The following is a 42399-nucleotide window of genomic DNA, read 5'->3' as shown; positions in this document are numbered from 1 at the left end:
CCGTCGTCGTCCTGCGCCTTGCCCTTGCCGTTGCCGTCGTCGTCCTGCGCCTTGCCCTTGCCGTTGCCGTCGTCGTCCTGCGCCTTGCCCTTGCCGTTGCCGTCGTCGTCCTGCGCCTTGCCCTTGCCGTCCCCGTCCCCATTGCCCCCCTCCTCCTGCGGCTCTGTCATTCGCATCGCCTGCAGACGGGGCTCGGGCGGCTCCACATGTCCCGGTGCTGGCACCGCGGGCGTCACCACCTCCACCTTCACCACGTGGGGGGTGCCCGGCAGGACGGCCGCGTCCGGGCCGGGCTTGGACTGGCCTGGCACGTTGAGATGGTCGAGGACATCGTGGAGAACGTCCTCGACGATGTCCTCTACGAGATCACCAATCCGGTCGACGGCGTCGAAGACCGGCAGTCCGTCCAGCGGCGAGGCGAAGTTGTCGCCTCCCGCCACCGGGGACGCCCCGTCAAACTCGGGCACCGGAGAATCCCCGGCGGCGTTGGGCTCCATCTTTCACTCCTCCTGGTACGGCTTCGAATTCACCGGAATCCGCAGGTGGCGGACTCCGTCACGCGTTGTGCATGATCTTTGCGGAGAACTTCTCGGTGTCCACGTAGTTCGTACAGATGAGATACAGCGTCTGCCGGGACTCCTCGACGTACGCGTGCATCGCGGCGCACTTGCTGTCCCAGAGGCGCTGCTTCTCCTCGTAGACGTTCTGCGCCTCGTCGTCCCAATGGGACTTGTCCATCACGGTGCTGGCCATCCGCGTCTTGATGCGGTCGAGCAGAGCGTCGAGATCGCTGGCAGACTTGTGCATCTCCCGGCAGATGTAGTCGACTTCTTCTGTCTCGATGGTGTAGTTGGTCATGTGCTCTCCCTTCGTGCTGGCTCGGCTTACTTGTTACCGGCCAGAGTGTTGGTGATGTGACCGCCGCTCCCGGAGGAGCCCGATCCGAACTCGCCGCCGCCGACGCTGTTGCCGAGGTTGGTCACGAGTCCCTGGTTGGCTGCGCTGCCCTCGTCGTACTGGTGCGCGCCCTTGACCATCGCCGCTCGAAGCGTTTCGAGGTCGTTGATAAGAACCTGTTGCCGGTTCCCGAGCCCGTCCATGACGCTCCGGAACGTGTTTGCCGTCTGCCCGGTCCAGGCCCTACTCAGGTCGTTCGCCGCGCTCATGATGTGTGTCTTGATGCCCTGGGCATCCACCACACCATTTCCGAACTCGGTGGCCGCCGCGTTCATCGCCTGGGTATTGACAGTCTTCTTGGCCATGCGCAATCACCTTTCGAGGTTTGGCGGGATTCCGCTGTCTTCGATACGTCGGTATCTACAGAGGAGTTCACTGCGCCGGCTTCCACCGGCGTGCCCGGCCCCGTACCGAGACCCCGTAGGCAACGGCCCCCAGGGCGGCGACGACCACCGCGGCAGAGGCCACGATCGTTCCGGTACGCATCGGGGCCGTGTCCGGGGGTGGGGGCACCACGTCCCCGACCGGCTTGGGACTGGGCTTCATCACACCCGGTTCGAGGACGGCGGCCACCGCCGCATACGGACTGACCGTGCCCCACCCGTGCAGACCGCCGCGCTGTCCTGACTCAGGTACGTCGGCGGTGGCGAGGAGACGCGCTCGTACGCCCGCCGCGTCGAGCTCGGGGTAGTACGCCCGTACGAGCGCGGCGGCTCCGGCGACGAAGGCCGCTGCTGGGGCGTCTCCACCGCCCTGCACCTGTCCCGGCCCATCGGTGCCCACGCCGATCACTTCCTCGCCGGGTGCGACGAGGTCCACCCGCCGCGCGATTCCGTTCTCGTTCGACCGCTGCCCCGTTCTGGTCACCCCGCCGACGGACAGCACCGTCGGATAGGCCGCGGGGTAGCGGAGCTCCTTCAGCGACTCATCGACGAAACCGGAGCGCCCAGTGCCGCCAGCGACCGCGACCACCACCACTCCGGCCATCTCCGCGGCTGCGACAGCCTGTTGAAGAGCGGCGCTCGGAAGGACCGGGTCGGCGGTCACGGCGATGATCTGCGCCCCACCGTCGACAGCGGCGACGATGGCCGCTGCCATCACCGCGGGGCTGCCGTCCTCCTCGTTGGTCGTCTCCCTGACGGGGAGGATGCGAACGCCGGGCGCGACACCGACGAGCCCCACTCCCTTGGCCGGCTGGGCTGCGATGATACCGGCAACGTACGTTCCGCGGCCGAAGCAGTCGGTGTTGGCGGCCGCGCCCTTGGTCCGTACGTCCTTGCCCGGCAGTACGTGCCCGTTGAGCTGGGGCACCGATGCGTCCACTCCGGTGTCCACCACGGCGACGGTGATGCCCTCGCCGCGCGACAGCCCCCACACGAGGTGGGCGCCTTGCGCCAGCTGCGCCCAGCCGGGCTGGGCGACAACCGTCGTGGCGGGGGTGGCGCACTTCTGGGCGATCGGTACGTAGCGTGAGCCCTCGCCCGGGTTCACCGCATGTCTCGGGACGAAGGCCACGAGTGCGAGGACGACAAGCACCAGAATGCGAACGCCCACCCCCCACATCGTGCGCGTCTGCCGGATACGCATCCCCGTACCCTCTTCCTTTCTGACGAATGCCTGGCGACCCGGAACTCTCGGCCCCGCGTCAGTTGGTGGTGGAGGATCCGGGTCGCGCCGACTCCCACGGCGGGACTGCCAGGCCCCCTGACGTGGTGGGTACGTCATCAGCGGCAGTGGCGGCAGACGTATGGGCAGCCACGAGGGGGGCGGTCGGCGGCGCCGCAGCAGTCACGGTCAGCTGATCGGTGCTCCCGTGGACATCGGACGCACCGGGTGCGCCGGCGATCTTCTGCCGTCGGCCTGCCGCGTACCGCACGCCCAGGAGAAGGAGCAGGAGGCTCCCGGCCGTGATGCCGGTGGCCCTCAGGCCCTCGCCCGCGGCCGCCGTCTCGGACGCGCTGGTGGACAAGACCACCTGCTGATCCGCAGGTGCGGTCCAAGCAGGTGCCGGCTGCTTCGCCGGCTGGTGGTTTCGGTTCTCGCCCTGTCCGGCATCCCGCCCCTGGCCCTCACCCGCATCCTGACCCTGGTTCGACTGGGACGGCAGCTGCGAGTCCTGTATCAGCGGAGCCTCCAGTAGGTACTGGTGCTGCTGATCGGTCTGCTGAGGCTGAAGTGTCTGCTGCAGCGGCCCGGTCGCCCCGCCCGGCACCACGGGCGTCAGCCCGGTGTCGGGGGCCTGCTGCAGCGGCACCGGGCCGGCGGGCGTGCCCGGGGTCGAGAGCAGAGGGGAGAGTTGCGTCGACTGCTGAGACTGGTTCGACTGCGGTGCCACTTCCAGCTTCGGCGTCAGCTTCCCCTGCGGGTTGGCCTCCGTAGATGCACCGCTGCCGGAGCCCTCAGAGGAATGCCCCCTGTCCTCGGAGGCGGACGAACCACCCTCCGAGGGAGTCACCGACTTCTTCGCCGTCGACGGTTCCGCCTGTGATGTCTCGGACTGAGGGGCGGCCTTCGGTTCGGACCGAGTCGTGGACTTCGGTTCGGACTGGGGCGCTGGTTCCGCCGCCGCCTTCGTCGCAGGCTTCGGTTCAGACTGCATCACGGGCTTGGGAGCGGCCTTCGTCGCCGGTTCCGCCGCCGCCTTCGGCTCGGCGTCCGCCGCTGCGTTCTCCGCCGGCGCCGTCGCCCTCGCTGTGGACGTCGTCGCGGACTTCGTCGAGGAATCGGACAGCGCGGCGGCCGTGGCGCCACCGGACGACTTCTTGCCGCCCGAGCAGGACTTCACAGAGTCCGCGGGTACGGCCGAAGTCGGCGGATCCCAGCGAAGCTCCACGTCCTGGTCCTTGTCCCAGTGATAGTTCTTCGCATCACAGGGGAGAATGATGTGCCAGCCGATCTCCAGATGTGTCTCGTTCTGGAGGCTGCCGCCATTGGCTTGCTGACGCCCCTTGTTGAGGGCGACGATCTCGGGATATCGGTTGCCGTCCTTGAGGAACCATTCTGCGAGATTCCAGACGTAGTCGTCCTTGGTCTTCACCACGATGTAGGGGACGTGTGCCTTGCCGGCAGTCGATTCGCCGGCCGCCGCGGCTTCGTCCGTGAGTTGCGGCAGGGCTGCCGGCGCGGCCAGTCCGGCGGCTGCGAGAAGTATCGGAATGAGCCGCCGAGAACGGCCTGTACGGCCGACCTCGGCAGCCTGGTTATCCGGCGTTTGGGGGACCACTGCGGAATTTCCTTCCACCAGTTATGACACGTGCGTACTTCGGATACGCCCGCGCATACCGGTGAGTTCACTCCTGGTGGGTGAACATCTTGAAGAGCGGAACCTCCCTGGGCGACCCCGAGCCGTGGACCTGGAGTGTTCCGTCGACGGCGATGAACGAGGGGACGGTCGATGCCCAGAATTTCAGAACGGGGTCCTTGAACTGGGAGACGAGGTACTGAGCACCCGAGGTGCCTCCCGTCCCGCTCGCCGCGTCCTTGGACACCAGCACCACGTGGAGTGACCTGCCGCCCTTGAGGGCATCGGAGTACATCCTCCCGAACTGCCGGTGCCGGCTCAGGATGCGCGACACCACTGGCCATTCAGGCAGATGACCCAGGGCGATGTCGACATAGAGGACCGCGGGCTTCGGTCCGGGCAGCAGAGCGGTATCGCCTGGCAGTTGAGAGCCCGGGAGCGGAGTGGTGCCGATGACCCATGGCCCGCTCACCCCCGTGCCCGTGGGGTTCTCCGCGTGAATGACCGTCTTGTACGTCGGGTCCGACTGGGCACGAGCGCCGTGTTGTGCCCAACTGGCGAGTCGTTTGGGGTCCATGGTCTGCGGTCCGAGGACGATGGCATGGGAGCCGCCGGTCAGGGGGACGTCGTACGCCTTGACCTCCGACTGCGGCTGTCCTGGTGAGCTCTCACCGCCGGCCTGGGGATCCGGGTCTGCGACCGGTGACGCGGGCCTCGGGACGGGCGGCTGGTCACCGAGAATCTTGTTGATCTCGGCGGGTGACGAGACCGTGCGGTTGGGGCCCAGCAGGGTCGTGCCCTCGGGCCCGAGCACCGCCCAGGTCAGATCAGGGGCGGGCTCTCCTCCAGGCACCTTGACCTTCAGCTCCACGGGGTGCTTCCAGGCCGTGTCACCTGCGAGGGGGGCCCTCTGATGCGCCTGGGTGAGACCTGTGGTCTGGTGCGGCATACCTCGTGGTGCGATGACCTGATGGCCACCGGACTTCAAGGTCTTGGAGAGCCCCTCAGCCGCTGAAGGCTTGCGCTGACCGTTCGCCCCCCATGCGGGGAGACCGGCTCCGTCCATCAGAAGGAGGACAGGCTGTCCGGGCTCCAGACGCTTGGGCTTGCGCAGCTCCCTCGCGACACCACCGAGGTCGGCGACGAGATCCGGCAGGTACACCCAGGTGCCGTCGTCCTCGTCGTAGGTGAAGATCTGGGCTCCGCCGTCACGGACCACATCGATCACGAAGGCGTCCCGTCGCCCCTGCTTCGAGAGGAAGGCGTCGACCTCCGGCGGCAGCGAGATCGGGTGCCGGTAGGGACGGTGCCTGCTGCTACGCAGCGACAAGCCCTCCTTGAGTGGTTCCTTGTAGGTCAGCTCGGCACGCCCCAAGGGGGCCGGCTCGAATGTCCGCACCCCACCCGTCCGCGTCCGCCAGTCCGGCACAAGGACAGCCAGCTCTCCGTCCTCCGGCGTGATCGTCTCCCAGGGGCTGGCGTGCACCTTGAGCGGCGGCAACCCGAGTTCGTCCGTGAGCGCTGCGAACGCGTCGGCCACCGACTGTGCGAACTGGATCTCCTGGGCGTTCTCACGGCCCACCATGCAGCCCATCAGGAAGACGTGCCCCCATTCGAGCTCCTTGTCCGGCACGTCGTCGCCCTGGAGCTTTCCTTGCCAGCGCGCGCCGAGCTGTTTCAAGAACTTCCTGCCGAACTGACGCTTGTGAAAAGCGATCACGTCCTGGCCCAGGGCCTCGACGAGGTGATCGCCACCGAGGTTGACGTACTCAGAGAAGTCCGCGCGAAGATCGTTGACCGTGGCGGGTTCGTCGGCGGACGCACGGGGGACATCCAGTGTTTCCGGGAAGCCGTGGGATTGTATGTACGCGGTCGGCTTGCCGCCGTTGGGCAGCACCTCCCGCAAGAACCCAGCCTTGTCATCCTTCCTCACGGCTTCATCAGTCATGTACTTGAACGTCGAATCAGTCTTGTTGACATGCCTTGCCCAGTGCCCGGTCAGGTACATCCGCCGAGGCGACTCGAGCAGCCACACCTGAGACCGGTCGCCCTTCGAACCAGCGGGCATGGTGAGCCAGTTGAAGTCGTCCAGCGGCGCAGATCCGATGCGCTCGTACTGGAGGTCCTCGGCGGCCAGCTCGGTCTCCTTACGACTGTTCCCATGCTCGGCGTACTCGGCCGCGAGCGCCAGGACCACGTCCACTTTGTGCTGGTCGGTGGAGAGTTCGTGCCACTTCGGGTACGCCTCGTCGATGGCTTCCAGGGCCTGGTCGACGGCGTCGCGCAGGTCGCCCTCATCGCTGCCGTAGGTCATGTTCAGCGTGTCGTGCGTGATGATCTTCTTGGCCAGGGCGGTAGCCGCCTCGCCCCCTTGTTCGTAGCCGGCCGCGAGGACCCGCCAGCCCCTGGCCCGCCGCTCGCGAAGGGTCAGGTCGTTCCAGAACGGGTGCTGCTTCTCCCCCAGCGCCATCACCTTGTCAAGAGCTGCGTGCGCCTCGATCCGCGTGACTCCCTTGGCCAGGATGAAGGCCGATACGCGCCGTTGCGCCTCCACTCCGAGCGCCTCGCCCTGAGTCGCCTCGTCCCGTACGGACTCCAACACCTGGTCCGCCAGATCCGCATCGGAGCCATTGATCAGCTGACCTCCGGTGCCCCGCAGGGAGGTGCTCCCGGTGTTGTGGCTCTCGAGCGATTGAAGCTCAGGCTTGGCGTTTCGCGGCCGACCCCATCCCCCTAGGGTGAACGCTTCGAACACCGGCGCCGTTTCCGTGCCCGGCCGCTCCGACGACATGAGCTGCAGGTCGCCTCGGTGTGAGATCGCCGAGGGCACGGTCGAGCCCCAGACAACCAGGTTGGGCGAGTTCACGTAAGTGGCAAGGGTCTGCGCGGGAGCATCACTGTCTGAGCCGTGCGGGTTCGCCGCATCCGTCGAGACGAAGACCAGATGGAGATACTTGCCGCTCTGCTCCGCGTACGAGAGTGCGTCAAGGAAGCTCTGCCTGGTCGTCACCACCAAGCTGACGGCAGTCCAGTCCAGCTGCGCCTTGTGGAGGCCAGGGGCAGGCTTTGCGCCCGGCAGTCCCGCGACATCCACGTAGTAGACCGGGTTCGGGTCGGCCGGATCACCCTGCCACGGGGGATCAGGCACCACCCCGGCGATGGTGAACGCGGGCTGCCCCGTCAACCCGTTCCGTGTGAGGGTGACCGTGTTGACCACGCTCCCGCCGCGCTCCAGCAGCAGATCCCAAGCCGTGGCCCGCGCCATACTGGGCATCGCTACGGCGAGGAGGAGAGAGGTGATTCCCCTGCCGGCCGTTCTCTCCACGGCTTGGACCGTGGCCTCCTGGCCCAGCTCCAGCAGCGACGTCATCGGGGCCACATCCACGACGGGCGCAGCTGTGGGTGGCGCAGGTGTCAGACCACGGGTGATCTCCATCAGGTCTGTCTCGTTCGTCACCGTCTTGCCCGGGCCGACCAGAGCGAGGAGCTTGCCGTCGGCCCCGTACGCGGCCCAGTGCAGGTCCGGCCTGGGTTCTCCGGCACGTGTCAGGACACTGAGCCGGACCGAGCCGTAGGCGGTCTGCGAGCCGTGGTCGCCGTACTGCAGCTCGTCCAGGCCCGTGCTCTGATGGGCCTGGCCACGCGGCGCGAGGACGGTGTTCTCGTTCTGGGTCAGCAGGGAGCTGAGTTCGGAGGCAGGCGGGGGCAGACGCCGACCATCGTCCCCCCACCGGGGCAGTCCGGCGTCGTCCGTGAGCATGAGCACGGCCCATCCCCGCGGGATGTCCCTGGCCTTCAGCTCCTGCGCCAGCCGCGACATGTCAGCGGTCTCGGCTTCGTATGCCCACTTCCCCGACGGCGCCTTCGAGAAGACCTTGACACCGCTTCCCTTTCGGACGGCATCCAGCACGTAGGTGTCGGGCGGCAGGCCCGACTCGGTCAGGAGATTCTTGAGCTCCACCGTCAACGCGATGGGATGCCTGAAGGGCTGACTCTGGTCCCGGCTGTCACGGAGAGACAAGCCCCCGCGGATCGAACCCCGTCCGCGAAGCTTCGCCGTCCCCTCCTCCTCGGGATAGAAGGTCGTGTACACGTCCAAGGCTTTCTCTGTGGACTTGCCGAGGTAGTGCTGGGAGACGTACACCCCGACGCGTCCGTCACTTCCTCGGCTCTCGGTCTTGTACTTGAACGCGTGCACGGGGACAGGGGCGACGCCTCGGGCGTCCGTGAGCTTCCCCATGGCATTGGCCACCGACTTGCCAAGGAGGATCGCCTGCGCGTCGTCTCGCCCGGACCGGCAGCCCAAGAGCACGATATGTGGCGGAAGCCCCGTTTTCCTCGACTCCTCCAAGAGGTAGTCAAGGACCTCCCCGCCGACGAGGTCCACGAGCTCATCGCCGCCGATGCTCACTGTCTCCCGGTTCGGCTCGTCTTCCTCCAGCGCAACGATCAACCGGCCAGGTGCGCCATGCGACTGGATGAAGGCGGTGGGCTTGCCGGCCCAGTCCGATCCGACCTCTCCGACCAGGACGAAATCCTCGGTTTCGGTCTCCACTCCGGTCTCGATGCGCAGCGAGTCGGTCGCTGTGTTGGTTATATACGTCCAGAGGATTTCAGCCTGCTTCATGCGCTCGGGGTCTTCCAGCATCCACACCCTCGAGTGGGGCGACCCCGTTTCACCCTGCTTGATGGCGAACCTCTCGGCCGGCATCGATCCGAATGTCCTAGCCTCCAGCGAGCGGGCCTTCTCCACCCCCACCTCGGGCTTTCCATCGGCGCAGTCGACGGCGATGTCCAGCAGCATCACGAGCTGCTCTTCATTGCCGAGTGACCGGTGCCACTTCGATGCGTGGTTCTGGATGATGTCGTACGCCTGTCCGACCACCCACTCGATGGACCCGCCTTTCCTCTCGTACGACCCGAGCATGTCCTCCACACGGATCCGCTGGGCCAGTAGGCCGCCTCTGTCGGGGCCGTGGGTGAGCGTCGCCTCGATGACGCGATCCATGCGGCCCTGCCGTTGCCTCAGCGTCAGTCCATGCCACAGAGGGTGATACTCAGCCGCGACTTTCACGATCGCGAGCTCCGCTTCGCTCAACATGGCCTGCGAAGTGCGCCCGTCCGCCAACGCCTTGTTGATCCGCTGCTGAGCTACCCGGGTGTTGTGGCGCCGTTGGGTGATGCCCTCCTGCAGGGCACTCACAGCCCAGTCGACCACGGGTGCCGGAACGGGCGGGGGTGGAGTGGACCGGTCGAAGAGTCTCTGCCGTCCCCGCCGCTCGGATCCCTCCTTCCCCGGGTCGTCATCGTCACGCCGTCGCTTGCCGGTCCGCCCAGGGGCGGTCTCCTCGCCGTTCGACCTGTCATCCGTCCCCTCCCCGTTTCTCCCCTCGTCTTTCAGGGTGAGCGTGTCCAACAGCACGTCACCATCGTCTGATTCCGACGACGACCAAACGGATCCCTCCTTCCCCCGGTCGTCATCGTCACGCCGTCGCTTGCCGGTCCGCCCAGGGGCGGCCTCCTCGCCGTCCGCCCCGTCATCCGTCCCCTCCCCGTCCCTCCCCTCGTCTTTCAAAGTGAGCGTGTCCAACAACACGTCACCATCGTCTGATTCCGACGACGACCAATACGCAGATCCGCGGACCGTGGTGAACGCCTCGAACACCGGCGCCTTGCCCGACTCCTCCGGCGACAGGAGTTGCAGGTCGCCCTGAAGCGTGATCGCCGACTGCACGTTCGCCCCCCACACGACCACGTTCGGGGAGTCGAACATACGCGCGGCGAACTTCGCCGGAGGAAGGTTGCCGGTACCCAAAGTCGCGTTGCCCGCGTCCATACCCACGAAGACGACGTGGAGCGTCCTGACTCGGGCCCTCGCCAACCTGAGTGCGATACGGAAGCGTTTGTCCGAGGCCACCTGGTTCACCACAGCTCTCCAGTCCAGCTGCGCGCCCTGCAGCTCTACGTCCACGAAGTAGACCTGCTCGCCCTTCATTCCCAGCTTCCAGAGCGGAGGATTGTTGCCGGCTACCTCGAACACGGGTTGACCATTCAACTGGTTCCGCCGCACGGTCACCGCCTTGATCCGGTTCGCTCCCTGCTCGATGAAGCGCGTCCATGCGGCTACCCGCATAGGGTCGAAGGCGGAGGTGATGTGAACAGCCGACAGATCACCGTGAGTGACCAGGTGGTGGACCCGCATCGGCATCGGCCGCTGATCCCCCGATCGCGTGGAAAGCGCCTGCGTGCTCGACAGCGGCGGTGTCGCCTCGGGGACGGGGTCGACGTCGCCGTTGACCCCTGCCAGGACGTCGGGGTCCGTCACAGTCTCGTTCCGGCTGGCCAGAGCGAGGAGATTCCCCTCCGCTCCGTACGCCGCCCACGTAAGATCCTGCCTCGGCTCCGACTCGATCGTGCCCACGTTGAGTACGACATTGCTGTACGCCGTCTGTGAGCCGCCGTCCAGGTTCGCCGATTCCTCCAGTCCAGTGGTCTGGTCGACGGACCCTCGGGCCGAAAGCACGACATTGCCGTTGTCGCCGAGCAGGTAGCTCAGCTCGGCAGCAGGCGGGGGCAGCCGGACGCCGCCGGTCTCCCACCGGGGCAGGCCCGCGTCATCCATCAGCAGCAGCACCGGCAGGCCGGAGTCGAGCCCGTCCTCGATCAGCTCCTGGGCCAAGCCGATCATGTCGACCGGTTCCGGCGGGTACGCCCACTTCCCCGGCGCCACTTCTGAGAAGACCTTGATGCCTGAGCCCTTGCGCGGCGCGTCGAGCACGAACGCGTCCAGCGGCAGCCCCAGCGCGGTCAGCAGACGTTCGTGCTCCACGGTCAGGGCGACCGGGTGGCGGAACGGCTGACTCTGATCCCGGCTGCTACGCAGCGACACCCCCTTGCTGAGTGGGGCTCTCACATGCAGTGCCGACCGGCCGATCGGGTCGGGGTAGTGCGTTGTGAAGGCCTTGAATCCTGGCTTGAGCGCGTGCTCACGGCTGGACACGTACACACCGATGCGTCCGTCGGTCCTTGTGTGGGTGGCGTACTCGAAGGCGTGGACGGGAATCGGGGGCAGCCCTCGCTCCTCGGTCAGCTTGGCCATCGCGTTGGCGAACGACTGGGCGTACAGAATCGCCTGCGCGTCGTCCCGCCCCGACCAGCAGCCCAAGAGCACGATGTGCGGCGGGGCGCCCTCCAGGTTCCGTGACCGCTCCAGCAGATCGTTCAGGAGCTCTTCCCCGATCAGGCCTACCGTCTCGTCACCGCCGATGCTGACAAGCTCGGACCGACGGTCACCATCCGACTTCGGCTCGTCCGGATTAAGAGCGACGCGCAAGCTGTCCCGCCTGCCGTGCGACTGAACGAATGCGGTGGGCTTCCCGGCCCACGGTGGTACCACGTCACGGACATGAGTTTGGTCGCATGTGCGGGGATCCACCTTGCCGGTCTTGGGATCCTTGACCCCCGTGGAAGCGTCCAGGGCCTCGAGTTCAAGGCGGAGTGAGTCGCCTTCCTCATTGGTGATCGAGTCCCAGCGCTCGATCATGGGCCTCATACGGTTGGAGCCCTCCAGGAACCACACGGCAGAGTGCTTCGAGCCGGTCTTCGATTTCCGGATGGCAAACCGATCCGGCGACAGCGACCCGTACTTCTGCGCCTGAAGCTGCTTCGCCTGCTGAACACTCCAATCGGATCTGCCTTGAGCACAGGCGACGGCAAGGTCGAGCAACTGGACACGCTTGCGGTCGCCAGCGCTCAGCTCGTGCCACTTCGGATAGTGGACCTGGACGATGGCGTACGCATCGGCGACCGCCTGCTCGACCGAACCGCCGGCAGCCTGGTGGTCGTACAAGAGGTCTTGGAGCAGCAGGCGCGCCGCGAGCCATTCGGCCGCATCCGGCCCCTTCGTGACCGTCTCGGCGACGACGCGGATGACGTGGTCCCCTCGCCGCTCTTCCATCTCCTCCAGGTCCCAGAACGGATGGCGTGTCTTGCCCAGGTCTTCGACCTCGTCCCGCAAAGCGTCCAGAGTCGCGTGATCCAGTCTCCCGTCGTCCAGTGCGTCATCGACCGCGACCGCCGCGTCGTCGGCAAGAGCCGTGCTGTGCTCAAGGTCGTGGAACAGGGACTGGATGGCCCACACGACCTCGGGATCCACCGCCTGATCCGGCTCCGGCAGTTGGTCCGACTCGGGGAGCTGTTCCGGCTGAGGCACTGGCTCCGGGAGTTGGTCAGGCTCAGGCAGCTGGTCAGGCTCACGCAACTGGTCCGGTTCAGGAAGTTGCTCAGGCCCCTCGCCGTCCCCGTTGCCGCCCAACGGGTCGCTCGGAGGCTCGTCGCCGGTCTTCGCGGGCTGCTCCCCCTCGCCCTTCGTGAACGCCTCGAACGTCGGTACCACCTTGGGGTCCTCGGGCGACAGCAGCAGTAGGTCGCCCCCGTGGCTGATCCCCGATGCCACGTTGGACCCCCATACGACCAGCGCCGGAGAGTTGACGATCTGGGCAGCCCATCGCGCGGGCGGAAGGCCGCCCGTCTGGTCGGTCGGATTCGCCGCATCCGTGGACACGAAGACCAGATGCACCTTCGTCCCAGCCTCTTCCGCGGTCCGGATCGTCTCGCTGAAGGCCTGACCCGAGGTCACCATGGGCATCACGGCGCTCCAGTCCAGTGACTGGTGCTGGAGCGCCGGTCCGGGCTTGGAGCCGGGCAGGCCCGCCACGTCCACGTAGAAGACGGCCTCGCTGCTGCCCTCCGTGTCCTTGGACGTCCACAGCGGCGCCCTGACGGTCCTCGCGACCCTGTACGCCCCCGCTCCGGTCGTCCGGCTCACGCTCCCGGTGGCCGTCTTGATCTCGGTCTTGCCTCCCTGCAGGAGAAGTTCCCAGGCCGACGTCCTTGGGCCGTCATCATGGGAGAGGACGTTCACCAGGCCCGACTGTGCGCTCTGGATGTTGAAATGCTCACCCAGGATCACCGTCGGCTGTGTCGAACCCGACGGCACGATCTGCCCTACCGGTTCCAGTGACCGGTCTTCCAGCAGAAGGGATTCCAAGGACCTCGTCCGCACACGGGAGCCGTCGCCGGGCCACTCTTTGACTCGGACGCGCTTGCGGCCCTCCTGGGTCGTCGCGGAATGCTGGTCGGTGGCGCCGGTGAGCGGCTGGGCGGGGATCCGGGAAGTCGGCTGTTGTGCCGGCTGCGGTGTGCGCGACGTGGACGTCTGCCGGGCAACCTGGGTGGGCTGGGGCTGACTGGTCGAAGGAGTCGACTCCGCGGTCGGCTTCAGCGTGCCCGGTTCCACTCCGAAGTCCGACCTCTGCTGCTGACCGGCGAGCGCCTCGATCGCCGACCGGTCGCCGTTCACCGCGTAGTGCGCAGCCAGGTCGAGCAGGATGCCGAGCTTGCGCTGGTCGGACGGCATGCCGTGCCAGAGCGGATAGTGCGTGTCGAGGACCTGGTACGCCATGTCCGCAACAGCGGTGACCTGGGTGTCGTCGTAGGCGGAGAGAATGTCCTGCGCCCGGATCTGCTTGGCGAACGCCTCCGCGGCACCGGGGCTGTCGCTGATGGCCACGTCGACGACGCGCAGCAGACGCTCCTTCTTCTGCGCCACGTCGAGCGCGCTCCACCCCGGGTGCTGGGCGGCGGCGACCTGCTCGAGCTCCGCGGCCACCGTCCGGTACGCCTCGATGGTGAGGGTCTTGTCGTTCAGCGCGCGGGAGATCCGCGCCTTCGCTTCGATGGTGGCCGCGTGTGCTTCGGTCTCGTCCCGACGTGCGGTGCGTACCGCTCGCTCAAGGAGCGCGTCACGATCCGTCGGTGCGCCGACGTCATCCGGCTCGACGGTCCCCACCGCCTGGGGCAGCGTCGTGGACAGGGCGGAGCCTTCTGGGCCGGTGTCCGCGGCCTCGGCGACAGGCAGACCGAACACGGCCCAGCTGCTCGCCTGGTCGCTACCCTTGGCCGCCACGACGTCGACCGTGAGGACGGTCTCGCCGGTCTCCGGGTCCGGGCCGAGGCCGCGGAAGCCGCGGGGAGCGATGACCAGCGGCACCGAGTGTCCTGCGGCCTTCCGCTTCGCGGCGAGCCGCTCGGCGGCAGAGCCGATGTACGGCTCCGACTCCGACCGGGCCGGCGGCAGGCCCGCGCCGTCCATCGCGAGAATGAGGGCGGCGTCCTGCGGCACCTCCCAGCGGGAGAGCACGTCGGGCAGGTCTTCCATGGTCACGGTGACGGTCTTCGTGGTGCCGTCGGGACCCGCTTCGGAGAGTTTGATCATCGACCCGGACCGCTCGCCGGCCACCACGTAACTCTTGGAGATGCCCTGTTCCTTCAACAGCCGCGTCAACTCCGCGGACGGCTTCAGCTCGGCGTCGGAGAGCGGGTGACTGCCACCGCTCAGCCAGAGACCTCCGGTGATGAGCTCGCTCGCGTCATCGGCGATCTTGAGCCTTCGGGGTCCCGGTTCCGGCGCGGTGTGGGGCTGCCAGGCCGGCCCGTCGCCAGGCTTGCCCTGTACGGCCAGGACGCCGAGCTCGTGGGTGGTGGCCACGCGGCGCGGGCTCGTCCACACCGTGATCGACCGGTTGTCCAGGGCTGCGGCGAGGGCTGAGCCCACGGCCGTCTCGCAGCCGGCGACGACCAGGTGCAGCGGCCGGTCGGGGCTGGGGGTCCGCCCGTCCAGGGCGGCGGTGATCCGGTCGGCCAGCATTTCGGCGAGGTGCTCGGGGCCGATCGGTGCGTCCGTGCCCTCGGCGGCGCCGGTTGCGGAGATGGTGCCGTTCTTGAGGGCCGCGACCAGGTGGTCGTACTCCGCGTGGATGTTGACATAGACGACGTCCGCATCCGTGCTCGGGGCTGTGTCGCCGTCGTCACCAGCCATCCACGGCAGGGGTTCCCAGTCGCCCACGACGGCGTTGCCGTCGGCGTCGACCGAGTCGTAGTAGCCGAAGACCGCGCCCTGTTCCGAGTGGAATTCGCGCCAGAAGCCGGCGTCCTCCTGTGAGATGTCGCCGGTCTGGCTGAGTACGAACGCGCTGACGCCCTCCGTGGCGGTGGTGACCTGGGTCCAGTGGAAGGCGTCCAGGCCGATGGAGCCCACGACGGTCGGGACCGTTCCGTCGGTACCGGGGGGCGGTGACGAAAAGTCCGGAACCCCTGCCGGGAACTCCTTGGCCTTCGTCTTTGCGTTCCTCTTGGGCTTCGGGCCTGCGGCTGCCGACTCCACACTGGAAGGCTCGGAGGCCGGCTGTCGCGCCGCCTCCTCGACGGTGGTCGTGGTGTTCTCCGTGGTCGATGTGACCTCCGGAATCTTGGCCAGCGCCGCCTGCCAGTCGTCGGGATGGAGGAGCTTCGTGTCGACGAGCACCTTGCCGTGGGTCTGATAGCCCTCGCGCATCCTCTGCAGCTGCCCGACACTCCGCGGCTCCGCGCCACTCACCGCATAGAGCCACTCGGCGTCGATCACGATCAGTTCCCCGAAGGCCTTCACCGCCTTCCCGTACGCGGACTCGGCCTTCAACTGCTGTGCCAGCAGCTGAACTTCACTCTTGATCACGTGCATCGGAGTGCCGCTTCGGATGATACTCGGCAGGCTCTCGTGGAGCTCCGCCGCCCACTTGATCACACTGATGACACTCGGAGCACCGTACGGCTGGCCGGTGTTCCATCCGATGGTCATCACACGGCGGTAGGCCAGGTCGCCCGGATGGGTTTCGGCGTCCTGCTCCTCGCCGAGCCCTGCGAACAGTTGGACGAGATTGGCGAAGGGCTCATCGGGAAGCTTCTCGTCCGACCCCAGGGACACCTTGCGCATCTCCGGGGAGTTCCAGGACTCCTCGATGAATGCGCGGGTCTCACGACGGAGTTCGGCGATCCTGTTGAGATGGTCCGCGGTCAGGACTTCACGGTGTTCAGTCGCTTCCAGTTCACGGAGCCATTGGTCCAGCAAGAGGTCTCGTACCTCGCTCGGTGCCGTGTTGAACTCTTCCCCCGCCCAGGCGAGGCCGTGCTCCTCCAGCGCCCTGAGCCGGGTCAGGGGTTCCTTCGCCGTCAGTCCGATGGCGAGTTCTCGCAGACGTCCAATCGTGTGCCGTCTGTCCTCGTCGTCTGCCACGACGGCGAGCACGCTGTCGAAGTCGGCCACGATCTGGGCGCGTACCACATCGGGGTCCTGGGCCATGGCCATCCTGTCCGGGACGAACATCAAGAGAACGTCGGCCAGATCCTCGGCCATCTGCCGACGTGTCTCCCCGTCCTCCTCCTCGCCCATCCTGGACCCGTACTCCGCCCGCAGGATCTCTCCGACGTTGAAACGGAGCTTCCGAAGCTTGTTGAGGAAGCGCCTCCGCTCCTCGGGCTTCGGCCAACCATCGGCGGCGACGGCGAACCGCTCGGTGACGGCGAGCCATTCGAGCCACGTCTTCCCGACCACCACTCCGCGCTGCAACGACCTCGGAAGGCTCCTGGACAGCTTGTCGACAAGCGTATGCAACGGGCCGTGCACGTCGTTCAGATGCGCCTCGAGCATGTTCGCGTAGACCGTGTAGAGCTCTGCCTGATCGCGCTCCTCGGCGTCCAGCGTCTCCTCGAACCGGCGCTGGGTGTGGGACACGATGCCGGCGATGTGCTGAGCCGGGCGGCTCCGGACGGATACGTCGCCGATCCGGTCCGTCAGCCAATCCAGAGTCTTGCGGGCCAGTGTCACGTCCGACTCCAGCTGCGACAGAGTGGAGGTCTGTGCAGCGGAAGAAGCCTTCCTTCTGCCCTGGCCCCCGCCGCGGTGTGCTGCGGCGTTGGCGAGTCTCCGCCGCGCCTGGGCTTCGGCCGGGGTGTAGAGGATCTCCAGATGCCGCTCCGTGTGCCAGAGCTCGTCCAGCACGTCTCGCCTGTGCTCCTTCCACTCCTCGATCCTGGCAGCCGTCTCTCTATCGGGGTTGTCGCCGACCTTGGCCGCGTACTCCGTGAGGGCGGCGTGAATGATCTTGTCTGCTTCAGCGACCTCCGTGTGGAACTTCTTGATCTCGGACTTGTCGATCTCACCCATGGCGGCCATGCCGATGCCCGCGGCCGAGTACGCCTCCACGATGGGCACCAGAGTCGCGAGCACGGAACCCAGGGAGGTCAGGTCGCCGGACTTCAACTCCTCGAGACCGTATTGGGCGAGGCGCCACTCCGCTGCCCAGCTCGTGTGGTGGACACGCCTGAACGCCTTGGCGATCGCCTGCATGCTCTGGTGGCGGTCGGCGCGGTCCGCGAAGACAGCGATGACGTCGACGTACCAGGACCGCGCGCCCCATCCGGCCTCCCCCAGGCGCTGCATGCCGTCGCAGACGATGTTCGTATCACGCTGGAGTTCCTTGGCGCTGTAGGCGGCGCCCGAACGCCTGTCGCGCTGCGCAAGTTGCAGCGCGAACATCTTCCGGGCCGCGTCGAGCAGGGGTCCGGGGGTGCCGCCGCCCAGCAGTCTGGCTTCCGTCACTTGCCGGATGCGGGTCAGCCACTCGTCGCGGGGCAGTTGCCCCTGCTGGACGAGGGCGAAACCCTCGGTCATCAGGAGGCGGGCCCTCGCTTCGGCCTTGTCCGAAGGCCACGCGACGGGCTTGTTGCCAGTGCCGCGGCTGCCGTACTTCGCTACGTCCAGGTCGCTCTGGAGCAGGCGGAGGCGGTCGGTGAAGGTCTTCTTGACTTCGCCCTTCGGCGGCTTCCATCCGATGCCCTTGAGGTGCTCGCCCTCCGCGAACGCGTTCAGCGACCTCAGCGTGGCAGGGCCGGGGACACGCTCCTGCCAGTGGGGGCGCAGATTGCGCTCCAGTCGGTCGAGCCGCTCCAGGGGGGTCTCACGGTGCTCAGGGCGGTCCGACCAGACGTGGCCGTTCACGGATTTCGTGGGCGGAGGCTCGGGTCGGCTGTCCGTCTCGGCGGTGAGGGAGGCGGGTACTTCGGCGGGTACGGAGGTAGGTGTCGGGGCAGGCGCGGTGGCCGGTACCGGGGCCGGCGCGGAGAGCGGCGGCTGGACCGGCTCGTCGACCACGAACGCCGGGGGCACAGACTTCGCCTGGGCGGGCTTCAGCACCGGGGTGGGCGACGTCGCCTCGGTCGGCTTCAGCCATGGGTTGACCGTGCTGCACGTCTTCAGCGGTTTCGACGGTTCATGCTGGGCGGGATAGAACGAGACCACCTCGCCGGACCCGTCGCACTGGCCGGCGACCCAGTTGCCCCACTCGTCTCGCCCGAGCCAGGTGGATGTGCCGTCCCAGCGCTCGAAGAATCCCGCCTCGTTGTCCTGGGTCTTGTGGGCCCTGCGCTGCTTGTAGATCTGTACCGCGTTCAGGTATGCCTGCTGGGCGGAGGTGAGCGCCTGCTCATAAGTCAGGTGCCGGGGGAAGAACGTGTGGTACGGCTTGACTGCGAACTGCTTCCCACCAGGAAGCGGGGCGACACTCACCGCGAACCAGCCGTTGGGCGCTGGGGTGTCGATCGTGTAGGGCGCCAGGTCCTGCAGTTCGAACTCCTCCCGTAGTGATTCGTCGAAGAAGTGGCCGCCGGTCACCCGCCCGTGCCGGGAGCCGTCCTCCTTCGGCACCATCGCCTGCACATGGGCCTCGGCGATGCCCGTGGAGTCCGTGTATTGGCTCAGTGGCTCCTTGAAGGTGACGATCGTGTTGCCCGTCGGCTGGGGTTCGTAGACCTTCGGCTCGATCCCGAGCATCTCCAGCGACTCGACAAGCCCGTTGGCGAGCGGCTTCATCTCACCGTTCGGGTAGTGCAGCACCCACGGCTTCTCGACCAGGTTGTCGATCGGCCGGATCTTTCCGTCGGCGTACACGTGGGTCTGCGTGGAGACGAAGTTGCCGGTGGGCGGCTGGATGCCAGAGACTTCCCCGGAAGGTGCCAGCACGAGCGACTCCGACAGCCGCGCCGTCTTCGCCGCCACCGAGCCCTCGCCGCCGACCCCGCAGTTGCACATGACGAGGAAGTTGCGCTTGCCGGTGACCTTGGTCGTGCCGTCGGCGGAGTCGACGGTGATCGACGGGCCGCCCTCGGGCGGTGTGTTCCACACGCCGGCCTTGGTGGTGTACGCGATGAACTGATCGGCGGAGTGCGGCACCCCCTCGATCGCCGGTTCCCTGTCGTACGAGTGCCCGGTGAGCACGGTCATCCCCGGCGCAGAGGGCAGGTTCTTCACTCCGTCGAAAGCCACCTGTGTGTCCTGCGCGCCCGGGAAGAACACCCGGTTCTCCCCCAGGTCGACCGGGGCGACCTTCGACGGCTGCAGAGCCGGAAGCCGGGCGAGCCCCGCCTGAAGCTCCTGCGGACTGAGCAGCTTGGCCTCGACCAGGTCCCTGCCGTAGGTCTCGAAGGCGCGCCGGTAAGCGGCGATCTTCGCCGGACCTGGCTCGACCTTCTTTATCGCATCGTTGATGCGGATGACTTCGAACATCGTGAGCTTGCCGAGCGCCATCAGCGCCTTGCCGTAAGCGGAGTCCGCGTCCAATGCCCGCGCGTACAGCCCGGCCTCGTACTGGACCAGTCTCAGGCTCGACGCCCCGTGGGCGAGCACATTGGGAAGGTCCCGGTGGAGCTGCATGGCGGCGGAGAGTATGTCAGCCACCCGCAGGGCGCCGAACGGCTCACCGGTGAGCCTTCCGACCCTGTTCAGGTGCTCGGGGCGGACGGCGTCCACCGCGCCACCGATGTACTCGTCCCCGGGGCGCCATCCGAGCCTCATCTGGTACTCGAAGTGCAGCGGGGGCTGCGGGTTGCCGGGGGTCACGGATGCCTCGCGCATCTCTGTGGTGTTGAAGGCCGACTCGATCTTCGTCCGCAGCTTCGCCCTGAGTTCGGTGATCTTGGCCTGCTGCGCCTCACTCAGCCTCTCGCGGTTCTGAGAGCTGTCCAGAGTCCGCACCCACTCGTCGACATGCGAACTCCGCCACATGCACGCGGGCTCGAGGAACTCGTACGCCACCCACTTCAGCGCGTGGGTCTCGAGCGCGTCGAGCTGTGTCACGGGGTCGCCGGAGGCCATGGCCTTCGCGAGCTGCTCCGCCTTTCCGATGGCCGTGATCGTGTCGACGAACAACGGGTTCTTCCTGAAGGCGTCGCTTCGCAGGGATTTCTTCAGGTCATCGAACGCGGCGGCGATCTCCTTGCTCCCGCCAGGGAGGCTGCCCCAGTCCGGGGCGAACGCGACAAGCATGTCCGCTCTCATCTGCAGGACCATCGCCTCGTCCTGTTCCCTGGCAAGGGCGGAGATGAGGTTCGGCCGGAGCCACAGGTTCCTGCCCAGTTCTCCGCGGAACGTCCGCAGGTCGGTCAGGAACGTGCGGTGCGCGTTCTCGTCCACCCAGCCTGTGCCCGCGGCCGCGATGCGCTCGAGCTCAACCAGCCACTCATTCAGAGTGCTGGTCGGGAGAAGTCCCTTCTCCAGCATCGCAACGGCCTTGCCCGACCTGAGTTCGGCAAGCATCTCCCTTGCCGGCACGTGCACATCGCGCAGATGCGACTCCAGGACCTTGACTGTGACTCTCATCAATGCCAGCACGTCGGTTTCAGCCTCGGCCCGGCCCGGCAGGCTGCTGAACCGCTGCTGGTAGAGCTTGATCCGCTCGGTGACAAACGTCGCCGGACGGTGTGAGGAGGCCACCTCACGCATCCGCGCCATGAGCGCGCCGAGGGCCACGTTGGCGGTCCAGTCCTCGTTCTGCAGCGGCTCGCCGACACCCTGCCGAGCCGCTAGGCGGCGCCCTCCCGCCCCCCTGTCCTTCTTCCGCCCCCCGGCGGTCATGGTGTGGCCGGCCGTGAGCTTCCTACTCGCCTCCTGGGCCTCCTGGGCCTCCTGGGGGGTGTACAGAATCTCGAGGTCCTGCACCAGGCCGTCGAGCAGCTTGCGGAAGACGGTGTGGCGCTGCGTCAGTGAGGCGAACTCGTCGTGCACCGCCTGGTCCGAGGAACGGTTGACGCTCTCCCCGACGGTCTTGAGCGCCTCCTCGAACACCTTGTCCGCGGTCCGGGCCTCACTGATGTAGTCCCTGACGTGACTCTTGGCGAGATCGCCTTCGATCACCCGGCCGAGACCGACGTTCCCGTACCGCACCACCACCTCGTAGGCACCGATCAATGCCCTCCCCAGCAACTGGAAGTCGCCGTTCTTGACCCTTTCGAGGTCTCTCTGTGTCCGCGCCCACTCCGCCTCCGTCATGGCCTGGTGGGCCCTGCTCATCGCCTTGGCCAGGCCCACGACGTTCTGGGGCTTGTGGATGGCACTCACGTAATCGCCCAGGACGTGCCGCGCCCACAACTGGACCTCCCAACCCGCCTTGGGCAGCACTACGAGCATCTCGCACAGGGCATCGGTGTACTTGCCCAGGGTGGCAGCGTCCAACTGGGCGCCCAGCTCGGGGAGGGTCGTGCAATCGGTGACCAATTGGAGCGAGCCGAGGACGGCCTTGAGCACGGGCGTTTGCTCGGATCCCTTCAAGACGTCCATCAGCCGAAGGCCGCGCGAGCCCCATGCGGAAAGGGGCAACTGGTGCGACGTGGACAGTTGGTAGCCGGCGGTCAGCAGGATGTGTGCACGGGTTTCCGCGGCCCCGTGGGACCAGGTGGGCGGCTTGGCAGGAGCGTTCTTCCTGATCTTTCCCGTCCCGTAGAGCTGGATGACGTCGAGGTCGCTCTCCAGCAGAGTGAGCCGCTCCCAGAACAGCTCCGGCAGGGCCTCGCCGGTGGACCAGTCCTGACCCCGCACGTCCTCCTCCTCGATGTGCCGGTGCAGTGCACGCATTTCGAGGCGGTTGAGCTCCGGGGCTTCGAAGTAGGACCTGGTGTTGGCTTCGATGCGGGCCAGGCGCTCCTGCACGGTCTCGTTCGGCTTGGCCTTCACCCAGGGGACCTCGACCTGGGACGCCTTCGCCACGACGGGGGCGACGATCGTCGTGGGTGCCTGGTCGGGCTCGGACAGTGCAGCAGGCACGGGTGCGGGCGGTTGTTCGGACCCGGTGGCGGCCACTGGCACAGCGACCGGTGCGGGCTTGGCCTGCGGCAGTCGTGCGGCGGCCGTCGGTGTCTGAGCTTGCGCCGCCGTATCGGCGCGTGAGATCCACGGGTTGTCAACGTGAATCTTGTCGGCGGCCTTGTCCAGCGGGAAGAACGTGGTGATCCTGCCGGTCTCCTTGTCGACGTGACCGCCGACCCAGTTGCCCCAACGGTCCTGACCCTGCCAGCGACTGGGGTCCCCCTTCTGATCGAGACCGAACCCGGCTTCCCGCTTCACCGGCGGCTTGGTCTTCTCGCTCGCCACCGCCTCCATGTACGCCTCGATCGCCGATTGCTTGGCCTCGGCATACGTGAGGTGCTTCGGGAAGAACGTCTTGCGCGTGCTGTCGTACGTGTCCTTCGAACGTGGTCCGGGCGTGACGTCCGCCACGAAGTACCCGTTCGGTGCGGGTTCCTCCAGGCTGGGCTTGCCCCGCACGGCGGCCAGCGAGTACCAGACCCCCTTGAACGGCCTCCACAGGTGAAGGCCGGAGAGCTCGTTGCCGGCTCCCCACTCCTTGGGCTTCGGCCTGCCCTGTTCCAGATGGTTGGCCAGAGCCATGTTCGCGGGGTGGAACTTCGCCAGCCGATTGCCTGGGCCCATGGGTGCACCGGGGAAGTTGATGAGCGCGTTGCCGGTCGGCTCCGGCGTCGGCACCTCGGCCTCGACACCCAACTGCCGAAGCGACGTCGCCAGGTCATTGTCGAGAAGCTTGAACTCACCATTGGGACCATGTGCCGCCCACGGCTTCACCACCAGATCCACCACCGGCTTGACCACCCCGTTCGCCAACAGATGCGTCTGCGTCGACACGAACTTGCCCGTCGTCGGCTCCACACCCGACACCGCACCCGTCGGCGCAATCACCCACGAACGCTCCTGCCGCGCCAACGCAGCCACATCCGAATCACGCCCACCCGTCCCACACGCCTCCAGAACCAGCACATTCCGCTTACCGGTCACCCCATCGATCGAGACCCCCGAACCCTCCTCCGGCCGGCCCCACAACCCATGACCCTTCGCAAACAGACCAAAACTCTCCGCGCCATACCGCTCATCCCCGACCAGCACACCACCATCACGCCCATGCCCGGCAATCACCGACAGACCCACACCACTCGGCAACGACTTCACAGCGTCATGAGCCTCACGCCCATCCTCAGGCCCCGGCAAGAACGACCGCCCCGAACCAAGACGAACGACGAAGGAATCCGGGTCCTCGTCTGCTGTCTCTGGGGCGATCACGTCCAGGGTCGTCGTCTCTGCCAGGGCGAAAACCGCGTCTGCTACCTCGTCCTCGGTCACGGCCTGGGCATCGACCAGCGCCTCCCCCTGCTTCTGGTACGCCTCCTGGTAGCCGGCGATCTGCTCAGGGGTCAACGTCCGGCCGTCGGACAGGAGGCGGATCCGTTCGGCCTCCAGCAGCGTCAACTCAGTCAAGGCATAGGTGGCCTTGCCGTACACCGACTTCGGATTCGCGGCGCCCCTCAGCGCCTCCACCTCACGCTCGATCGACCGCAATGGTGCGTTCGAAAGAACCAACGCGCTGATGTCATCGAACAGTGACACCGCCATGTCAAAGGTCGAGAAGGCATTGTTGGCCTTGTTCGGCTGCTCGAGGATCAGTTTGATCCGGTCCATGTGAGTCTCACGGAGTTGCGCCAGCCGGCGGCTGTCCTCGGGCTCGTTACCGGGACTCCACACGAGCTCGATCTCATTCGTCGGCTCCAGTACATCGGGCTCGTCCGCATCCATGGACGCACGGTGCACCTCGGGGCTGAAGCTCCCGTCCTGGATCGCCGACTTCGTCAGATGACGGAGCTTATTGAGCAGCACGCCGTCCGTCTCGCTCAGCAGGAGCCGGTTCTCCGGGGTGTCCAGGTGACGGAGCCACTCATCGACGATGAGCATCTGCCCGTCACTCACCACGTTGAGGAGTCTGCCCTCCCCCCATTCGAGGCCGTCGGTGGTGATGGCATTCAGCAAGCCGGCGGGGTCCTTCGACGTCACCGCCCGCGTCACCGCCCGCGCAAGGTTCCCCGCCCGCCGGAGCTGTTCCACCGCCTTCTTGTACTCCGGATGCTCCTTGGGCACCTCCTGGATCAGCGTCTCGAAATGGTCCTCGATCGGAGACTTGGAGAGCTTGGCCCAGTCGAGGGCGTGGCTCAACAGCTGGTCGGCCTTGACGTGCGGTATCCGGTCGGCGCCGAGGGCGGAGAACCAGTGCCGGGTGAGGGAGGACCTGTACAGCGGGGGGTACTTCGAGGCGGTTCCCGGCGCCGTGTCGTCCCACAGACGCCGTGCCAGCGTGGCACGGAAGAGGCTGAGACGGGTCAGGAACTTGGTCTTGTCCTCAGGCGTCCGCCAGCCCGTGCCTGCCGTGGCCAACCGCTCGGCGGAGGCCAGCCATCTGGTCAGACCCGACGTGGGGATCGCCTGCGCCGTCAAAGCCGACTTGTGTTCTCTCATCGCCGTGGTGAGGAACTCGTCGAGGTACAGGTGTACCTCGTCCAGCGGCTTCTCCGCGACCTTCGCGTAGCTGTCGACGACCGCGAGGCCGGCCTTGACCGGCTCGGTCAGCGAGAAGCGCTGACGCAGCGCCACTGTCCCGGCCGTGATGAACGTCGCGGGCCTGCCGTAGGACGAGACCCTTCCCACCCGCTGGTAGACCAAGTTGAGCGCCTTGGCAACCAGCTGCGCATCGCTCTGGCGGCCATGATGTCGAGCTGTTCCGGCGGTGCCGCCGACGCCCTTGTTCTTGACGCCCTTCCCCTTCCTACCCGACCGCAGAGCCTCTCTTGCCGCGTTCTCGGCCTCGGCCCGTGCCTCGGCCTGCGCTTCTTCGGGCGTGTACAGCATCTCGAGGTCCGTCATCAGCGCGTCGTGGGCCCTGACCAGCCCAGCATGCTCTTCGTCGAGGGCGAAATGCTCAACCAGGGCGTCCAGGTCCTCTTCGGAATCCTCCCTGAGTTGGGCGTCCCACTTGCCCAGGGCCTCGCCCATCGACTTCAGCGCCGTGTCGTACTGAGCCAGTGACTGCTTCATCTCCAGCTTGCCCAGCTGACCGCCCATCACCCAGGCCAGCTCCGTCGTGGCGGCTTTCCCAAGCGCGATCGTCAAGTAGTGCATGACCCGCTTGATGTCTTCGGGCTTCGCCTGCTCCAGTTTCGGAACGTCGCGCAGCCACAGGGACTGCCACTCCCCTTCCGCGCACCGCTGACCGAACCTGCTCAGCTCCCCGAGCACAAAAGTGGTGTCCTGGTGGAGGTGGGCCAGGTCGATGTAGGCGTGCCTCAGGTCCGCGACCCAGTCGTCGACGACCCACGATTCGTTCGCGAGAAGCCTGAACGCCTCGGATGCGGCGTCCGTGTACGCCTTCAGCTCCGCCGTCTTGAGCGGGACCGTCCGGTCCCGGCTGACGTGGTCGAGCTGCAGTTTCAGGGCGCCTCGCGCTGCAGTGATCAGCTTGCTCGGATTCTTCGCGTCGACCAGCGGGACCGACGTCAGCTGCCGCATCCGGTGCTGCCAGCCGCCGAAGGTGAGCTTGCCGCCATGCCGGAGCGTGAGGCCGTCAGTGATGAGCGTTCCCAGGCGTGTCTCGGCGAAGCGGTCAGGCCAGGCCGCCCCCTTCTTCTTGGTGGCCAGGAATTCGACCACGTCGAGGTCGCTCTGCAGCAGCGCCAGCCGCTCGGCGAAGGTCTCACGCCCCTTGCCCCGCGGGGTGCTCCAGTCGGCTGCCAGCAGCTTCTCCTGGTCGGCGAGCCGGTGCACCTGCTGCAGGTCGAAACGGTCGGGACTCTCCGTCGCCAGATGACGCGCGAGATTACGCTCCCAACGCTCCAACCGCTTCAGCGACGACTCCTTGGCCGGCGCGTACTCCCACTCGATCGTGAACTCCGGCTCCGCCTTCGCCGCGGACTCGACCACCGCAGCGGGCTCGTCCGACTCGTCCACGGACTCAGACTCGGGCGTGGTCTGCGAACCGCTCCCAGCCGGCTCGGCCGTCTGCTCGTCCCGGGGCCCCGGCTTGCGCGGCGGCTCCGTGGGAGGAACATCGGGGGTCGGCGACAGCTCCGTGACCGACGAGGCGATCTCCGGCGGCTTCAGCCACGGATTGAGCGTCTTGACGCCCTTCAGCGGCTTCGCCGCCTCACGAGCGGCCGGATAGAACGACTTGGCGGTGCCGTCCTTCTCGCACTGGCCGGCGACCCAGTTGCCCCAGTTGTCCCGGCCGAGCCATGTCACGCGCTCCTCGAAGTACGTGAAACCGGCGTCGTTCTTCGGATTCGTCCCACCCCGTCGCTGCCTGTCGGCCTGGACGGCGTTCGCCCACGCCTGCTGCGCCGACTCCAGCGCTTGCCCGTACGTCAGGTGCGGGGCGAAGAACGTGTGCAGCGGCTTCGGGATGACCTTCTCGCCACCAGGCTTGGTTTCGATCCGGACAGCGATGAACCGGTCATCCGCTTTCGCGCCCGAAGTCGTCTGCCACTGCACCGGCGTCAGCACGAACCTGGAATCCAGATCCTCATAGTCGAGATGCCCACCCGAGACATAGGGCTCCCCGTACTTGTTCTTCTTCACCCGCGCGGTGTCCACGTGCGTCCGGGTCGTGATGTCTGCCGGGAACTTCGCACCCGGCACGAAGCTCTCGTGCGTGGGCTGGAGGAAGTTGATGATCGCGTTGCCGGTCGGCTCCGGCGTCGGCACCTCGGCCTCGATACCCAACTGCCGAAGCGACGTCGCCAGGTCATTGTCGAGAAGCCTGAACTCACCATTGGGACCATGCGCCGCCCACGGCTTCACCACCAGATCCACCACCGGCTTGACCACACCGTTCGCCAACAGATGCGTCTGCGTCGACACGAACTTGCCCGTCGTCGGCTCCACACCCGACACCGCACCCGTCGGCGCAATCACCCACGACCGCTCCTGCCGCGCCAACGCAGCCACATCCGAATCACGCCCACCCGTCCCACACGCCTCCAGAACCAGCACATTCCGCTTACCGGTCACCCCATCGATCGAGACCCCCGACCCCTCCTCCGGCCGGCCCCACAACCCATGACCCTTCGCGAACAGACCAAAACTCTCCGCGCCATACCGCTCATCCCCGACCAGCACACCACCATCACGCCCATGCCCGGCAATCACCGACAGACCCACACCACTCGGCAACGACTTCACAGCGTCATGAGCCTCACGCCCATCCTCAGGCCCCGGCAAGAACGACCGCCCCGAACCAAGACGAACGACATCCGGTGACGATGTGTCAGCCACCGCGGCTTGCGCTTCCCGTACCTGCTCGTCGGTCACCAACTGGGCGGCCACCAGGGTCTTGCCGTGCTTGTCAAGCTCCTTCTGATGGCGGGCGATCTGCTCCTGGCTCAGTCCATGCCCGTCGGCGAGCAGTCCGATCCGCTCGGCCTCGAGCAACGCCAAGTCACACAGCGCAAGCGCAGCCTTGCCATAGAGGGTCTTGGGATTCGCCACCCCCTTCAGCAGCTCCACCTCACGCTCGATCGACCGCAGCGGCGCGTTCGACAGCACCAACGGGTCCACCGAACGGAACAGTGCGATCGCCATGTCGAGCGTCGCGCCGACGCTGTGGGCCTGATACTGCTCTCCCGTGACCAGGCAGATGCGCTCCAGCTGAGACGCCCTCAGATAGGCCGTCCTCGGAACGTCCTCGCGCTTCAGCCCCGGCCGCCCGGCAAGGACGAGCTCGTCGCTCATCATCGGCGGCAGTACGTCGGGCTCGTCCTTCTCCATGGAGGCACGGTGAAGTTCGGGTCTCCTGGAGGATTCCTGGATTCGCTTCTTGCTGACCTTGCGGAGATCGCGGACGACCTCAACCAGATCCTGACTCAACGTGTCGAGGACCTTCGGGGTGTCGAGGTGGCGGATCCACTGATCCAGTACGAGAAGCCGGGACCTCGTGGTGTCCTCCTCGTACTGGAAGTACTGATACTGCGCCCAGTCCAGTCCGTGGTCCCGGATGGCGGACACCAGGGCGGTCGAGTCCCCCTTGATCAGCGACTTGCAGAGCGCATCGGCGAGCACGGCGGCACGTTTGAGATCTGCGACCGATTCGGCGCGGAACGGGTGTTCCTGGGGTATGGCCTGGACCAGTGCGTCGAACTCCTCCTTGAACGACTCCTTTTGAGAGATCTTGACCCGGTCGAAGGCGTGGAGCAGCAGAAAGTCGGCCTTGGCCTCGGCTATGAGGGAGAAGTCCTTGAGGGAGTGGAGCCACGCCCTGTTGAGGGAGGAGCTGGAAAGCACGGACCGTGCTGGCGGCTGCCCCTGCGGGGTGTCGTCCCACAGGCTCTTGCACAGGGTGGCGCGGAACAGGCTCAGACCGGTCAGGAACTTGGCCTTGGCCTCAGGCGTCGGCCAACCTGTGCCGGCGGTGGCCAACCTCTCGGCACCGACGACCCATTCGTTGATGAGGCGGGGGACCAGCGCATTCCCCGAGAGTGCCGACCTGTGATGGGTCAACACCTTACGGAGAAACTCATCGAGCTGCAGATGGACCTCGCCCAGCGGCTTCTCCAGCACCTTCGCGTAGCTGTCTGCCATTTCGAGGGAACTCAGCACGGCCTCGTGAAGGTTGTAGCGCTTGCGAACGGCCTCGCTGCGGGAGGTGATGTACGTGGCCGGACGGTCGTAGGGGGATACGGATCTGATTCGCGCGTGAATCCGGGCCATGGCACCGGCGACGCGCCTCTCTTCGGTGCGGTCGTCCCTGAACTCGATCGTATTGGCGGTGGCGGCGGCGACGCCCTTGTTCTTGCCTCCCTTGTTCTTCTTGCCCGCCTTTTGAGCGGCGGCTGTCGCCTTCGCGGCCTGGGTCCTGGCCTCGGCCCGGGCTTCCTGACTGGTGTACAGCAGGTCGAGATCCAGCTTCAACTCGTTGAGCTCGCTGGCCATCCTGGTGGACTTTCGGACCTTGGCCGCGTGTTGTCCGACCCAATACGCGTCGTTGGCCTTGGCCTTCTCGAATTCGGTGCCCCACTTGTCCAGGGCCTTGTCCAAGACTTGCAACGCGGCGTCGAACTCGGCGATGAACTGTTTGACGACCGGCTTGGCCAACTGCCCGTTCCTCACCGCGGACAGCCCCGTCGTGCCCGCCGACGCAAGGCAGAAGGCCATGTAATCGCTGATAGTCACGATGTCCCTGGGCTTCGCCTGCTCCAGCTTGGGAATCTCGTATTGCCAGGCGGCCTGCCACTCGCCTTCGGCGCCCTCCCGGTTGAACCTGCGGTTTTCCTGGATCACGATGTCGGTGTCCGGGTGGAGATGCGCCAGGTCGACATAGGCATGAATGAGATCCATGCTCCATTCGTCCATGCTCCAGTTCACCGTCGAGAAGACGCTGTACGTCTTGGACATGGTGTCCGTGTACGCCTTCAGCTCCGCCGTCGTGAGGGGAACCGTCCGATCCCGGCTGACGTGGTCGAGCTGCACCTTCAGGGCACCGCGGGCCGCCGTGATCAACTGGCTCGGGTTCTTGGTGTCTGCCAGCTTGGCCGCCATCAGCTGTTGCATCCGCCCCCGCCAGCCGCCAGCCGTGAGCTTGCCGTCGTACCGGACGGACAGCGCGCTGGTGAGGAGCACTTCCAGGCGTGTCTCGGCGAAGCGGTCCGGCCAGGCCGCCCCCTTCTTCTTGGTGGCCAGGAACTCGACCACGTCGAGGTCGCTCTGCAGCAGCGCCAGCCGCTCGGCGAAGGTGTCATACCCGTCGCCCGGCGGAGTGCTCCAGTCGGCTGCCAGCAGCTTCTCCTGGTCGGCGAGCCGGTGCACCTGCTGCAGGTCGGAGCGGTCGGGACTCTCCGTCGCCAGATGACGCGCGAGATTACGCTCCCAACGCTCCAACCGCTTCAGCGACGACTCCTTGGCCGGCGCGTACTCCCACTCGATCGTGAACTCCGGCTCCGCCTTCGCCGCGGACTCGACCACCGCAGCGGGTTCGCCCGGATGGGGCCTGGGCTCGGACTCGGGCTTGGAGGCGCTTCCGGACGCATCGGCCACTGACTCGTCCGGCCGTCCCGACTCCGGCGTCGCCTCCCCCAGCAAGGTGTCGGGGGGCGGCGACAGCTCCGTGACCACCTGTGTGCCCTTCAGAGGCTCCAGCCACGGATTACTCGTCGGGTCGACCCCCTTCAGCGGCCCCGCAGCCGCACGAGCAGCCGGATAGAACGACGTGACCGTGCCCTCCTTGTTGCACTGCCCCTCGATCCAGTTGCCCCACTTGTCCCGGCCCAGCCAGCGAGCGCTCCCATCATCGAAGTGCGTGAACCCGGCGTCGTTCCTCGGGTTGGTCCCTCCCTCTCGCTGCTTGTCGATCTGAAGGGCGTTCGCCCACGCCTGCTGCGCCGACTCCAACGCCTGCGCGTACGTCAGATGCTGCGGGAAAAAGGTGTGGAGCCGCTTCGGGTCGATCTCCTCCCCGCCCGCTTTGGTGTCGATCCGCGCGGCGAACCACATGTTGTCGGCCGGCTTGTCATGGGAAGGCAGTCCCGAGACGGATGTCAGCTGATACTTGGCATCGAGATTCCTGTAGTCGAAGTGGCCGCCGGAGATGTACCCGTTCCCGGATCCCTTGTCCTTGCGTCGCGCGGTCTGCACATGCGTCTGCGTAGTGATGTTCACGGGCAGCTTGCGCTTCGGGACGAAGAGGTTGATGAGCGGCCCCTGACCCGTCGGCGTCGCTTGCTTGTGGGTGTACGTCTTGATGCCGAGCTGCTGCAACGACGCGTCGAGTTCATTGTGGAGCGGTATGAACTCGCCGTTGGGACCGTGTGCCGCCCACGGCTTCACGTCCAGGTCGGTGTGGGGCCTGATCACTCCGTTGTCGTCCACGTGCGTCTGTGTGGACACGAACTTGCCCGTCGTCGGCTGCACGCCCGAGACCGCACCCGTCGGCGCGATCACCCAGGAGCCAGCGCTCCTGGCGCTCTGGGCGGCGAACGAGCCCTTGCCCCCGATGCCACAGGCCGCCAGGACAAGGACCTTGCGCTTGCCGGTGATCCCGTTGATGGAGATCTGGTCGCCCTGCGCGGGCGCGTTCCACAGCTCGTTGTCCTTTGTGTACGAGAGCAACCACTGCGGGTCGTGCTCCATACCTTCCGCGACCAGTCTGCCGTCGTCGCCGTGGCCCAGGATGGTGGTCAGGCCAGGGGCGGTGGGCATCGAGTCGAGACGGTCCCGGATCGCCTGGCCGTCGTCGGCCCGCGGGAAGAAGACGCCATCGCTGCCCAGGGGTTCGGCCCGCGGGGCACCGTGGAGCACGGTGGAGGCAGGCTGCACGGTCACCGTGCCCGAAGGATGCACGCCCAGGGTCTGCAACATCGGTTCACTGGTGGTCGTCCGCGCGGTGTAGGAGAGGCCGTGGTCCGCCTGTACGTCCAGGCCGGTCGCGTCCGAGACCACCTTGGTCAACTCGGGCCAGGACTCGTCGAGCAGCAGGTGGATTCCCCGGAGATCCCGCCGGTCATCGCTGTTGATCTTCAGATACTCCGCGGCGATGTCCCCGATCACCTTCTCGGAGACCGGCTTGCCGTCGTAACGGGCCGTCTTGGCCTGCGACGTGACCCGGATACCCAGCCACCCCTGCTCGACCTTGGGCACCGGAGGCGCGCCGTCCTTCGTGGCGCTGCTGTCCGGGATCACCAGGACCTTGCTGCGGCCGGTGTCCACCAGGCTCAGCGAGCCCCACAGGGTGTCGACGCTGACCGGCTCCTTGGTCTCCAGGATCGTGGCCGGCGCGCTCCGCTTACCAGAGGGTTTGGGTTCGCCCAAGGGGTGAGTCCTGGTGAAGAGCGGGTTCCGGTCGTTACCGAGAGGCGTGCACTCGTCCTTCGCGATGCCGAGCTCGACCGGCAGCGCCACGGTGAACGTCCGGCTGTCGGAGCCGTAGCCGAGCTTCACCTCGATCTCGGCGTAGGCGTCGAACACCGCGATGGAGGAGAAGTACCTGGAGTTGTTGGGGACAGCGCCGCTGCTGCTGAGAAGCTCGCCCTCGCGCCTGCGCTGCTGGTATCCGGCCTGCCCGAGCCCCTCGCCGGCTCCCGTCGTGAAGCCACCCTGGAGCCGTACCTCACCTGCCGTCCAGGTCTGCTTCTGTCGGATGGACGTGCTGCTGCTCTCGTTGATTCCGTTGAACTCGGCGCCCGGGTCGGTCTGCCGGTAGTGCAGCCGGTCGATCTTGGCCGAGTACGAGATCTGAAGAGGCTTGTCCAGCGGGTTGCTGTCCGGCAGCGGGCTGTCCGCGACCGGTTTCCGGGTCATCTCCGGGAGGCGCGAGATCAGCAGGGCGGGGGACGCGCTGTCGAGGACCTGTCCGGCGACCTCGCTCCACTTGTCGCCCAACATCTGCTTACCGTAGGCGTCCAGGGCGTCCCGGATCCCCTTCGGCTCAGGCATGTGACGCGACACGTCGGTGTCCCGCAGTCCGCCTGCCTCGAACACCCGCTTCGGGGGGGCCACTTCGGTGTCATCGGACGTAAGGCGCTTGCCGCCGAACCAGGAGGGCGGCTGCTTCACCGTGCGGACCTCGGTCCGGCCGGCCACGGGGGCCGTCTCGGTCTTGGTGCCCGACTTCGCGTCAGCCTTCGCATCGGCCTTGGCGTCAGTCTTAGCGGCCGGCATGGTCGATGCCTGTTCGGTCAGCACCCTCACGCCCATGTCGAAGGTGCCGTGGCCGAACCGGTCCTTGGTGAACAGTCCGCCCCGGTGCTCGAAGCGGAAGTCGAGGGCGACGACGCCGTCGAAGGTGGAGCCGGGGGTCCTGACCTTCATGTAGGCGCCGGTCTTGGCGCTCGTACCCGTGGACCCCAGATGGTCCTCACCCACCTGCTCGCCGAGCTGGACGCCGCCGACGAATGCTGCCGGCGCCAGGCCCGTCGGGTCGGTCGTGCCCATCACCGAACCGCTCGCCTCACCCGACTTCGCCGTGCTGGGCAGCAGTGCGCTGTCCGCACCGAACCGCACCCGGGTGAGCGTGGCTCCTGTGGTGAACTCCGTGGCCGCGGTGTTGTTGGCGTGCTGCAGATCGTCGGGCACCACGCGGGCGGTGACGAGGACCGTGTTGGCACCGACGGTCTCCGAGATCGGCACGCGGTTCGTCATGGTCTTGAGATTCAGCTGGAGGTTCGCCGGATCCAGCTTCTTCAGCAGGTTCGCCTTGATCTTCTCCCACCCGGACGCTCCCATGACCTTGACGGCCTTCGCGTCCAGGGAGTCCAGGTCGTCCTCAAGGGTGCGCGGAGTGCTCGGCGCACCATCCTTGGCGGGAGGTGCCGGCAGTACCCAGACGTCCTGGACGACGTCGGAGGAGCCCAGCGCCTGGCGCTCGGTGATCCGGGGCGGCGGGTCGAGACGCGCATCGAGCGCTCGGCCGAGGCTGCCGTCACTCTTGACGCAGTCCTGCACCGGGAAGAAGAGCTCTGCCTTGGTGCTCACCGAGGTCGCCCGGGAGAACTTGCGGCGTAGGAGGCCGGGATTGACGTCGTAGTCGATGTCGTAACGGATCGTGCCGTCGAAGGCGCCCATCGAGTCGACCGTCCGGCCACGGTCGACGGAGCGCCCGGAGCTCGTGCTCGTCCGGCCGTCGATCTGGTCGCCGTGATGCGTTCCCGACACAGCGAACTTCACGTGCGGGGCCTTGCCCTTGAACTGGAACAGCTTGGTCTCGCGCACTCGGGTGTCGCTGCGGTGGCCGAGGGTGGTCTGCACCTCGGTCCCGGTCTCCGCCTCGACCTTCGGCAGGGTCTCACGGTGCTTCGCATCGGTCAGTGTGGCCCGGACGGCCACCTTCACCGTGGTGTCACCGGCCTTGACCTTGAACCTGATCCGGCCGCCTCGCGTGAGTCCGGAGGTCCGCGTCTTGAGCAGGTCCGCGTCGAGCTCTGCCCGTAGCTTCCTCTCCACCTCGGGCCGCCGCTCCCCCAGGATCCCCGCGAGGTCGTCGCTGACATGCCGACGCACGGCCTGGTCGTCGGGGAAGAGGTTGCGCACGATGTCGGATGCGCCGATGCGCCCTTCCGCGGCACGCTTGGGCGGCAGCAGTGGCTCCTTGGGCGGACCGCTGATGAGCCCGGTCGCCTCCTGGACGCTGTCCCCGTACTCCGCGATCACCGCGTCGTGGTCGACGGGCGTGACAGCGACAGGCGGCAGCCCCTGCGCGGTCACGGTCGCGCAGTCGCCCTCAGCGATTGCGGTCTCTCCAACGACGGTCGCGCTCTGTGTGACCGTCGTCTTGCCCTTGGCCGCGAAGTGGAAGCTCAGCTCGAAGTCCGTGTCGAACACGGCGACCTTCGTGGGAGTCCTTGAGTCGGCCAGGGCCATGCCCATGGTTGCGGTCTTGCTGCCGGCGCGGCCGCGCACCGCGCCGCCGACGCCGCCGTGTACGGACAGCTGGGTGGAGCCGACGAGATCGCCGATACCGCCTCGGGCCTGACCGATCAGCTCCCACCAGGAGAGATCCTGCCGGGTTTCGCCGGCGAGGCGGTGGGCCGTGGTCTGGATGTCGGTCTTCTCGCTCCGGTTGTAGGTCATCTTCTTGACCTTGGCGGTGGCGAAGATCTCCACGTCGCCGAGGCCCTTCAGCTTCAGCCGGAGGTCTGTCAGGTCCGGACCGTCCAGCCGCTTGCCACGCGTCATCCCCTGTAGGTGGGCCATGACCTGGTCGTGGTGGAACCCCCCCAGCACCGTGGTACGGGCCTTCGCCCACTCGTCGCCGAAGAACTCCTTGCCCGCCGTCTCCAGCGCGTCGCGCGCGGCGCCGAACTTGTCGAGGTCACGGATGACGTCGGTGTCCTTGAGTCCTGTGCCCTTCTCTTCGCCCCAGACCCGCTTGGGAGGTATGGCCTGTCCTTCGGCGGTGTGGCGGTTCGCCTTCGCCTTCTCGGTGGCGGACGCCGTGCCGGCGTCGATGCCGGCCGTCCAGCGCACCGGTTCGCCGTCGGCCAGAGGCTCGACCCCAGCGGTCTCGATGACCGCCTTCACACCGATCGGGGCTGTTCCGGTCCCGTCCGCGACGCTGCTGCCGGCGTCCTTCCGGAAGTCGAACTGAAGTTCCGCGATTCCCCCGAAGTACTCGCCCGTCGTCCTCGACTTGGTGGAGGAACCCGTTCCCGCGCCGTCGTCGTCGCCCTCGTAGCGGTCCCGGCCCAGCTGCCCTGTCGTGCCGACAGACTCCTCCAGCGCGCCCAGCTGCTGGAAGCCCCACGTCCCGGGCAGGGGTACCTGCCACACCTTGGAGGAGACCTTCTGCTTGCCACCCAAGCTGCCCATCTCGGTGCCGACGAAGACCTCGACCTTCCGCGCGCTCCTCAGGTGCTCGAGCTCGGTCAGCCGTGCGGTGATCTCCACGGAACCACCGTCGGTGAGCGGTACCGACTTCGGCTGCCCGGACATCATCGACTTGAGGTCCTGGTGCAGGGCGTCCAGTGAGAGCTGGCTGTTCAGCTCCCGCTTCACCTGCTCCCAGCCACGGCCGAAGACCTGGCCGCCGCTGTCGTCCATGCCATTCAGCAACTGGGGGATGCCCGTGTCCCGCCCGATCTTCCGGGGCTGCTCTCCGGTCCCGGACGGGGGCTCGGTCAGCGGGTGGAGGTCGACCAGGACGTCGGTGGAGCCGAGCCGCTGCCCGTCCTTGATGCGCTGCGGGACACCGTAGTGCGGTCCTTCAGGGCGCTGGCTTCCGTCCTCGGTCGTGCACTCGGCGAGCGGGACAGCGACCTGGATACCTACCACCACTTCGGTGCGCTTCAGTCGGATCCTCTCGATGGCGCCCGGTCCCGCGACATCGATCGCAACCCCGAGGACGGCCTGCCCGTCGAAGAGCGCGGCGGGCTCGGAGGGCCTCGCCTTGTTGATGACCCTGCCGCCTACCGACTGCGAGGTGCCGCGCAGCCGCTGCCACTGCTTGCCGAGCCGGCTGCTGAGGCTCTGGGCGCCCAGCTCGGCCGTGCCCTGGAAGGCGGCGCCGTACCGTCGGCGTACGTCCTGGTACAGGCCCACGGTGGACTGCGACTCCCAGCCGCCCTCAAACTCGTACACAGGCATCTCGCCCGCGAGCGCGAAGAGCCCGACAGCTCCGTCCACGGTCACTGTCCCGGCCCAGCCCTGGTACTCCACCGGCACGGTCAGGGGCTCGCCGCGGCTCATGCCGGACAGGTTGGACCTGAGCGCGCTGCCAGTGACGTGGGGCTTGATCTGGGCCGCTACCTGAGGCCAGTTGTCGCCGAAGTTCTTCTTCAGCCGGCGCTCGATCAGGTCCCAGACAGCGGTGTCGTTCCGGGAAACGCTGATGACATGGTCGGTAGCGGCCAGCCGGTGTTCCTGCGTCAGGCGCGACGGCGGTTGAACACCAGGCCCCGGCGGGGAGTTCAAGACCTCTTCGGGGGACTTCAGACCGAGCGGGGGCTTCGTTTCGGGGACCACACCTCGCGCACCGCCCATGCGGACGGCCAGCGCCTCGGCCGAAGCCGTGGCCTGGAGTGCGGGCAGGCCTTGGTCACGCAGGCGCTTCAGCTCGAACGCCACCGTGCGTATGGCCTCTTGGTTACGGACCGACTGCGTGTTGTCGAACGGGTTGTGGAGGTCGCTGATGGTCTTGGCCTCCGCGTACAGCGCGCGGTAATTCGTCTCGCTCAGGCTCCCCAGCAACTGGTTGACCTGCGCCGACGTCCTGGTGCCGTGTCTGGGCACCACCTTTACGAGGACCTCTCGGCGACGCTCCTGCAGGCTGCCGCCCAAGGTCTCCGGGTGCGCATGACGTCCGCGGGAAATGGTTCTGACGGGAACCGGAATGTTCCGCAGCCAGTCAGCCCCGCCGATGTCCTTCGTACGAGCCGCGGCTCCGGCGAGGAGTTCGAGTTCCGCCCGCAGGTGGCCGCGGAGCTTCGCCCACACGGCTTCGGAACGCTCATGGCCGGTGTCGTCCGCGTTCAGCCGGCTGTTGCCGTATCCGATGATCTCGATCGCGGACAGCGGCTGTCCCTGCTGTGCGTCTTCGACCCACTGCGGCAGCCACTGCTTCACCAGGTCCTTGGCAATGCGCTGGAGCTTCTTCTCCATCTCCGGACTGAGCTGCTTGGAACCCTCCGCGAAGGTCACGGCCCGCGGGTCGACGTTGGTCTGGAGCGCGCGCTGCCTGGTTCCCTCGGCGACAGACACGGTCCGCTGCTCGACACTCGTCTCCGGCGCGCCCTCCATGTGGGCCTGGACCATCAGGACCAAGCCCTCGTCATCGCCTCCAGGGGACGAGTTGGGCAGCTTCACTTCCACATCCACTCGGATGTCGATGTCGCGACTGGTCAGGGCCGGCGCGTCAGGAGACAGCGCCGCCCACTTCCCCAGCTGCTCCTCCAGCCGCTCCCGCAGCTGTCCCAGGGCGATCTGGTGCGCCGAAGGCTCCCCGTCGGCGGCCGGCGCCTCGGTCCCGCTGACCGTCACCTTGGGCAGCGGCAGTCCCTCGCCGGCCCGCCACACCGCGACCTTGGCGATCTTGTCGGCCATCGAGCGCATCCACTTGCGCTGGTTCTCGTCGCGCTGCGCGAGCTTCTGCTCGTCGGTCTCCGGGCCGACCTCGAGGTAGCTCTTCTGGTCTCCATGATCCGAGACCACCACCATCGTCAACGGGTTGGGGACGACGCCGACCGTCTCGTGGTAGGTCTTTCCCTCCTCCCGCGTGTACGAGGCGAAGGACCAGCGGTCACCCTTGCCACCGAGCCGCTGCTTGCCGCTGATCGCCTTCAGGTCGTCGCGTGCTGCCATCACAGCTGTGGTCTCGCGCTGCCGCAGCACATCAGCGCCTTCCTCTTCAACGGACTCCGGGTCCGCGAGTTTCCGCCGTACCTCCGTGATCTCCTCGACGCGCTTCAGCAGCTCGAACCGCCGGTCGTCGGCCTTCACACCCGCCTTGCTCAGCGCCGCCCGTGCCTCCTCACGCCGGGCCGGGTCGGAGTAGAGCTCGATGTTCTTCTCCAGCGCGTCCTTGACAACCGAAGCGATGTCGTTGCGGGCCAGGTTCTCCAGCGTGATGACGCTGTGCCCGTCCTCGCTGACGGCGACGACGCCGGCGAAGTGGTACCCGTAGCTGTCCTTGACCGCTACGCCTGTCGTCAGGTCCTTGGCCCCGGAGCGCTGCCCGTCCTCCAGGAACGGGACGGTCTGGGAGACCAGACCCTCACCGGGCTTCTTCGGCCAGGCCGCCTCGTTGATCCCGAGCAGCGCCGACTGCCGCTTCGCCGCCCCCGGGTTCTTGCGCTGCGCCTCGACGTACTCCTTGCCCGGCGCGGGGCCGTCCGTCACCAGCTGCTTGAGGGAAGCGCTCATGATCTGGCCAGCGGACTGCGGAGTCACCAGGTTCTGCCCCTTGCCCTGGCCTTCGCCCTGTCCATCGCCCGGTCCGTCGCCCTGGTACACCGCCTGGGCGAAGACCTCGGCGAGACCGGAGGTCCCCGAGATCTCGAACTTGTTCGCCGTGTTGATCTTCACCGCGATCGTCCGGCCGCTCTCGCCACCGTCCTCCGACAGCGGCCGCAGGACCGCATGGGTCTGGTGGCCGCCCATAACCTTCTGAGCGAATTCCTTGGACAGGTCGACGGGGCTGTCCCCCAGCTTCGGCACGACCCGGACCAGCTCCCGGGTCTCCCCTCCGTGGTCGAATCGGATCTTCGTGCCGGAGTCGACCGTGAGGCCGCTCTTGCTCCCGCTCAGCTCCAGGCTGCGGATGGCGTGTTCGGCCACCTTCGGCGTCGCGAAGAACTCACGGCCCGTTTCCGGGTAAGCGACCGTGCCGTCGGCCGAGACGAACACCTTCGGCTGGAACATGTACGTCGAAACCTGCTGCGGGTAGTAGAGAGGCACAACGGCACTCGTGTCCGCCTCGTCCGACACCTCCGGGTCCTCCACGAGGCTGAACGGCGGATCGAACTCGTCGTCCGAGCCGGGCCGCAGTCCGGATCCGGCGTCGGTGATCACCGTGTACTCGCTGGTCCAGCGGGCCGCGGACGGAGCCTTGTCGGGCTCGAGTCCGTACGCCACGGCCTTCTGCTGGACGTCCTCGCCGGCAGCATCGGCCTGGCCTACGACCTCGTCCACGAGCGTCAGCGCCTTCGACAAGGCCACGGTCCCGTCCGCGATGCCCTCATCCACAAGGTTCACCGCCTGCGAGAGGTCCTCGCTCCCGCCTGCGAGGTCCGCGCCGGTACTGGTTACGTCTATGCCCCTGTCCCGCCGGGAGCCGGCCGGAAGCTTCCGAACGGGCGCCTTCTTGCCGTCCTTCGCCTCTTCCTTCCGCCTCGCCGCCACGAGGGCGTCCACATCGACAGGCAGGAGCGAGACCAGCACACCCCTGCGCTGCTTTTCGAATGGGGCGCCCCCGGTCAGCAGCTTGCGAACCCTGCCCTTGGAGACGACTGAGATCTTCAGCTGATCGGCCGAGGGGATGCGGGCACGCTCGCCCCGCCGCTCGGCGACGCTCCGGAGTTCCGCGTCCAGGAGCTTCATGAACGTCGCGCGGACCGCTTCCGCACGATCGGCCCGTGTGCTCTTGATCTCGATGGTGGGGAGGGGCGGTAGCTCCGTGCGCCTGGCATCGTGCTTGGGGCGCCGCTGATGTTCCCAGACGATCTGTTCGGCGGCCTCCCTGGCCAGCTTGGCGATCTGCCCCACAGCTGCCCCGTCCAGGGCCTTGTCTCCCCGGGCGAAACGGATGGTCGCACCCGGGTTGCTGTCCGTTCGAACGACAGACTCGCGCGCCGTACGAGTCCCGGCCGAATAGTCCCCGGTGCCGCCGGCCTCCGGGTGGAACACCACCCATCCGTCCGGAAGGACGACACCGTCGCCGCCCTCGACCATGAGCAGCGTCGCCACTCCCATCGGCAGCTGCCCGAGGCTACCGACCGGGGCGACCACGGGGCCGCCGTACGCATTCGCCGCGAGCTGCCCAGGTGACGTGCCCCGCACCGGCTCGGACTTGAGCGCACCCTGATCGACCAGCGTGTTCTCCGGCACCCCCCGCTTCTTCGCCGACGCGGCAGAGATGACAGCCGGCGACGGCTGCAGGCTACCGTCCGACGCCACCGTCGCCACGGGCAACCGCTTTCCAGGCCCCAACTTGCGCGGCTTGCCCGGATCGGACAGTACGGGCCCGTGCGCCGCGTCGGCGAGAGCGAGTACCAACGGGGGCCGCGCGCCCGGCTTCACCAAGTTCGGCAGTGCCGGCAGGATCTTGTCCTGGACGAACTGCCCGATCGCCATCTCCTGGCCAGGGCCTGTCGGGTCGTCCGAGTCGAAGAGCAGGACTCCCTGGCCGGACCGCTTGACGTCCACCAGCAGGGGCTCGCCGAGTCCCCTCGGCAGCGTGTCCAGCACGCGCTTCAGCCCTGTCGACAACCCCAGTTCGCCGCGGAACGCCTCCTCCGCGGACGACCGGAACGAGATGCCACCAACGAAGTCCGAGGAAGTGTCCAGCACCGTGGGACCCGGCGGCTTCACTTCGAGCCCGACCATCAGGTTGGGCGCACTGGAGTACGCCTCCACGAACAGGCTCCCGGCGTCGCCGAGCGCCACCGTGTGTGCGGATGCGAAGACGCGTGTGGGGACCTCGAGGCCGGGAAGCCTGGCGCCGAGCCGCTGCGTGAAGGCCTGCGCGGCGGTGCGCCACTGTCCGCGCTCGCCCATGGTGTTGCATGAGAAGAGCACCGTGTTGAATCGGGGGATCGTGCCCGTCTCGGCGAGCTCGCGGAATCGCTCGTGGAGTCGCTCGTGGAGTCGGGCAGGATCCCCTCCGCTTCTCGGCGCGCGGTTGATTGCCTTTGCCAGCCCGAGAATTTCATCGCCCTTGCCCTGGAAGACAAGGTTCAGGAGCTTCCGGCCTCGGCCCTTGACCAACCCGTCCAGCGAACAGCCCGGCCTCATCTCGCGGGTCAATCGAAGGAACATCTCATGCTCGCCGGCTTGCGCCAGCTCCTTGAGTCGCTTACCGAGGGTTGAGAGGTCCAGGAACTCCTGGAACACCGCGGAGTCGACCACCATGTCCGCGAGTTGCTCGGGCGGAACCGCTATGAAGCCGCGGGTCCCGTCCGCCTTGGAGTCCCGAACAGCGGGCGCCAGCATCTCAGGCGATCCGTGCAGGTCGACGTAGAGTGCCAACTCACCGGCCCAACGGTCCAACGGGACGATCTTGTCAGTGAGCTTGAGCACTGGCTTCGTCTCGGGATCGTGGGCCTTCCACTTCTGCGCATCGCCCTTGTGCTCCTGCTCCGGCAGGAAGTTCAGGACCTTCGCCAGATCCGACGAGGTCGGGAAGACCTCCGTCGCGAAGGGTCCGATCGGGGTGGATCCGTAGCGCGTCTTCTCCCAGGCCTTCGCCGTACGGATCGCCTCTTGGTCGCCCTGGGGTGAATCCCCGATGACGCTCGCCAGGGTGAGGACCTTGTACCGGATCTCCGACGCGGACACCTTCGTCTTCGCCCAGGATCCGTGGTGGCCGTCCAGGATCGCGTACGCCTTCTCCAGCCGCTGAGTCAGCGCGTCGGGGGTGGAGGGCACGGGCAGTGTGTGGTGCAGCGCGAGCCAGGATTCGGCCGTGGACCGGTACTGCTCGGCCGCGCCCTGGGTAGCCCACTGCTCCTTGGCGAGCGCGATCATCAGCAGGTCCTTGTGCTGCTGAGGGGTCATGCCGTGCGCGTTGGACCCGTCACCAGTGTCGACGAACTTCGGGTACTCGTTGGCGCGTGTCCTGAGCTTCTCCTCAGTAAGCCTGCCCGCTTTGAGGTCCTGCGCCAGGGCCACGTGCGCCTTCTCCCCCAAGGACCGCAGGTCCTTGGCAAGCGTGCCGAACTCCTTCCGGATCGAGGCCACGACCTCGGCCTGCGTGGGCTTGACCCAGAGACCGGGCGTCGGCACGCCGCCCGCGTGTGCGTCGTTCCGGAGGAAGTTGATGATCTGCCCGTGGTCGGCGCTCTTGAACGGCTGCTTGGCAGCCTCCGGCTTCAGGTTCAGCTCGCGCAGCGATTCGACCAGATCGTTCTTCAGCGGCTGCGGATCCTGACCCTTGCGGTGCAGCGTCCACGGCTTCACCTCGGTCAGCAACGCGGGCACGATCTTCCCGTCCGCCATCACATGCGTCTGCGTCGACAGGAACTGACCC

The 42399-nt window shown here is 67.1% G+C and carries 5 protein-coding genes and 1 pseudogene; all 6 read right to left on the bottom strand.

Going from position 1 to position 42399, the window contains the following annotated elements:
- Nucleotides 1–497, bottom strand: a pseudogene (locus tag ABT342_RS30020) (hypothetical protein); the annotation flags it as partial.
- Nucleotides 498–555: 58 nt separating this feature from the next.
- On the bottom strand, nt 556–858 hold the full coding sequence (locus ABT342_RS30015) for a WXG100 family type VII secretion target (RefSeq protein WP_351580808.1): 303 nt from the start codon (nt 856–858) through the stop codon (nt 556–558).
- Between the two features lie 26 nt (nt 859–884).
- Nucleotides 885–1262 carry a WXG100 family type VII secretion target gene (locus ABT342_RS30010; protein ID WP_351580805.1) on the bottom strand — a complete coding sequence of 126 codons (378 nt, stop codon included), beginning with the start codon at nt 1260–1262 and terminating at the stop codon, nt 885–887.
- A gap of 67 nt (nt 1263–1329) precedes the next feature.
- The gene (locus tag ABT342_RS30005) at nt 1330–2511 is read right to left on the bottom strand and encodes a S8 family serine peptidase (protein ID WP_351580802.1); all 1182 of its coding nucleotides are present in this window, start codon (nt 2509–2511) and stop codon (nt 1330–1332) included.
- A 91-nt stretch (nt 2512–2602) separates the two neighbouring features.
- A complete protein-coding gene (locus tag ABT342_RS30000; protein WP_351580799.1) occupies nt 2603–4180 on the bottom strand; it encodes a hypothetical protein in 1578 nt (525 codons plus the stop codon).
- A 67-nt stretch (nt 4181–4247) separates the two neighbouring features.
- Nucleotides 4248–42368, bottom strand: a complete 38121-nt coding sequence (locus ABT342_RS29995) for an EndoU domain-containing protein (RefSeq protein ID WP_351580796.1) — start codon at nt 42366–42368, stop codon at nt 4248–4250.
- Nucleotides 42369–42399 lie beyond the last annotated feature (31 nt).

Origin of the sequence: Streptomyces sp. NPDC000410, assembly GCF_040300305.1 — a bacterium.
Lineage (GTDB): Bacteria > Actinomycetota > Actinomycetes > Streptomycetales > Streptomycetaceae > Streptomyces.
This window is presented reverse-complemented; position numbering and strand designations above follow the sequence as displayed.

Excerpts from the sequence above, each read along its gene's own strand:
- ABT342_RS30010 (WP_351580805.1), bottom strand. The coding sequence starts at position 1,262 with ATGGCCAAGAAGACTGTCAATACCCAGGCGATGAACGCGGCGGCCACC.
- ABT342_RS30015 (WP_351580808.1), bottom strand. The coding sequence starts at position 858 with ATGACCAACTACACCATCGAGACAGAAGAAGTCGACTACATCTGCCGG.
- ABT342_RS29995 (WP_351580796.1), bottom strand. The coding sequence starts at position 42,368 with ATGGCGGACGGGAAGATCGTGCCCGCGTTGCTGACCGAGGTGAAGCCG.